55 protein-coding genes and 1 tRNA gene (1 of these 56 cut by a window edge) are annotated in these 55,933 nt (G+C 60.3%); 36 read left to right on the forward strand and 20 right to left on the reverse strand.

Annotated features, from left to right (window positions below):
- Positions 1-192, reverse strand: a 192-nt coding sequence (locus BUB69_RS20175) for a transposase (protein WP_483878437.1), incomplete at its 3' end; no start/stop codon positions are given.
- A 358-nt stretch (positions 193-550) separates the two neighbouring features.
- Here BUB69_RS20175 and BUB69_RS29340 point away from each other — a divergent pair.
- A complete protein-coding gene (locus BUB69_RS29340) occupies positions 551-685 on the forward strand; it encodes a hypothetical protein (RefSeq protein WP_268744497.1) in 135 nt (44 codons plus the stop codon).
- Positions 686-801: 116 nt separating this feature from the next.
- Here BUB69_RS29340 and BUB69_RS20180 read toward each other — a convergent pair whose 3' ends face one another.
- The 8 genes from BUB69_RS20180 to BUB69_RS20210 form a co-directional block, all read right to left on the reverse strand.
- Complete coding sequence (locus tag BUB69_RS20180) at positions 802-1,113, reverse strand: hypothetical protein (RefSeq protein ID WP_141121881.1); 312 nt, start codon at positions 1,111-1,113, stop codon at positions 802-804.
- Between the two features lie 882 nt (positions 1,114-1,995).
- Positions 1,996-2,148, reverse strand: coding sequence for a hypothetical protein (locus BUB69_RS28935; RefSeq protein ID WP_163031997.1), 153 nt, complete (start codon positions 2,146-2,148; stop codon positions 1,996-1,998).
- 182 nt (positions 2,149-2,330) lie between these two features.
- A tRNA-Leu gene (locus BUB69_RS20185) sits at positions 2,331-2,416 on the reverse strand.
- A gap of 247 nt (positions 2,417-2,663) precedes the next feature.
- Positions 2,664-3,719, reverse strand: coding sequence for a DNA topoisomerase IB (locus tag BUB69_RS20190; protein WP_073169826.1), 1,056 nt, complete (start codon positions 3,717-3,719; stop codon positions 2,664-2,666).
- An 88-nt stretch (positions 3,720-3,807) separates the two neighbouring features.
- Positions 3,808-4,896, reverse strand: coding sequence for a molybdenum ABC transporter ATP-binding protein (gene modC, locus BUB69_RS20195; RefSeq protein WP_073169827.1), 1,089 nt, complete (start codon positions 4,894-4,896; stop codon positions 3,808-3,810).
- A 3-nt stretch (positions 4,897-4,899) separates the two neighbouring features.
- Complete coding sequence (gene modB, locus BUB69_RS20200; protein WP_024686890.1) at positions 4,900-5,580, reverse strand: molybdate ABC transporter permease subunit; 681 nt, start codon at positions 5,578-5,580, stop codon at positions 4,900-4,902.
- The gene (modA, locus tag BUB69_RS20205) at positions 5,581-6,348 is read right to left on the reverse strand and encodes a molybdate ABC transporter substrate-binding protein (protein ID WP_073169829.1); all 768 of its coding nucleotides are present in this window, start codon (positions 6,346-6,348) and stop codon (positions 5,581-5,583) included.
- A gap of 98 nt (positions 6,349-6,446) precedes the next feature.
- The gene (locus tag BUB69_RS20210) at positions 6,447-7,523 is read right to left on the reverse strand and encodes an NAD(P)H-dependent flavin oxidoreductase (protein ID WP_073169831.1); all 1,077 of its coding nucleotides are present in this window, start codon (positions 7,521-7,523) and stop codon (positions 6,447-6,449) included.
- A 142-nt stretch (positions 7,524-7,665) separates the two neighbouring features.
- Here BUB69_RS20210 and acuR point away from each other — a divergent pair, with 142 nt between their 5' ends.
- Both acuR and acuI read left to right on the forward strand, forming a co-directional pair.
- The gene (gene acuR, locus BUB69_RS20215) at positions 7,666-8,310 is read left to right on the forward strand and encodes an acrylate utilization transcriptional regulator AcuR (protein ID WP_073170069.1); all 645 of its coding nucleotides are present in this window, start codon (positions 7,666-7,668) and stop codon (positions 8,308-8,310) included.
- Between the two features lie 46 nt (positions 8,311-8,356).
- Positions 8,357-9,352 (forward strand): acrylyl-CoA reductase (NADPH), encoded by a 996-nt coding sequence (gene acuI / locus BUB69_RS20220; protein ID WP_073169833.1) that lies wholly within the window; start codon positions 8,357-8,359, stop codon positions 9,350-9,352.
- Here the strand turns inward: acuI and BUB69_RS20225 are convergent.
- Entirely contained in the window at positions 9,313-9,783 is a 471-nt protein-coding gene (locus BUB69_RS20225) for an RES family NAD+ phosphorylase (RefSeq protein ID WP_073169835.1), read from the reverse strand. The two genes, acuI and BUB69_RS20225, sit on opposite strands and share 40 nt — an antisense overlap.
- Entirely contained in the window at positions 9,783-10,259 is a 477-nt protein-coding gene (locus BUB69_RS20230; RefSeq protein WP_073169836.1) for an antitoxin Xre-like helix-turn-helix domain-containing protein, read from the reverse strand. Before BUB69_RS20230 ends, BUB69_RS20225 begins: the two co-directional genes overlap by 1 nt.
- Before the next feature lie 188 nt (positions 10,260-10,447).
- Here BUB69_RS20230 and BUB69_RS20235 point away from each other — a divergent pair, with 188 nt between their 5' ends.
- Positions 10,448-11,413 (forward strand): site-specific integrase, encoded by a 966-nt coding sequence (locus tag BUB69_RS20235; protein ID WP_073169838.1) that lies wholly within the window; start codon positions 10,448-10,450, stop codon positions 11,411-11,413.
- A 270-nt stretch (positions 11,414-11,683) separates the two neighbouring features.
- On the opposite strand, the gene BUB69_RS20240 is transcribed toward BUB69_RS20235, so the two are convergent.
- Positions 11,684-11,956, reverse strand: a complete 273-nt coding sequence (locus BUB69_RS20240) for a DUF2790 domain-containing protein (protein ID WP_073170071.1) — start codon at positions 11,954-11,956, stop codon at positions 11,684-11,686.
- 283 nt (positions 11,957-12,239) lie between these two features.
- Between BUB69_RS20240 and BUB69_RS20245 the strand changes: the two genes are divergently transcribed.
- The 10 genes from BUB69_RS20245 to BUB69_RS20290 are packed head-to-tail and all read left to right on the forward strand — an operon-like array spanning position 12,240 to position 24,472.
- Entirely contained in the window at positions 12,240-12,632 is a 393-nt protein-coding gene (locus BUB69_RS20245; RefSeq protein ID WP_073169840.1) for a cupin domain-containing protein, read from the forward strand.
- Complete coding sequence (locus BUB69_RS20250) at positions 12,625-14,124, forward strand: methionine--tRNA ligase (protein WP_073169842.1); 1,500 nt, start codon at positions 12,625-12,627, stop codon at positions 14,122-14,124. The genes BUB69_RS20245 and BUB69_RS20250 overlap by 8 nt, the downstream gene beginning before the upstream one ends.
- Positions 14,125-14,138: 14 nt before the next feature.
- On the forward strand, positions 14,139-15,281 hold the full coding sequence (locus BUB69_RS20255) for an NAD(P)/FAD-dependent oxidoreductase (protein WP_073169844.1): 1,143 nt from the start codon (positions 14,139-14,141) through the stop codon (positions 15,279-15,281).
- Positions 15,278-16,243: an ABC transporter substrate-binding protein gene (locus BUB69_RS20260; protein ID WP_073169846.1), complete on the forward strand. Its 966-nt coding sequence runs from the start codon at positions 15,278-15,280 to the stop codon at positions 16,241-16,243. The genes BUB69_RS20255 and BUB69_RS20260 overlap by 4 nt, the downstream gene beginning before the upstream one ends.
- A gap of 53 nt (positions 16,244-16,296) precedes the next feature.
- Complete coding sequence (locus tag BUB69_RS20265) at positions 16,297-17,619, forward strand: SidA/IucD/PvdA family monooxygenase (protein WP_073169848.1); 1,323 nt, start codon at positions 16,297-16,299, stop codon at positions 17,617-17,619.
- A 5-nt stretch (positions 17,620-17,624) separates the two neighbouring features.
- On the forward strand, positions 17,625-19,634 hold the full coding sequence (sbnB, locus tag BUB69_RS20270; protein ID WP_073169850.1) for a 2,3-diaminopropionate biosynthesis protein SbnB: 2,010 nt from the start codon (positions 17,625-17,627) through the stop codon (positions 19,632-19,634).
- A gap of 5 nt (positions 19,635-19,639) precedes the next feature.
- Complete coding sequence (locus BUB69_RS20275; RefSeq protein WP_175561804.1) at positions 19,640-21,421, forward strand: FAD/NAD(P)-binding protein; 1,782 nt, start codon at positions 19,640-19,642, stop codon at positions 21,419-21,421.
- Positions 21,422-21,455: 34 nt separating this feature from the next.
- Positions 21,456-22,100: a LysE family transporter gene (locus BUB69_RS20280; protein ID WP_073169852.1), complete on the forward strand. Its 645-nt coding sequence runs from the start codon at positions 21,456-21,458 to the stop codon at positions 22,098-22,100.
- Between the two features lie 17 nt (positions 22,101-22,117).
- Positions 22,118-23,272, forward strand: a complete 1,155-nt coding sequence (locus BUB69_RS20285; RefSeq protein ID WP_073169854.1) for an iron-containing alcohol dehydrogenase — start codon at positions 22,118-22,120, stop codon at positions 23,270-23,272.
- A gap of 3 nt (positions 23,273-23,275) precedes the next feature.
- Positions 23,276-24,472 (forward strand): serine hydrolase domain-containing protein, encoded by a 1,197-nt coding sequence (locus BUB69_RS20290; protein ID WP_073169855.1) that lies wholly within the window; start codon positions 23,276-23,278, stop codon positions 24,470-24,472.
- Between the two features lie 58 nt (positions 24,473-24,530).
- Here the strand turns inward: BUB69_RS20290 and ftrA are convergent, their stop codons facing one another.
- Positions 24,531-25,484, reverse strand: coding sequence for a transcriptional regulator FtrA (gene ftrA / locus BUB69_RS20295; RefSeq protein ID WP_073169857.1), 954 nt, complete (start codon positions 25,482-25,484; stop codon positions 24,531-24,533).
- Positions 25,485-25,616: 132 nt separating this feature from the next.
- Between ftrA and BUB69_RS20300 the strand changes: the two genes are divergently transcribed.
- The 4 genes from BUB69_RS20300 to treS all read left to right on the forward strand — a co-directional run bounded on the left by BUB69_RS20300 (position 25,617) and on the right by treS (position 29,631).
- Positions 25,617-26,222, forward strand: a complete 606-nt coding sequence (locus BUB69_RS20300) for a DJ-1/PfpI family protein (protein WP_073169859.1) — start codon at positions 25,617-25,619, stop codon at positions 26,220-26,222.
- Between the two features lie 301 nt (positions 26,223-26,523).
- Positions 26,524-26,823 (forward strand): helix-turn-helix domain-containing protein, encoded by a 300-nt coding sequence (locus BUB69_RS20305; protein ID WP_073169861.1) that lies wholly within the window; start codon positions 26,524-26,526, stop codon positions 26,821-26,823.
- A complete protein-coding gene (locus tag BUB69_RS20310) occupies positions 26,820-27,389 on the forward strand; it encodes a LysR family transcriptional regulator substrate-binding protein (RefSeq protein ID WP_240033420.1) in 570 nt (189 codons plus the stop codon). The genes BUB69_RS20305 and BUB69_RS20310 overlap by 4 nt, the downstream gene beginning before the upstream one ends.
- Before the next feature lie 175 nt (positions 27,390-27,564).
- A complete protein-coding gene (gene treS, locus BUB69_RS20315; protein WP_073169864.1) occupies positions 27,565-29,631 on the forward strand; it encodes a maltose alpha-D-glucosyltransferase in 2,067 nt (688 codons plus the stop codon).
- A 67-nt stretch (positions 29,632-29,698) separates the two neighbouring features.
- On the opposite strand, the gene BUB69_RS20320 is transcribed toward treS, so the two are convergent.
- A complete protein-coding gene (locus BUB69_RS20320; protein WP_073169866.1) occupies positions 29,699-31,474 on the reverse strand; it encodes a sigma-54-dependent Fis family transcriptional regulator in 1,776 nt (591 codons plus the stop codon).
- Positions 31,475-31,749: 275 nt separating this feature from the next.
- On the opposite strand from BUB69_RS20320, the gene BUB69_RS20325 reads away from it, so the two are divergent.
- The 3 genes from BUB69_RS20325 (at position 31,750) to BUB69_RS20335 (ending at position 35,090) form a co-directional block, all read left to right on the forward strand.
- Positions 31,750-33,231: a benzaldehyde dehydrogenase gene (locus BUB69_RS20325; RefSeq protein WP_073169867.1), complete on the forward strand. Its 1,482-nt coding sequence runs from the start codon at positions 31,750-31,752 to the stop codon at positions 33,229-33,231.
- Between the two features lie 59 nt (positions 33,232-33,290).
- A complete protein-coding gene (locus BUB69_RS20330; RefSeq protein WP_073169869.1) occupies positions 33,291-34,058 on the forward strand; it encodes a coniferyl-alcohol dehydrogenase in 768 nt (255 codons plus the stop codon).
- Between the two features lie 84 nt (positions 34,059-34,142).
- Positions 34,143-35,090 (forward strand): SphA family protein, encoded by a 948-nt coding sequence (locus BUB69_RS20335; protein WP_073169871.1) that lies wholly within the window; start codon positions 34,143-34,145, stop codon positions 35,088-35,090.
- A 127-nt stretch (positions 35,091-35,217) separates the two neighbouring features.
- On the opposite strand, the gene mhpT is transcribed toward BUB69_RS20335, so the two are convergent.
- Complete coding sequence (gene mhpT, locus BUB69_RS20340) at positions 35,218-36,426, reverse strand: 3-(3-hydroxy-phenyl)propionate transporter MhpT (RefSeq protein ID WP_073169873.1); 1,209 nt, start codon at positions 36,424-36,426, stop codon at positions 35,218-35,220.
- 329 nt (positions 36,427-36,755) lie between these two features.
- Here mhpT and BUB69_RS20345 point away from each other — a divergent pair, with 329 nt between their 5' ends.
- The gene (locus BUB69_RS20345; protein ID WP_073169875.1) at positions 36,756-38,078 is read left to right on the forward strand and encodes an OprD family porin; all 1,323 of its coding nucleotides are present in this window, start codon (positions 36,756-36,758) and stop codon (positions 38,076-38,078) included.
- 51 nt (positions 38,079-38,129) lie between these two features.
- Here BUB69_RS20345 and BUB69_RS20350 read toward each other — a convergent pair whose 3' ends face one another.
- Entirely contained in the window at positions 38,130-38,618 is a 489-nt protein-coding gene (locus BUB69_RS20350) for a MarR family winged helix-turn-helix transcriptional regulator (RefSeq protein WP_073169877.1), read from the reverse strand.
- 209 nt (positions 38,619-38,827) lie between these two features.
- On the opposite strand from BUB69_RS20350, the gene BUB69_RS20355 reads away from it, so the two are divergent.
- The 5 genes from BUB69_RS20355 (at position 38,828) to BUB69_RS20375 (ending at position 46,367) form a co-directional block, all read left to right on the forward strand.
- Complete coding sequence (locus BUB69_RS20355; RefSeq protein WP_024695287.1) at positions 38,828-39,658, forward strand: p-hydroxycinnamoyl CoA hydratase/lyase; 831 nt, start codon at positions 38,828-38,830, stop codon at positions 39,656-39,658.
- 99 nt (positions 39,659-39,757) lie between these two features.
- Entirely contained in the window at positions 39,758-41,206 is a 1,449-nt protein-coding gene (locus tag BUB69_RS20360) for an aldehyde dehydrogenase (protein WP_073169879.1), read from the forward strand.
- Positions 41,207-41,356: 150 nt separating this feature from the next.
- The gene (locus BUB69_RS20365; RefSeq protein ID WP_175561805.1) at positions 41,357-43,243 is read left to right on the forward strand and encodes a feruloyl-CoA synthase; all 1,887 of its coding nucleotides are present in this window, start codon (positions 41,357-41,359) and stop codon (positions 43,241-43,243) included.
- Positions 43,240-44,481 carry a thiolase family protein gene (locus BUB69_RS20370; RefSeq protein WP_073169881.1) on the forward strand — a complete coding sequence of 414 codons (1,242 nt, stop codon included), beginning with the start codon at positions 43,240-43,242 and terminating at the stop codon, positions 44,479-44,481. Before BUB69_RS20365 ends, BUB69_RS20370 begins: the two co-directional genes overlap by 4 nt.
- Positions 44,482-44,609: 128 nt before the next feature.
- Positions 44,610-46,367, forward strand: a complete 1,758-nt coding sequence (locus BUB69_RS20375; RefSeq protein WP_073169883.1) for an acyl-CoA dehydrogenase — start codon at positions 44,610-44,612, stop codon at positions 46,365-46,367.
- 86 nt (positions 46,368-46,453) lie between these two features.
- On the opposite strand, the gene BUB69_RS20380 is transcribed toward BUB69_RS20375, so the two are convergent.
- A complete protein-coding gene (locus BUB69_RS20380) occupies positions 46,454-46,903 on the reverse strand; it encodes a hypothetical protein (RefSeq protein ID WP_073169885.1) in 450 nt (149 codons plus the stop codon).
- A 210-nt stretch (positions 46,904-47,113) separates the two neighbouring features.
- Here BUB69_RS20380 and BUB69_RS20385 point away from each other — a divergent pair, with 210 nt between their 5' ends.
- Positions 47,114-47,491 carry a hypothetical protein gene (locus tag BUB69_RS20385; protein WP_073170077.1) on the forward strand — a complete coding sequence of 126 codons (378 nt, stop codon included), beginning with the start codon at positions 47,114-47,116 and terminating at the stop codon, positions 47,489-47,491.
- Between the two features lie 5 nt (positions 47,492-47,496).
- On the opposite strand, the gene BUB69_RS20390 is transcribed toward BUB69_RS20385, so the two are convergent.
- Positions 47,497-47,898, reverse strand: coding sequence for a RidA family protein (locus BUB69_RS20390; RefSeq protein ID WP_073169887.1), 402 nt, complete (start codon positions 47,896-47,898; stop codon positions 47,497-47,499).
- 141 nt (positions 47,899-48,039) lie between these two features.
- Here BUB69_RS20390 and BUB69_RS20395 point away from each other — a divergent pair, with 141 nt between their 5' ends.
- Positions 48,040-48,966, forward strand: a complete 927-nt coding sequence (locus BUB69_RS20395; RefSeq protein ID WP_073169889.1) for a LysR family transcriptional regulator — start codon at positions 48,040-48,042, stop codon at positions 48,964-48,966.
- Here the strand turns inward: BUB69_RS20395 and BUB69_RS20400 are convergent.
- Positions 48,963-49,880 (reverse strand): LysR family transcriptional regulator, encoded by a 918-nt coding sequence (locus tag BUB69_RS20400; RefSeq protein ID WP_073169890.1) that lies wholly within the window; start codon positions 49,878-49,880, stop codon positions 48,963-48,965. The genes BUB69_RS20395 and BUB69_RS20400 overlap by 4 nt on opposite strands.
- Positions 49,881-50,008: 128 nt before the next feature.
- Here BUB69_RS20400 and BUB69_RS20405 point away from each other — a divergent pair, with 128 nt between their 5' ends.
- The 3 genes from BUB69_RS20405 (at position 50,009) to BUB69_RS20415 (ending at position 52,729) form a co-directional block, all read left to right on the forward strand.
- Positions 50,009-50,767 (forward strand): 5-oxoprolinase subunit PxpA, encoded by a 759-nt coding sequence (locus tag BUB69_RS20405; RefSeq protein ID WP_073169892.1) that lies wholly within the window; start codon positions 50,009-50,011, stop codon positions 50,765-50,767.
- A 118-nt stretch (positions 50,768-50,885) separates the two neighbouring features.
- On the forward strand, positions 50,886-51,758 hold the full coding sequence (locus tag BUB69_RS20410; protein WP_073169894.1) for a 5-oxoprolinase subunit B family protein: 873 nt from the start codon (positions 50,886-50,888) through the stop codon (positions 51,756-51,758).
- Positions 51,755-52,729 (forward strand): 5-oxoprolinase subunit C family protein, encoded by a 975-nt coding sequence (locus BUB69_RS20415; protein ID WP_073169896.1) that lies wholly within the window; start codon positions 51,755-51,757, stop codon positions 52,727-52,729. Before BUB69_RS20410 ends, BUB69_RS20415 begins: the two co-directional genes overlap by 4 nt.
- 23 nt (positions 52,730-52,752) lie before the next feature.
- On the opposite strand, the gene BUB69_RS20420 is transcribed toward BUB69_RS20415, so the two are convergent.
- The gene (locus BUB69_RS20420) at positions 52,753-53,349 is read right to left on the reverse strand and encodes a TetR/AcrR family transcriptional regulator (RefSeq protein WP_073169898.1); all 597 of its coding nucleotides are present in this window, start codon (positions 53,347-53,349) and stop codon (positions 52,753-52,755) included.
- Positions 53,350-53,515: 166 nt separating this feature from the next.
- Here BUB69_RS20420 and BUB69_RS20425 point away from each other — a divergent pair, with 166 nt between their 5' ends.
- The 4 genes from BUB69_RS20425 to BUB69_RS20440 form a co-directional block, all read left to right on the forward strand.
- Positions 53,516-54,304: an SDR family NAD(P)-dependent oxidoreductase gene (locus BUB69_RS20425; RefSeq protein ID WP_073169900.1), complete on the forward strand. Its 789-nt coding sequence runs from the start codon at positions 53,516-53,518 to the stop codon at positions 54,302-54,304.
- A gap of 63 nt (positions 54,305-54,367) precedes the next feature.
- On the forward strand, positions 54,368-54,751 hold the full coding sequence (locus BUB69_RS20430; protein ID WP_073169902.1) for a hypothetical protein: 384 nt from the start codon (positions 54,368-54,370) through the stop codon (positions 54,749-54,751).
- A 47-nt stretch (positions 54,752-54,798) separates the two neighbouring features.
- Positions 54,799-55,800: an NADP-dependent oxidoreductase gene (locus tag BUB69_RS20435; RefSeq protein ID WP_073169904.1), complete on the forward strand. Its 1,002-nt coding sequence runs from the start codon at positions 54,799-54,801 to the stop codon at positions 55,798-55,800.
- On the forward strand, positions 55,797-55,933 hold the 5' portion of the coding sequence (locus BUB69_RS20440; RefSeq protein ID WP_073169906.1) for a hypothetical protein. Its footprint extends 58 nt past the window's final position; the window shows 137 of its 195 coding nt (coding positions 1-137); its start codon is at positions 55,797-55,799; the stop codon falls past the right edge of the window. Before BUB69_RS20435 ends, BUB69_RS20440 begins: the two co-directional genes overlap by 4 nt.

A 55,933-nucleotide genomic window follows, 5' to 3' on the forward strand; every position in this document is an offset into this window, starting at 1 on the left:
CAGATGAATGCGCAGCATGGTTTCCAGAGGATAAGGTTTTCTACCACCGCCGGCCTTGGGGTAGAACGGCTCGATCAGGCCCAGTAGACCTGTCCAGGGCACGACCTGATCCATCTCGGCGAGGAAGCGTTCGCGGCGTGTCTGCTTACGCTTGCCGGCATATTCGAAATCGGAAAAGCTCATCTGGCTCATGGGCGGCTCGGATCAGGTGGTCAGGCGTATTTCATCACATCTTGGGACTTGTTCGGAGATTCCCTAGATTCGTTTTAGCCGTGAATGGGCTGTTACGATGAACGAAAACCACTGACCAACCCTCTTTAAAAAGGATAAATGGAATTAGGTTTTTAGCAGGATTTTCCAGCAACAGAAGGACATCCATGAAACCTTTCACCTGCTACAGCCGGTCAGCATTCAGGCGATGCATGCGCAGATCTTGACGATGATCAATAGTTACCGATGCGAGTAGAGATCACACGATTTTACAATGCTGTAGGGCTGTTCAAAACGTCCTCTCAATCGATATGATCATGAATCTAGGAAACAAGCCGCTATGTTCTTGATCAAGCAGCCTATTAGCCCCGAGGATGAAGCTCGCTATTTTCAGGTCATGCGTGATTACGACGACCTGATGCGCAACCTCGACGTTGGCCCGGTGCCCATGTGCCACTTCAAGGCGATGACGTAGCACTGGGACGATTCACATCCGGCCAGCGATGACCATTGGTACGAGTGCGAGCATTGACGCCACACCGCAGACAACGCCGGGGCATGGGCAAAAGTAAAAGCCCGCCACGCCCCTTTCTAGAACAAGCGTGCAAGCGCCAGCGCGATTACAACCACGAGTAGAATTGAAACAATCCCGAGCTTGAACAGCGTCCAGAGGCTTTCGCCGGTGAAGAATTTCAAACCCGCGAAGTAAATAATCACACTGATAATCAGCCCGAGAATGTCAAAGTTTTTATCGCTGCCCGGCAGTAAAGCATCCACTGACTGAGACAGGCCGATGATCAGAAAAGCCGGAAAAATGCGCAGGCCAACGTCCATGATTCGCGAAGCCAGGACCAGCCCCAATGTATTGAAAATAACTGACAGTACAAAGCTGATCATTGCCATCGTCCTTGAGAAACAGGTGTAGAGAGAGGGCACGCAATGCAGGGCTGCTGCGGGCTGCCAGACGCGACAGGATCCTAATTGATTTCTGCTGACCGTCCAACAGTCATCAAGGGGCCGCTCTGTATCCTGCGACCGTGGGGAGTCTGTATCTGTTGGCCATCCCCTCTGGCCGACACGGTTCCCATCCTGGTGTGAATGACACCGAACTTACCCGGTTGCCGATGCCACACTGACCCTGCACAATCGGTAAACATCTAGCGCTGATGTCGATCCCGCCGCGTTTCTGGTATTGGCCGGCAGATCCGGCTCAGGACTTTTCCGGGGGCTTTGCGATCCTGGCGCTGCAGCCCGCTAGGGCACGCGGCGATCAATCTCCGAAGCGGCCAGGCGATGGGAAATCAGGGCTTGGGGCAGTTTTCGTCAGGCTGACGCTGGCGCTGGTTGTTTAGTCGCTGTCGCCTGATCCGGTCGAGCCGCTATCGCTGGATGAGCAACTCGAGCTACTGTCGTAACTGTCGTAACTGTCGTAACTGTCGCCACTGCTGAATCCGCCGTAGTGCGAACGTGACAGTGTGTCGTCGCTTGAGCTGTAAACGGCATGGCCGACTTGGATCGGCGGACTAAGCGGGCTGCTAATTTCCACATGTACTTCGCTTCGATCCCGTGCGGTGGTTGTTTTTGGCGAGTTACCGCGGTGTATCGGTGGTGCGATGCATTCAGAAGGCACCACTGGATGCGGTGCCGGAGCCGTTGAAACGATACTTGGCTGTTCCGACTGCTCTGTTGGAGCTACCTCAGATGGCTTGTCGCCGAATAGCGTGGACATGAACTTGAACATTCTGTCGCCCTCGGTTGATTTTCGGTCTGGCTATGTTGCCAAGGCTAGCCAGTGGAATCTACGTTCAGCAGATCGCCGCTACGGGCCGCCTCATCAGGCAGCAATCGGTTCTCTTCGCTTACAAGGTTGACATGCTGCCGGATCATTTGTTCTTCGGTCGGGTTGCAAGGCCAGTCGTCGGTGACTTCGATGTCCATGGTGTGATTCTCAATTTCTGTATAGAAATACAGTAATTGAGTCTTTCAGATTTGGGGAGTGGTGTTCGTCGGCAGGACGCCGCAGAGGGAGTAAATTAAGAATTGCGAACCAATGTCGTTTTTGCGGACCAAAAAAAAAGGGCTTACTGAGCAGATTTGCTCGTAAGCCCTTGTTCTATAAGTGGTGCCCCGAGCCGGGGTCGAACCGGCACGTCCAAAGGACGAGGGATTTTAAGTCCCTTGCGTCTACCAATTTCGCCATCGGGGCGGTAGCGCCAAGACGGAGGAATATATACATCCAGCTGCCATGAAGCAAGCTCGCGCGTGCTCCACATGGAACAAGATGTAACCTGCATGGCTCGGAAAATCTATCGAAAAATCATGAAGCTACACGCACGATGCGGCCCAGGGCTGGTGGTTGCGTCATCGGGTTGAAGTTTTCCGACAGTCACAGGAGAGAATCAACGGCATAGTGAGCGCTGGTCCTGATGTGGACCAGCGCTCACAGACGCCGGTCAAGGCTTGCTTTTGACCGCAGCGGCCTCGACGCGGTCTGCCAGGGTGCGCAGGTAGCTGGCCAAAGCAACTTCTTCAAGCCGCAGGCCCTTGCGCTGTCTGGAGCGTGGCAAAGCGGCCAGATTGCCCAGCAGAAAGCCTTCCAGCACGGCAGGGTGGATATAGCACTTGCGGCAGATGGCTGGTGTATTGCCGAGCTGTCTGGACACCGCCTTGACCATCTCGACGATATGCCTTTTGGCATCTGCCTCGGGTTCCCAGTGCAGTTTCTGCAAAGTGGCCAGTGCCAGTGCGCTGGCGGCCCAGGTCCGGTAGTCCTTGGCGGTGAAGTCCGAGCCGGTGAGGCTGTGCAGATAGGCGTTGATGTCCGAAGATGTCACCTTATGGCGTACGCCTTCATCGTCCAGATACTGAAACAGGTTCTGACCAGGCAGCTCCATGCAGCGTTTGATGACGTTGGCCAGGCGTCGGTCCTTTACTGTAACACTGTGCTCGACACCGCTCTTGCCGCGAAACTCGAACAGAATCTGTCCGCCTTTGACTTCGACGTGCTTGTTACGCAGGGTGGTCAGGCCGTAAGAGCGATTTTCCTTGGCATACCGGCTGTTACCAATGCGGATCAGTGTTGCATCGAGCAGAGACACCACTGTTGCCATGACTTTTTCACGGCCCATGCCAGGCTGAGCGAGTTGCGCTTCTATCTGCTTGCGCACCTTGGGCAGCGCGTGCCCGAAGTCAATCATGCGTGAGTATTTATCCTGGTCGCGTATCTCGCGCCAGCGCGGATGGTAGCGATACTGCTTGCGACCGCGCGCGTCACGTCCGGTGGCCTGCAGGTGCCCATTAGGGGCGGCGCAGATCCAGACGTCGGTGTAGGCGGGCGGTACGGCCAGCGCGTTGATGCGCTTGATTTCCGACTCGTCCTTGATGCGTTCACCCTGGATGTCGAAATAAGCGAACTTGCCCCGCAGGACCTTGCGTGTGAACCCTGGCTGGGTGTCGTCTACGTAATGCAGGTCGCTGGCAAGGGGGCTGATAACCGTCGAGTCAGGCATGGCGAAATTCCAGAGGCAGTTAACAACACTGACCGCGGCCTTTTGTGGTGGTGCCGTTTATTTGCATGCGCCCCAGCCGCAATTGCGATTACGCGAGAACGGCCACCGCCTTGATCTGTGCCCACAACGACTGGCCACGATGCAATTTGAGATGATCACTGGAAAAACGGGTGATTCGGGCCAGCAGCGCGGTGCCGCCTGCGTCCAGGCGCACCAGAACATGAGCCGAATTGTCGGCAACCATCTCCTCGATCACTACAACCGGCAGCCGGTTCAAAATGCTGCTCTGGTCGTCGGGCTGCAGGTTCAGACTGACGTCTCGAGCCTGGACTTTGATGCGCAGCAGGGTGCCTGGCTGCAGTTCGGCATGCGTCACCCGCATGGAGAGGGCGCTGTCAGGCAGGGTGACGGTCAGCAATTGATAATGCGGGTCGTAAGTACTCACCGTTGCCTCGATCACTACGCCTGCGTCGTCGCCCATTGCCAGCGGCAGATCAAGGCGCGCCAGCGTTTCCCGGATGGGCCCACTGGCCAGTACATCGCCGGCTTCCAGTACCACCAGATGATCGGCCAGCCGCGCCACTTCGTCCTGCGCATGGCTGACGTACAGCATCGGGATATCCAGCTCTCTGTGCAAACGTTCCAGATAGGGCAGAATTTCGCTCTTGCGGCGGCTGTCCAACGCGGACAGCGGTTCGTCGAGCAGCATCAGGCGCGGGCTGGTCAGCAGCGCGCGTGCGATGCCGACCCGTTGACGCTCGCCGCCGGAAAGCTTGTCTGGACGACGCTCAAGCAAATGATCGATGCCCAGTAATTCGGTCGCCTGCGCCAGCCCAATGCTGCGCTGATGACGGGGAATACGTTTGAATCCGAACTCCAGGTTGTCCCTGACCGACAGGTGCGCGAACAGACTGGCTTCCTGAAAGACGTAGCCGATGGCGCGCTTGTGTGGCGCCACAAAGATGCCCTTGTCGCTGTCCTGCCAGACTTCATCATTGATTCGAACCAGGCCTTGGGAGGCTTTTTCCAGACCGGCAATGCAGCGCAGGCAAGTGGTCTTGCCAGAGCCGGACGGTCCGTAAAGCGCTGTTACGCCAGAACCTGGCAGGACCAGGTTTATCCCCATATGAAAATCGGGGTAGTCCACCTGCACGCGCACTTCGATAGACGAATCCATCGATCAACTCCATCCCGTTCTGGATTTGCCGCTGGAATAAAGCGCCAGCAGCACGAGAAATGAAAACACCAGCATCGCCCCGGCCAGCCAATGGGCTTGCAGATACTCCATGGACTCGACGTGGTCGAAAATCTGCACCGACACCACGCGGGTTTTCTCGGGGATGTTGCCGCCGATCATCAGTACCACACCGAATTCGCCGACCGTGTGGGCAAAGCCTAGAATCGCACCGGTGATGAAGCCCGGTCTGGCCAGTGGCAGGATGACGTTGAAGAAGGTGTCCCATGGGCCGGCTCTGAGGGTTGCAGCGACCTCCAGCGGACGCGGGCCAATGGCCGAAAACGCGTTTTGCAGCGGTTGCACCACGAAGGGCATTGAGTACAGCACCGAGCCGATGACCAAACCGGTGAAGCTGAACGTCAGCGTCCCCAGCCCCAGGCTCTGGGTCAACTGGCCTACAGCGCCGTTGGGGCCGAGCAACAGCAACAGATAGAAACCGATAACGGTTGGCGGCAGCACCAGGGGCAGGGCGACCACGGCTCCTACGGGGCCCTTGAGCCATGATTGGGTACGCGAAAGCCATAGCGCGATGGGCGTGCCGATTACCAGCAGAATAACGGTGGTCAGCGAGGCGAGCTTGAGCGTCAGCCAGATCGCTGCAATATCGGCACTTCCAAGCGGCATTTAGAGTTGATATCCGAACGACTTGATGATGGCGGCCGCTTGCGGACCTTTCAGGTACTGGACCAGCGCCTTGGCGGCAGGGTTGTCCTTGCCTTTGCTGAGAATCACCGCGTCCTGTTTGATCGGGTCATGCAGCTCTGCTGGAACGATCCAGGCCGAGCCGCTGGTGAGCTTGCCGTCCTTGTAGATTTGCGACAGGGCAACGAAGCCCAGTTCTGCATTGCCAGTGGAGACAAACTGGTAGGCCTGGGTGATGCTCTGGCCTTCGACGATTTTCGCCTTGGTCGCGTCGACAAGTCCCAGCTTGCCCAGTACCTGCGTGGCCGCCAGGCCATAAGGCGCGGTCTTGGGATTGGCGATGGACAGGTGCTGGTATTGATTGCCCTTGAGCACGCTGCCTTGGTCATCGACATAGCCTTCTTTGGCCGACCACAGCGCGAGTGTTCCGATGGCATAGGTAAAGCGGGAGCCCTTGACGGTATCGCCTTCGTGTTCAAGTTTGGCGGGTGTGGTGTCATCGGCCGACAGAAACACTTCGAACGGCGCGCCATTCTTGATCTGGGTGTAGAACTGGCCCGTGGCACCAAAGGCTGCAACCAGCTTATGGCCGGTGTCACGCTCGAAGTCCTTGGCAATGGCCTGAATGGGCGCGGTGAAGTTGGCCGCTACAGCGACCTGCACTTCGTCGGCCAAGGCTGATGCCGTGCAGGTCAGGGTGAACGCAAGGGTGGTGAATTTCAAAAGGGTTCGAAGCGGGGACGCGTACATGCAGCAACTCCGGGAAGACAAGGCGCGCCAACGAGCTGGAGGCGTTTCGCTATATATCTAAATATATAGCGATCCCTCCCCGTTGCGAAAGCAATGTTTCAGGCGCGGTTCAAAATGCTCAATGCATCGTCAGCCAGTTTTCGGGTCAATTGGGCTGCGCCGAGCGAGTGCTTGATACCGACTGCCTGGCCCGCCCAGAGGTTCATGAAATCGCCGCTGCCTTGGGGCTCGGCCTTGGCCCGCAGCGGCATCAACGCGCCGCCAGCCAGCGGAAACGCCGGAGCCAGAAGGCTCATGGGGCCGATTTCCCGCATGATCCGATTCATGATGCCCCGTGCGGGACGGCCCGTGAACAGGTTGGTTACGGCGGTTTCGCTGTCCGTGGCAGTGCCGAGCGCCTCGCGGTGAGGCGCACTCACCCTGGCTTCCGGGCAGAACAGATAAGCCGTGCCCACTTGCGCAGCGGACGCCCCCAGCACGAACGCTGCTGCAACACCGCGCCCGTCGGCAATGCCGCCAGCGGCAATGACCGGGACACTCACTGCATCGGCAATCTGCGGCAATAATGCGAAGGTGCCCACCTGGGTATCCAGTTGATCGCTGAGAAACAGGCCTCGATGTCCGCCCGCCTCATAGCCCATGGCGATAATCGCATCACAGCCACGCTGTTCGAGCCAGAGGGCTTCCTGCACCGTTGTCGCCGAGGCAATGATCTTTGCACCGGTGGCGCGAACCCGGTTCAGCAAGGCCTGCTCGGGAAGTCCGAAATGAAAGCTGACCACCTCAGGCTTCAGGTGCTCGACCAGCGCACAACTGTCGCTGTCGAACGGTGCGCGGTTGGACACCGGCGTTGGCGCTTCGTAGTCGGCACCCAGTTCTTCGTAATATGGCTTGAGCGCCTGTTTCCAACGCTCTGCCTGCTCGGCATCGAACGGCGGAGGCTGATGGCAGAAGAAGTTCAGGTTCAACGGTGCATGGCTGTTTTCACGAAAGACTGCTACTTCATCGCGGATCTGATCCAGGGTGAGCATCGCGCAGGGCAGCGACGCCAGACCTCCCGCATTGGCAACGGCGATCGCCATGGCCGACCCGGTCGCGCCCGCCATGGGGGCGTGGAGAATCGGGCGCTCGATATTGAAAAGTTCCAGAATGCGCGTATCTGGCCAAAGGCTCATGCGGGGTCTCCTGATGCGTGGCAAAGGGAAGCAATCATTTGAACGCGGCATGCGGGGTTTGGCAACCGCCTGGCCTGCCACTTCAAGTGGCCTGTCCGGGGCGTCTGTTGACATAAAAGACGATCGGTCTAATATTCAGCGCATGACGACTTTATCTGACCAGCATCCGCAAACACGCCGTCCCGGGCGTCCACCGAAAGTGGACCGTGACAACCTGGAAACCCGGGAAACGCTGCTGCGTCGTGGTCTTGAGGTGCTGACTGAACAGGGCTTCTCCGCGACCGGGATCGATTACATCCTCAAGGAAATCGGCGTCCCCAAGGGCTCGTTCTACCACTATTTCCCCAGCAAGGAAGCGTACGGTCGGGCAGTGCTGGACCAGTATTGCCACTATTTCGCGCAGCGTCTGGATCGCTGGTTTCTCGATGAAAGCCTCTCACCGCTGGAGCGGCTGGTGGGTTTTGTGCAGAGCGCCAAGGCGGGCATGGCGCGTCACGATTATCGACGCGGCTGCATGGTCGGCAATCTGGGCCAGGAGATCTGCCTGCTGCCGGATGCGTTCCGGGATGTACTGGAGCAGACGCTGCTTGACTGGCAGGCCAGACTCACGCTTTGCCTGAAGGCTGCGCAGCAGGCTGGCGAATTGGCCAGGGACGCCGACTGCGCCGAGCTGGCGGCGTTTTTCTGGATCGGTTGGGAAGGGGCTGTACTGCGCGCGCGGCTGGTGAAAAGCGATACCCCGCTGAACACGTTCATTGCCGGTTTTCTTCGCGGACTGCCGCAATGATTTCTTCGGTCTATTTAAAGACGATCGGTCTAAATTGGAGGCGCCCATGCCTGTAAGCACATTCAACGCCATTGTGATTGATAAGGACGAGTCGGGTTATCGGGTCAAACTGACGGCGGTCGACGAGGCAGACCTGCCAGCAGGTGACGTCACGGTGCGCGTCTCCCACAGCACGCTCAACTATAAGGACGCCCTGGCGCTGACCGGCCAAAGCCCGATTGTCCGAAGCTTCCCCATGGTGCCGGGCATCGATCTGGCAGGCACTGTTGAAGCCAGCCAGTCTTCGGAATTCAAGGTGGGTGAAAAGGTACTGCTCAACGGCTGGGGTGTGGGTGAAGGGCACTGGGGCGGGCTTGCGCAACGGGCCCGTCTGAAAAGCGAATGGCTGATTCCACTCCCTGATGCTTTTACCGCCGGTCAGGCGATGGCCATTGGCACGGCCGGCTACACGGCGATGCTCAGCGTCATCGCGCTGGAAAAGCACGGGGTCAAACCCGATGACGGCGAAATACTCGTCACAGGTGCCAACGGTGGGGTAGGCAGCTTCACCATCGCGATTCTGGCCGGGCTTGGTTATCAGGTCGTCGCCTCAACAGGGCGTGTCGCAGAAAGCGACTACCTGAAACAGCTGGGCGCCGTGCGCATCATCGACAGGGCAACGCTTTCCGGGCCCGGTCGCCCATTGGCGAAGGAGCAATGGGCCGCTGCCGTGGATTCGGTGGGCAGCCACACGCTGGCCAATGTCTGCGCCGCCATCAAGTACCGTGGCGTCGTTGCTGCGTGTGGCCTTGCACAGGGCATGGACTTTCCGGGATCCGTCGCGCCTTTCATTCTGCGTGGTGTGACGCTGGCGGGCATCGACAGCGTTACCCGGCCTCGCGCCGATCGCCTTGAAGCCTGGTCGAGGCTGGCGAACGACCTCGACGTGTCGTTACTGCCACTGATCAGTCGGGAAATCCGGCTGAGCGAAGTCATCGACATTGCGCCACAGTTGATCGCCGGTCAGGTGCGAGGCCGCGTCGTGGTGGATACCTCCCGATAAGGAAAAGGGCTGATATCGACGATCTCGATCCGGTCTGCCGCCGTGTGTCGAGGGTTAAGCATGATGATTGCCGATTGTGGCAGGAAGGATGAAGGCACGATCAGGCCCAGGTGCAGGTTATCGCTGAGCCAGCGCGTGCCGAAATCCTTGCTGGGGGTGTCTGCTGGCCGTGCATTCCAGCCGACGGGCAGTTGTTCGTCCGCAGGCCGGTGGTAAAGCTGCGGTACGTCTGGCAGCCGGACGTGAACCAGTTTCATGTCGCTGGGGATTTGCGGGCCTTGCATCAGCGCTTCCAGCGCACAGATAGCAGGCGTGAGACCGAAATAAAGGGCGGGGTGTTGCGGGTGATTCCAGCGCGCGCCGAATTGCGCGGCGTATTGGCCTGAGCGATCCAGGGCGACGGCTGCTCGGGAAATTCGCCAGGCATCCATCAGGCCGGGGCCCCATAGCTGAGTGCGGCCAGTACCCGATGAGTCTGTCGCGCCCCGATGTCCGTTTCGCACATTTGAAATGGCATCTGCTGACCCAGCGCAGGGTTGACGGTGCACATCCACACGCTGGCCTGCTCGGGTGTTTCGAGCAGTTGCAGCGCGTGGATGGCTACCATCGCAAGCCGATCCACTCGCTCCGAGGCAACAGGATCGAGAGGCCGTTGCTGGTGCTGGCGCCTTTCCAGCGTGGACGTGGACATATTGAGCAGAGCTTGCAGATCATCGCCGCCGAGTTTGAAGGCGTCTTTGATGGCTCGCACCCATTTGGCTGCCAGGCCTGCCTGGATATTGGCCAGTCGCTCGGCCTCGCTGTGCTGGGTGAGCTGATGGGCAAGCAACCAGAAATCGGCTCCGGCTGTGCCATGAGCGCTGTGAGGTGGATGTTTGTCAGAGGGGACGTGCTTACGGGTGGACATTAAAACGAGGGCTCGATGTGCGACGGTAGAAACCGGGCCGGACAGGCTATCGGACACGACCGCTCGTTCAACCCCGAAGATGTTACCGAGGTTTGCTCCCGGTCAGCGTGCTAGAGTCAATGCTTTGAAATGACTGGACGGTGCCGTGCAGAACTGCGGACACCTGCCCTCGAAAGGCCCTGCTCGACATGTCGCACAATCCCTTCACCGACCCGGCCGCCAGCGTCAGGCCATCTCCATCGCTTCCGGACGTCAGCAATCCGCTGCAGCTTTATCTCGCCCGGCTCGCGCCGTCCAGTCGCCTGACCATGAAGTACGTCCTGCAGGATGCTGCCGACCGGCTGGGAATGGTCGATGTCGACATCATCGACATTCCCTGGCACACACTGCAACCGGGCCACGTCACTGCGCTGGTGTCGGCCCTGCGTGAGGATGACTACGCACCCAACACCACGTCGCTGTACGTCAACGCCATTCGTGGTGTCATGAACGAGGCCTGGCGGCATGATCTGATCAGTCACGATCAACTGCTTAAAATCCGTTCGATCAAACCGGTCAATGGCTCCCGCCTGGCCAAGGGACGCAATATCCGTCGCACCTTGATCCGTGAACTGATGGACGCCTGCGCCGCCGATCCCAGGCCGCAAGGACGAAGGGATGCAGCGATCATCGCGATTCTTTACGGCTCGGGGATGCGCAAGTCGGAGTCGGTCAACCTGGACCTGGCTCAGGTCGACTTTTCCGAACGCAGCCTGCGGGTGATGGGCAAGGGCAATAAACAGCTGGTCAAATACGCGCCCGAATGGGCCTTCAGTGCGTTGAATGACTGGCTGGAACTGCGCCGCTCCTGCCTGCCGCCGGGGCAGGACGATGACGCGTTTCTGTTCAACCGCATTCGCCGTGGCAGCAACATCACCCGAGAGCGGATCACCAAGCATGCAATTTATTTCATTGCCAAGCAGCGCGGGCGACAGGTGGGGGTCAACATCATGCCCCATGACTTTCGGCGTTCGTTCATTACGCGAGTTATCGAAGAATACGATCTGTCGATCGCCCAGAAACTCGCCCACCACACGCACATCGCAACCACCGCCAGCTATGACATGCGCAGTGAGAACGAGCGACGCAATGTGGTGGATCGCTTCGATCTCTAGGCAAAAAAAAGCCACCTCACTGGGGTGCGAGGTGGCTTAAAGATCTAACCAAAGGAGTAATGAAGAAGAGCAGGTATTCTTCGGCACCGCGATGCGGATTCGCCGTGCCGGGAAACATGTTCACTCATCGGGTGTGACAATAACACCGGTTACTTGAATACAATTATCAGCCGTGTCGATAGTGACTATCATCACTTACAGCGTGCCGCGAAGATGGGCAATCCAGACGCGTTATAGTGCCCTTTGTCCGCTCCGGGCGGGCGGTGTTGATCAACTACGCGCGCAGCTTTCGCTGAGGCGCAGGTACTCGAGATTGTGGCGCACGCCCTGGCTATCGAGGTAGATCATGTGGGCCTGGACCGGCTCGCATTCGTCGGAGGTCGCGCTCGACAGGCTGATCACCTTGGCAATATCAAGTGTCTGTGAGTAGTTGTACTCAACTGCAGCAGGTGTGCGCTGATCGTGTGCAGCACTGTTACGAGCGTCCCCGGCAGAGGCAACAAGGCTGAATACAGATAATGCGGCAAACAGTACATAGTTCATGAAGTTCTCCTGACGTTCTTTCATGGCAGCGCCAGCAACTTGGCGTTGCAGATGCTGCCATTGTAAGCAACTGACCTGAGAGAGCCGAAATGATGGCTATCAATACGCTTAATCATTGAAATGGATAAATGCGTAGCGCGTTTGCAGTATCTCGCTGCCCGGAAAGCGCGCGTTCAGGCATTCAGAAAATCGATCCGACCCTGACCACGTATCAAGGGATCGGATAGCCAATTGTTTCCGCAAATTTCATGCTTTGCCCCATTCACAGCACACGGGTCTGAGCATGGAAAAGTTCGATATACACCGTAAAACCAACTTCGATGCCCTGGTACATGAGTATGGGCTCGACGGCAGCCGCCTGTTGCCCTGGCAAGGCTATCCGATGCCGTTCGCGGGGGGCTGGTGCGTGGTACGCCCGGGCACCAGCAGCGAGGCGCATACCCAGATCGATCAGGAGATCTTCATCGCCATCAAGGGCCGCGCCCGACTGGTAGTGGGCGATAAGGAAATGCCCTTTGAGGTGGGCGATATCGCGGCCATTCCGAAACACACCAATCATTACGTCATCAATGATTCGGATGAGGACTTTCATTTTTACGTGGTGTGGTGGGACATGAACTACGTGAACGCCTTCGTCGAGCAGCACTGTGAAACCACGGGGTGCCTCAATGACTAAGTTCATCGTGACCATCACGCCGCCCACGCCCAATGGCGATCTGCACATTGGTCACATTGCCGGTCCGTTCCTGGCTGCGGATGTCTTCACTCGGGTGCAGCGTCAGCGCGGGCATGATTGTGTGTTGCTGTCCTATTCGGACGACTATCAGTCGTACATGTTGCGCAAGGGGCTGGAAACCGGCGTCGATCCTGTGGAGCTCGCCAACCGCAATTCGGACCGCATCGAAGCGTCGCTGGCCGCGATCAACATCCAGCCCGATAACTGGATGCGACCCTACGACAACCGCTGGTTCACCGAGGCGGTGGCCGAGGTGTTCAACAAGGTGCGCGATGCAGGGCTCATCGAGTTTCGCGATTCAAGCGAACCCTATTGCCCAGACTGCGATGTCTGGGGTTACGAGGCATTTGCGCGAGGCAACTGCAATTATTGCGGGGCCGAGTCTGACGCCAGTCAGTGCGAGAGCTGCGCACAGGCACCTGACGCGCAATTGATGACCGAACTGCACTGCAAACTCTGTAAACAACCTTCGCAATGGAAAACCGCCCACCGCGCGTTTCTGAAACTGGCCGTCTGTAAACCGGCATTGCGTGATCGTTTGCTGGATCGCCAGTGGCGCAGCCCGCTCAATACCTGGCTGCGCGAGACCCTGGAGCACATTCACGACTGGGGCGTCACGCGTCCGCACGATGGAGGCCTGGATCTTCAGCCCGACGGCTCGTGCCGGGTGCACACCTGGTTCATGGGGTTGCCTGGCTACATGGCTGCGTTTCGCGAGTACGCCGACCGCATCGGTCGTCCTGAGCTGTTTCGTCAGTATTGGCAGTCGGGGCAGGGCACGCTGGTGCATTTTCTCGGCTTCGACTGTGTGTTCAGTCACGCCGTCGTCTACCCGGCGCAATTGTCGGTGATGGACGATATTCGGGTCCAGCAACGCTTCGTGCCCAACCAGTTTCTCAAGCTGGACGGCCTCAATCTGTCGACCAGCCGCAATCACGCGATCTGGGTCGCGGATCTGGCACGCGAGGCCTGCGCCGACAGTGCCCGGTTGTATCTGGCGAGCATCGCGCCCGAGGAAAGCGAAGGCGATTTCCGGCTGCAGCACTTTCTGCACTGGCGCGCAGGCGTATTCGGGGAGTTCTTCCCGGCATTGCTCAAAGCCGGTGGGCAGCGTGACAGCAGTTGGTGGAGTGGTGTGTGTGGCGCGGACGCAGGTCTTCTGGAAGCGCTCCGCCTGCAATGGAGCAAGGCGTGCGAGCCGAATCAGTTCTCCATGAAAGGCATGGCTCAGGTGCTGCTGGATGTAATCGCGATCACTCGCACGCGGCTGGCGGAAGGCCGACCGGTGAGCCATCTCGCAGCATTCATTGCCGTGATCGGCAAGGCGCTGATCCCCGAGACGTCGGCACGCATCGTTCAGGCCTTCGATCTGCCGGAAGCCAGGGTCAATGCCACGGTTTTGTCGGGATCGGCTGCCGAATACTCCATCTGAACGGACTCACCACGATGTTCATCGATTATGAAATAGCGGTCATTGGTGCCGGCATCATCGGCGCCAGTATCGCGGCCAGACTGTGCAGCGCAGGGACGTCGGTCGCGCTGATCGACAAGGGCGCTGCGGGCAGCCTGGGGGCCAGTGGCTACTCGGGCGGGCTGGTTCGCCTGTACGACAGCGATCCGCTGCTGATGGAGCTGGCGGCCTACTCCATCGGCTTGATGGAAGAGGGCGTATTCGCGACGACTTACAGCCAGGCGTTACGGCGCACCGGGGTGATCTACCGGGCCGCAACCGATCAACTGGACAACCTGTGTCGCGCCATCGAGCTATACGGCAGTGAACAGTACCCGATGCGTCTGCTGAGTCACCGTGAGCTGGACGGCGGCGGCTATCCGCGTAGTCCAGACGAGAACCGCGTCAATCTGTTCGAGACGCGTGCCTGTGTCGGCAACGTACGTCAGGCGGTTGCAGCGCTGTGTGGCGTGGTGCGGCAACACGGTCTGCTGCTGGAGCATCGCGAGATCAAGGCCATCGAGGCTCGGTCGCCGGACCTCGTGCACATTGAGCTGGGCGATGCGACCTTGCGCTGCCGTGCGGTGGTGATCGCCACCGGCGCGTGGTGCCAGCAGCTCGTTCCGCAACTCGGCCTTGAAGCGCGCTCGATTCCGCTGGCACGGGTCATGACCGACAGCGACTGGAGCATGCCGGTGATCGACGCCGTCACCCAAAGCTACGGCATCCCGCTGACCCGCAACATCGTGCAGACCGGCTGCGGGCTGCGCGACAGCGGTGTCTGGCCGGAGCATCTCGCGTTGCCTGACGCACGCCATACCGAAGATGCCTGCAAGCGTGTTGCGCAGCTTTCCGATTCGTGGGCGGCGCAGGTTCGCGTGCTGGACGTCTTGCCGGGTTTTGACAGCTACAGCGCGGATGGCCGGCCGGTAGTGGGGTTTTGCGACGAGCACAGCCCGATTTATGTGGCTGCCGGCATGTCGGGGCTGGGCTTCAAGTTCGCGCCGGGCATCGCACACATTGCGTTCGACCAGTTGCGTCATCGCTTGTCAGGTTCATTGTCGCCATGCCCGGGCTGGTCGGCGCTGGCGCCAGGTCGCGTATTACGAAGCCCCCGTCAGCAAGGGGTTCAGTCATGACGGCTGTGGTGCAGGACCTCGTGACGTTGCGGGTTGGCGTCAGTGCGCTGTTTGACCCGGATGACACGCCCCACGCGCGGACTTTTCTCAGGGCCATGGCGGTGGCGCGTCACTCCATTCCAGGGCTGGACCGCGTGCAGTGGCGCTTTCTCGACGATGGCGCCAACGCCCGCCGGGGCGCCGAGGTGGCGCAGCAGATGATCGACTGGCAGGCCGATCTGGTCATAGGCCATTTTTCGTCCGATGCCGCCATCGGCGCAGCGCCGCTTTATCAGCGAGCAGGTATTGCGCTGTTGACGCCTGCGGCGACGATTGACCGGCTGACGCAGGAGCACCCCAACGTGTTTCGTCTCTGCCCCTCGGATCGACAACTGGCCAGTGACCTGACGCACTGGCTATCGAGTCGTCAATGGCGCGCGGTCCATCTTCAGGCAGACGGCAGCGCACATGGCCAGGCGCTGGTCGTGGCCATTGGCAATGCACTGGCGGATGCCGGGTTGCGAGCAGTGAGCGACCCGGAGCAGGCAGACGTTGAGGTCTTCGCCGGACGCCTGCGGGCCAGTCGCGAGCATTGGCAGGCACGACGCCAGACCGGCAGCACACGGCCCTTGGTGCTGACCGATGACGCCGCGTCACCGCATCTGGGCTACGCGCCGGAGCAGGACCGTGACACGTACGTGATCGGCTTTGGCGAGCCGGATAACCCGCTTGCCGAGGCACTGCATCGGTCGCTGTTCGGTGCGCCGCCGCAGACCTATTACCGGGAAAGCCTGCTGATGTTCTACGTGCTGGCGGTGCTGGCCGACAGCGCGTGGCGCAAGGAGCAGCTACTGGACGTGCTGAACAACTCCGCGTTCAGCACGCCGCTGGGCACGGTCAGCTTCGCTCAGGGTGAGTACCGCCATGCATTCAACAGTATCTGGCGGCTCGGTGCCGAAGGGTTGATCCCGATCTCTCGCTGATACCTGCAACTGCTGTTTAACGCCTTTACGCCAACTCTAAGGATGGGAATTTCATGGGTCACTCAACAGCACACCCTTATCAATCGGACGCCGTGTGCATCGGCTTCGGCCCGGCGGGCATCGCACTGGCCTGCGCGTTCGAGGACGCGCGGGAAGACGAAAGCCCGCTGGCGAGCCTTTCCGTTCGTTTTCTTGAAGCCGCGGCGGACACTCAGTGGCATCGCGAACTGCTGCTGGCCGGGACGGATATCAATCACCATGTGTTTCGCGACCTGGTGACGCCGCGCAACCCGCGCAGCCGCTTTTCGTTCGCCATGTACTTGAAGAGCAAAGGCCGGATGTTCGATTTTGGCCTGCTGGGCCGACCTGCCAGCCGTCATGAATGGTCGGATTACGTGGCCTGGGTTTCGCAGCAGGTCGACAGCCACACTCACTTCAACGCTCAAGTAACCGAAATCGCTCCCGTTGTCAGGAACGGTCGTCTGTCTGAACTGAAAGTCCGCACGCCTGACGACTGCTTCACCACGCGTAACGTGGTGCTGTCGAGTGGCAGTGCGCCGCGTGTGCCGGCGATGTTTCAGTCGCTGATCGGGCCGACGCTGTTTCACACCTCGCAGTTCCTGACCCGCCTGCAAGCCTTCGGCGATCGATTGCCCACGCGCTGGCTGGTGCTGGGCTCGGGGCAGAGCGCCAGTGAATCGGTGATTGAGCTGGTGGCGCGGGACGCGGCAATCGAAGTGCATTCGGTGCATCGTTCGGCGGGCTTCAAGCTGACGCAACTGGGCCAGTTCCCCAATCGGGTATTCGCGCCTGACCACGTGGATTACTTCCACAGCCTCGGCCACGCGGCGCGGCACCGGTTTCTCGACTGGAGCCGTTCGACCAATTATGCAGGCATTGACCCGGATGAAAGCCAGAAGCTGTTTTCGCTGATTTACGAAGACGCCATCGCCGGTCGCAAACGCCTGCAGACCTATGGCTACAGTGTCGTCTCTTCAATCGAGCAGGGCGAAAACGGCTATCGGATTGAAATCACCGACACCTTCAGCCAGCGCATTCAGGCGCTGGAAGTCGACGCGGTGGTGCTGGGCACCGGTTACGAGCAGTACCTGATTCCGCCGTTGCTGAGCGGCTTGCAACCCTGGCTCAAGGCGGACCTGGATGGTGGCTTGCTGATCGACCGGGATTACCACGTGGCCATGGACGAAGACTGCGAGGTGAACATCTGGGTCAACGGCCTTTCCGAACGCAGCCATGGCATCAGCGACAGTCAGTCGTTCTCGCTCATGGCCCTGCGCGCCGAACGTATCGGGCATGCCCTGGTGCAGGCCGCCGGGCATTCGGCCGAAGCGCCGCTCATGGCACGGTGGAAGTGACCCTCATGTACGACTCTCTCTGCGACATCGTTCACGATCAGACCTTTCTGAAGGTTTCCGGCCTGGGCCCTGACTTCATTCTGAAAATGGAATCACTCAACCCGGCAGGGTCAATCAAGCTCAAGACTGCGGTCGGTTTGGTGGATGACCTGCAAGCACGCGGGCTGATAGGCCCGGACACGATTCTGATCGAATCCTCCTCGGGCAATCTGGGCGTTGCGCTGGCCATGCTCTGCGCCGAGCGCGGGATTCGTTTCACCTGCGTGGTCGACCCCAACAGTTCAAACCACAACATCCGCATGATGCGTACCTACGGCGCCGAGGTGATCCGCGTCGAGACGCCGGACGCCAATGGCGGCTTTCTGGGCACGCGCATCGCGCTGATCCGCGAAAAAGTCAGCAGCGACCCGCGTTACGTGTGGCTCAACCAGTACGAGAATGCCGCCAACCCGCGTGCCCATGCACGCACGACGGCGCGCTCGATCAGCCAGCACGTAGGACCGGTCGATTACCTGTTCGTCGGCGCAGGCACCACGGGCACGCTGATGGGCTGTCTCCAGCATTTCAAGCGTCATCACCCGACCACGAAAATCATTGCCGTGGACAGCGTCGGCTCGGTGACTTTCAACACACCGGCCAGCCGTCGTTACATTCCGGGTCTGGGCACCAGTCAGTGCCCGCCGATTTTCAACGCTGACGGCATTCATGCGCTGGAGATGGTGCCTGAATCACGTACGGTTGCCATGTGTCGAATTCTCGCGCGTACCAAAGGCCTGCTGGTCGGCGGTTCGACGGCCACGGTCGTGGCGGCGGTGCATGCCTGGCGTGAACGTATCGAGCCGGGAGCGGTGGTGGTCGCCTTGTCGCCTGACTGGGGCGAGCGCTACCTGGATACGCTCTACGACGACCAATGGGTCGAGCGGCATTTCGGCAGTGAAGTGCTGGGCATGACCCTGGCAGACTTGCCGATCATGGCGCACTGGACCACGTACCTGGCGGCCGAGCGCTTGCGTCAGGCGCCCTTTCATGTGGTCGACGGCGAGGTGGTTGCGCGCCTGCTGGCAGCCGACCCTCAGGCCTGCATCCGTGATGTGGAAAACGCCTATCTGGCTCACGAAGCAGGCCAGACCCTCAACCCCGACAGCTACTTCCTGCGTTTTCCCCAGGCACCGGCCAATCGCATCATTGCGTTGCCCGCCAGCCTGTGTGGAGAGCAGCCAGTCAGCGGCATCAAATGGATCTCCAGCTTTCCCGGCAATACCGAATCGGGCCTGCAACGGGCCTCGGCGGTGTTGATTCTCAACGATCCGCAGACCGGCTATGCCTTCGCCTGCCTGGAGGCGTCACGGATCAGTGCCCTGCGCACGGCAGCCTCGGCCGTCTTGGGCGCGCGCTGGATGAACCAGCAGAACAGGCATGTCGGACGGATGGCGTTCGTTGGCGCGGGGTTCATTGCGCGCAGCATTCTGGACATGTTTGTCAGCGATGGCTGGACGCTGGACACCGTGAGTGTTTTTGACCAGCACGCCGATTCGGCGCTGGCGCTGGTCCGTCACGCAACCCATCAGCACCAGTTGACCAGCGAACTGGCTGATCTGAGCAGCAGCCTGCAGGCCGATGTGGTGGTGTTCGCCACCACGGCGCCCAGTCCCTATGTACTGGACCCCGTGTTTAAGCCGGGGCAGTTGGTGTTGAACATCTCGTTGCGGGACCTTGGGCCTGAGGTCATTGCCTGTGCCAATAACATCCTGGACGACGTCGAGCATTGCCTGAAGGCGCAGACCTCACCGGACCTGGCGGTGCAGCAGTATCAGGATCGTTCGTTCATCACCGGCACGCTGGCGCAACTGATGACCGGGCAGGTGGAACTGAGCCCGGATCGGGCGTCGATCTTCTCGCCGTTTGGCCTGGGTGTGCTCGACCTGGCTGTGGGGCAAAGGATTTACGCGCAAGCCGTGGCCGAGGGCAGTGCGTTGCCGGTGCCGCGTTTCTTCTTCGAATCGAACCGATGGTGATGGGCATGCAGACACTTTCTCTTGACCGGGTTGATCTGCCTGCCCGGCAGCTCGAACCCCAGGTGCGTGCCGTTGCGATCATCGGGATAGGCTCGCGTGGCCTGAGCGTTCTGGAACAACTGATCGGCATGAGTCGCAAGGACGGTGCGAACCCTCTGCGCATCGAGGTGTTCGATCCTCGAACGCCTGGCAGCGGGCTGCACCTTGCCGAGCAGCCGGATTACCTGATGCTCAACACCATGGCGGGCCAGTTGTCGGCGTTCTCGTCGGCTTTTCCTGCCTGTGAGCCCGTCGGCTGGACGTTTCTGCAGTGGTGCCAGGTAAAGGCCATTCGTCTTGATGAGCGAGGACATATCAGCGCAGACGGGCAGGGCAGGCCGGTCGGGTTCGGTGACTTCGTGCCGCGCAAACTGCTGGGGCGCTATTTGCAGGACAGTTATCGGTATCTGTTGCAGCAATGTCCAGCGCACGTCCAGGTGCGTCATCACGCCGAGGCGGTGACGGGTTGTCGTGAGCGGGCGGCTGATGGCGGTTTTCGTGTGCAGACGGTGTATCGGGAGCTTGACGTCGAGGCGGTACTGCTGACCTGCGGCCACGCTGCGACGGGTGATGATGCACAGTCTGTCGGCGAGTCCGTATTGATCGAAGGGCTGGGCCTGACGGCGATGGACGCGCTGGCCGGGCTGACTCAGGGGCGCGGTGGGCGCTATGTACGTGTTCCGGGTTTGGCAGGCTGGCGTTACCTGCCTTCCGGGCGGGAGCCGAAGATAGCGCTGTATTCGCGTTCGGGCTTGCCGTTTCACGCCCGGCCTCAGTGGCATCCGTCTGTTCATGCTGCGCTGCCGAGAGTGTTCTTTACCGCTGACGCGCTTGTCGGCCTTCGTCAGCAAAGCGCGAACGGCCGGCTGGATTTCGAGCGTGATGTGCTGCCATTGATCGAGGACGAAATGCGGGCGGTGTTCTGGCAAGCCAGAGTCCGGCTCGACGCGCCTCGAAAACTACTGGCGGTACAGCAGGCATTAGGTGATGCCCGCGATCATGCGTCGCGAGAAATGCTGTTCAAGGCGCTGGCCGAGCAGTGGGGTGAGTTCCAGCCTCGGCAGTGGCTGACCACTGGCCGCTGGTGTGGCGATAACGATGCCTACGCGCAGTGGTTTGTGCAGTGGGTCGAGCGTGATCTGGCGATGAGCCGGCTGGGCACGATACACAGTCCGGTTCGTCAGGCGCTGGAGGTGTGGCGTGATTATCGGGACCTGTTGCGGGCGGTGGCTGATCGCAACGGGCTGACCGAAGGCTCGACCGCCTCGTTCTATGGTGAGTGGGCCGGGCTTTCCAATCGCCTGGTCGGCGGGCCGCAGAAAGAGCGCTACGAAGACCTGCTGGCGCTGATTCAGGCCGGTGTCGTGACCATTTTGCCGCCGATGGACGAGGCGTCCTGCTCACCCGTGCCGTTCGACACGCTGATTCGGGGGCGTGTTGCGCACAGCGGTCTGTCCGTCAGTCGCGACCCTCTGCTGAACGACTTGCTGCGCCAGGGCCTGATTCGCCCGGCTCATGCGTTCCCGGCTGATGGTATCGACACCGACCCGTCCGGCCGCGTGTTGCGCACCGACGGCAGTGCTCACTCACGGTTATGGGCGCTGGGGCCGGCCGTTGAAGGCTGCACCTTCTACAACCACTACGTCCCCACGCCAGACCCTGCCTGTCGCGCACTGATCGAGGCGCGACAGGTGGCCGAGGCATGCCTCGGTGCGCTTTCGGCAGCCATTTCGGCTGCCCTTCAATGACCTCTTTTTCAACCCTCTAAAAGGAATTGGTTACATGTACGAGATCACTTTGCTGACGGCGCTGGCCGGTGCTTTTATTGTCCTGATCATCAGCCCTGGCCCGAATTTTCTGGTCATCACCCAACTGTCGTTCAGTCAGTCGCGCCAGCAAGGCATCTGCGCCGGACTCGGCGTCGCCTCGGGCAGCATCCTTTGGGCGCTGCTGGCGGCTACCGGGTTGGGGTTGATTTTCCAGCAACTGCCTTGGTTGCAACCGGCCCTGCAACTGCTGGGCGGGGCTTACCTCACCTGGCTGGGCACCAAAAGCCTGCGTAACGCAGGCAGCCAGCCCAAACCCCGTGACATCGGCGCATTGGGCATCGGCAGCCTCTCGCGCGCCTATCGCTTCGGCCTGTTCACCAACCTCACCAATCCCAAGGCGCTGGCGTTCTACACCAGCGTGTTCACCACCGTGACAACGCCCGGCATGCCGATGTGGGTCCGCACGGCCGGGGTGTCGATCATTGCCATCCTGGCGATCTCCTGGTTCGTGCTGCTGGCGACGCTGTTCTCGATTCCTGCAGTACAGGCCCGTTATCAGCGGATGAAAAAAGTCATCGACATCGTGACCGGCCTTTTCATGATCGCCTTTGGCATTCGCTTGCTGATCGGTCTGTTGCCAGCCGGTTTGATTAACTGATTTCAAGGAGCACCATCATGTACAGCAACGACTGGCATTACCCGACTTCCATTCGCGCAGGCGCCGGACGCGCCGCTGAGCTGGCCGACGCCTGCCGGGTGACCGGCATCAAACGCCCCCTGTTGATCACCGACCAGTTTCTGGGCAGCACTGACATGATTCACAGCGCTGTAGAAGACTGCCGACAGCAATTGGGCCATTGCGGTCTGTTTGATCAAGTCAAGGGCAATCCCACCGGCACTAACGTTGCCGAGGGTCTGCGCGCCTACAAAGCGGGCGATCACGACGGTGTGATCGCCTTTGGTGGCGGTTCCGCGCTGGACGCCGCCAAGGCCGTGGCGCTGATGTCGGGGCAGACGCGGCCGCTGTGGGACTTCGAAGACATCGGCCAGAACCACCTGCGGGCCAATCCCTTGGGCATCGCACCGGTCATCGCCTTGCCGACCACCGCGGGCACCGGCTCGGAAGTGGGCAGGGCGTCGGTGATCACTGACGAACAGGCGCAGGTCAAACGCACCATCCTGCACATCCGCATGATGCCGCGCATCGCGATTCTGGACGCCAACCTGACGCTGGACCTGCCGACCCACCTGACCGCTGCAACCGGCGCCGATGCGCTGACCCATTGCATGGAATCCTGGTGCTCGCCGGTCTGGCACCCGATGGCCGAGGCTGTATCGGTCAAAGGCATGCAGATGATCAAGACTTACCTGCCTCGTGTGGTTGAAGACGGACAGGATCTGGACGCGCGCCAACAGATGCTGGTGGCGTCCAGCCTGGGCGCAGCGGCGTTTCAGCGGGGGCTGGGCGGTGTGCACGCGATCGCGCAAAGCCTGGGTGCGCTGTACGACCAGCATCACGGTTTGCTCAATGCCATTTTGCTGCCGTATGTACTGGAGGCCAATCGATCCGCGTTGTTGCCGCAAATGGACGACCTGGCCGTTTACCTGCGCCTGCCCAGGCCCGGCTTCAGCGGCGTAATGGAGTGGGTATTGAACCTGCGTGAGCTGATCGGCATACCGCACACGCTGGCTGCCATCGGTATCGATGATCGGGATGCCGAGCGGGTGGGTCGAATGGCGTTTGCCGATGGCTGTTCGCACACCAACCCGATTCGTCATTCGGCCGAGGTGTATGCCGGGATTTTCAGTCGGGCGGTAAGAGGGCAGTGAGTCATGGCGCAGGTGGATGAGCTGGCGGTTCAGCGTCTGGCCAGTGTCTGGCAAGGCTGGGTCGACTCGGGGCGCATCGTCGGCGGCGTGCTGTTGGTTGCGCAGGCGGGAGTGCTGCGTTACGTCAGCGCGCGGGGCTGGGCTGATCGTGAACGGCGAGTCGGCGTGACGCAAGACACGCGCTTTCGCCTGGCGTCGCTGACCAAGCTGCTGACGTCGGTTACGGTGCTGCGACTCTGCGAGCAGGGGATTTTGCATCTTGATGCGCCGGTCACGGAGGGGTTGCCAGCGTTTCGGCCCTGCCTGAGCACGGGTCGCGAGCCGGTCATCACCCTGCGCCATCTGCTGTCGCATACCTCAGGCTTGAGCTATGGCTTCGAGCAGCCGTGTGGCAACGCCTATGAGCGGGCAGGCGTGTCGGACGGGCTGGACCGTGTCGAGTTCGATCTTCAGGAAAATCTTATGCGACTGGCGAGACAGCCCTTGCTGTTCGAGCCAGGCAGCGCCTGGGGCTATTCGTTGGCGACCGATGTGTTAGGTGCTGTGATTGAGCAGAGCACGGGGCTGGCCTTGTCGCGGGTCATCGCCGAACAGGTCACCCATCCCTTGGGAATGGCCTCGACCTCGTTCAGGCAGGATCAGGGCCGCCTGGCCCGTGCCTACAAGGATGGCGCTGACGGTCCCGAACGTATTCGCGATAACGATGTGCTGGTGCTCGAAAGTGGACGGGCGCGGGTCTCGTCGGGTCGGGTCTACGATGCGCGAGCCTATGAATCGGGAGGCGCGGGGATGCTGGGGTCAGCCGGTGACTACCTGAAACTGCTGGAATGTCTGCGTCTGGGCGGCGCACCGTTGTTGAGCCTGCCCAACACCCTTGCGCTGCTGGGCAATGCCATCGGCGAGGTGACGCTCAAGGGCAAGGGGCCTGGCTGGACGTTCGGCCTGGGGCCGCTGATTCTCGATGACCCGCTGGCTGCCGGACAGCCACAGGGCGTCGGCACCTGGTCATGGTGTGGTCTGTATGGCAGCCATTACTGGGTCGATCCGGTGGCCGAAGTCAGTCTGGTGGTGCTCACCAATACCGCTGTGGCTGGCGCTTGGGGCGGGCTTGCGGATGCGCTGGTCGAGGCGGTGTATCGAGACGCTTCAAGTATTAGCCAGCGTGTTCTGAGCGGCCTTCCTGCGAAGGGTTCGTTCTGACCGTCACAACAGCGCCGCCGCTGACATTCGGTGTTTACCGCCAGGTATCACCCGCCAGTCAAGCCCGGGCAAACTGCTTGCGATAGCTGCTCGGGCTGATACCCACCAGGTTGCGAAAGTGCCGTCTGAACGACTCTTCTGAGCCGAAGCCGGTTCTGTCGACCACCTCGTTCAGGCGCAGCTTCGAAGACTCCAGCAGCTCCTTGGCGTACGCCACGCGCTCACCTAGCAGCCAGTCGTATGGCGTAAGGCCGGTGCTTTCCATGAAGGCGCGGTGCAACGTACGGGTGCTGACCGCTGCGCGCGACGCCATCTCCTTGATGGTATGGGGCCGATTGAGGTCGCTGCGAACCCAATCCATCAGGTTGGAAATCGGTCCATCACTGGCCGACACCAGTTGCCGCGAGGCGTATTGCGACTGTCCGCCTTCGCGATGGGGCGGAATCACCATGCGCTGCGCCACCATGTTGGCAACCCGAGAGCCATGATCGTGGCGAACCAGATGCAGCATCATGTCCAGCCCGGCAGCAGAACCTGCCGATGTCACGATATTGCCTTCATCCACATACAGCTCGTTGGGCTGGATACTCAGGTCGGGGTACATGCTGGCCAGCAGTTCGGTGAAACGCCAGTGCGTGGTCACCTTATGCCCGTCCAGCAAACCCGCCGCCGCCAGCACGAACGCTCCGGTGCAGATCGAGCAGATACGCGCGCCGCGGGCGTGGGCGGCCTGAAGCTGTTCGATCAGACGCTGCGGCACCTGCGATTCGACCCCGCGCCAGCCTGGCACGATGATGGTGTCGGCGTTTTCCAGCAGCACTTCACCGGGCGTCGGCACAATGGTTATGCCTCCGGCAGCGGTGATGGGGCCGTCATCGACCGGAAAGGTCGCGAACTCATACCAGTTCACGCCAAGTTCGGGCCTTTTGAGGGCAAAAACCTCAACCGTGCAGCCAAATTCGAAGGTGCAGAGCTGGTTATAGATGAGGGCAACGACGAGATGATTTTTCATGGCGCGATGTTACCGAATATTGGCATTTCGGACAGTGGTTCGGCCTGATGCTACTGGTTAATCTGCAGTCTGTCACTCAGGTGAATCGTTAACACTGCAAGTGGTCCGGCAAGCGGACCCAGGAGCCATTCCGTGTCACTCAATATTGGTATCTACGTCTATGATGACGTCGAAGTTCTCGACTTCGCTGGCCCCTATGAAGTATTCACCACCGCAACACGCATGCACGCCCGCAACAGCCGTGATGACAAGCCGTTGTTCAATGTATTCACCATTGGCCGCAGTACGGCGTCTGTTCGTGCCCGCGCGGGGCTCAAGGTTGATCCGGACTTCTCGATCAACGAGCATCCAGCCATGGATTGCCTGATCGTCCCCGGTGGTGTGGTCAATGCAGAGCTTGAGAAGCCCGACGTCATTCGCTGGATCAGCGATCAGTCCGAGCCTGGCCGAGTGGTTGCCGCAGTGTGCACCGGTGCCTTCATGCTCGCCAAGACCGGCAAGCTGGCGGGTAAACAAGTCACCACGCATTGGGAAGACATCGCGGACCTCAAGGAAATGTTCCCTTCGGTGGATGTACTCAGCACGCTGCGCTGGGTTGATGAAGGGTCGTTCGTGACCTCGGCCGGTATTTCCGCAGGCATCGACATGAGCCTGCACCTGGTCGAGCGCCTGCACAGTCGTGAACTGGCCGAGCGTACTGCGCTGCAGCTGGATTTTGACTGGACCGAAAACGACTGATTGCATTTGCAACGCCATCTGCGACTTGTGCAGCGGTCTGGAAAACATCGGCGCTGATTATCCCGGGTGCGTGACACGAACACCGTCACACCCGCGATTGCGCTGATCAGGTGCGCGGACTGACGCGCTGCAGGGCCATTTCCAGAAAATCCAGCAGTTGCATACACCCCCGACTGACCGATCTCTTTGTGCTGCCGATAAAAGGGCATGAAGGCGTGGCAGCGGGGGTTCTTGTATTCCGACTCTCCCCCTGTCTGCGACAGGTCGCGCCCACTATCGCAATATCCAGAGTGCAGGACACATGAAAACCCATTTCTTCAAAATCGTTCAAACCGTCGCCCAGCACGGTTCGTTCTCGGAGGCGGCGGCTATTCTGGGCTGTAGCCAGTCCAACATCAGTTACGCGATCAAGGAAGTCGAGGATTTCTTTGAGAAGCGCCTGTTCATTCGCAGCCGTTCAGGTTGCACGCTCACCCCGGACGGCAAGATCATCTCCCAGACCCTGAGCAGCGTCATGGCCACGCTTGAGCAACTAAAAAAAATGGGGTCAGTGGCAGTGTCACCATTCACTATCACACGCATATCCTCGAAACCAGCCTGACGACCTCGCTGGATTTTATCGCCCGTCACTACCCGGACATTCACCTGAACGTGCTGTACAGCAGCGATCAGAGTCCATCACTCGAACCCTTGAGAAAAGAAACCGCGGACATTCTTATTCTGCCCAGTACGGTGCTGGGCGAGCATTATCTGGAGCATCATCACTGGTCGGACCATTATGTGCTGGTGACCGCCAAGGCCAGACACATGACGCCAAACACGTTCACCGAACTCTCACAATCCTCGCGCTACGTCGCCTGGCGGCACCCGGGCGTGGACCGGCTGCATCAACAACTGGCGTCCGCGCAGGTTAGGCTCAGCCATCGCGGTGAACTCAGTTGCCTGGAAACCCTGCTGGACCTGGTCGCCAGGCAGCACTGTGTCTCGATTCTGCCCAGCACCTTGCTCAATGGACATTTGCGAGAGCTGGAGCAAGTGCCGCTGCCGGCAACGATCATGCGCCACATCAGTGTCGTGGCGCGCCCGACCTCGCTGCTGTCCAACGCGGCCAATGCGGTGATCCAGGCATTGAAGAAACCGCGAGTGCTGGCGGTTCAGCGTTACTGAGCAAATACGAGGCCGCGATTCTTCATTCGTGGCGAGAAAGCACTGCGGCAGAGAGATCAGGGCGTCTGCCGATGCAACGAATTGCCCCCGCAAGGCTCATACCCATAGGTAAAACATTCGGGACGCTTGTTCGCAAGCGTCCAACGCCGCCGATTCGAGAGGAAGACTGGACGCTATGACGATACCGGACAAGCAGTACGTGGACTGGCTGGTCGAGCAATCGATGCTGAACGCTGCAAGGCAGCGCGCCAAGACCTACTCGGGGCAGGGCCGTCTCTGGCAGCGGCCGTTCGCGCAGGCCCGGCCAAGGGATGCATCGGCCATCTCGTCGGTCTGGTTCACCGCGTACCCCGCCTCGATCGTTACGCGCGAAGGCTGTTCGGTGCTTGAGGCATTGGGTGACGAGACGCTATGGCACGCACTGTCTGAAATTGGCATTCAGGGCATTCACAATGGCCCGTTGAAGCTGTCCGGCGGTTTGCAGGGCCGCACGCGCACGCCGAGCATTGACGGTAACTTCGACCGCATCAGTTTCGGCATCGATCCTGAACTGGGCACTGATGCCCAGCTGTTGAGCCTGACGCGTATCGCGGCTGCGCATAACTCGATCATCATCGACGACGTGATTCCGTCTCACACCGGCAAGGGCGCTGACTTCAGGCTCGCCGAGCTGGCATACGAGGATTACCCGGGCCTCTACCACATGGTCGAGATTCGCGAAGAGGACTGGCAGCTGCTGCCTGATGTTCCGGCGGGCCGCGATGCGGTCAACCTGATGCCCGATGTGGTCGATCAACTGCGTGACAAGCACTACATCGTCGGTCAATTGCAGCGCGTGATCTTCTTCGAGCCCGGCGTCAAGGAGACCGACTGGAGCGCCACCGACGTGGTGCAAGGCGTCGACGGCAAGGCCCGTCGCTGGGTATACCTGCACTACTTCAAGGAAGGCCAGCCTTCGTTGAACTGGCTGGACCCAAGCTTTGCAGCGCAACAAATGATCATCGGTGACGCCTTGCACGCCATCGACGTATCGGGCGCCCGCGTTCTGCGTCTGGATGCCAACGGCTTTCTGGGTGTGGAACGTCGCGCCGAGGGCACGGCCTGGTCGGAAGGTCATCCCTTGTCGATCACGGGCAACCAGTTGCTGGCCGGCGCTATTCGCAAGGCGGGTGGCTTCAGCTTTCAGGAACTGAACCTGACGCTGGACGATATCGCAGCCATGGGCAATGGCGGCGCGGACCTGTCCTACGACTTCATCACGCGACCGGCCTACCAGCATGCGCTGTTGACCGGTACGACCGAGTTTCTGCGTTTGATGCTACGTCAGGTTCACGCGTTCGGCATCGACCCGGCATCGCTGATCCATGCACTGCAGAATCACGACGAGCTGACGCTGGAACTGGTGCATTTCTGGACGTTGCACGCTCACGACACCTATCACTATCAAGGGCAGACCTTCCCCGGCAACATCCTGCGCGAGCATATCCGCGAGGAAATGTACGAGCGGCTGACCGGCGAGCATGCGCCCTACAACCTGAAATTTGTCACCAATGGCGTGTCCTGTACCACCGCGAGCATCATCACAGCCGCGCTGGGCATTCGCGACCTGAGCACGATCACTGACGCGGATATCCAGCAGATCCAGCACATTCACCTGCTGTTGGTGATGTACAACGCCATGCAGCCTGGCGTGTTTGCCTTGTCTGGCTGGGATCTGGTGGGCGCACTCACGCTGCCTGCCGAGCAGGTTCAACACTTGATGCTGGATGGCGACACCCGCTGGATCCATCGCGGTGCCTATGATCTGGCAGACCTTGACCCCGACGCTGAAGTGTCTGAAGGCGGCATGCCGCGCGCCAGATCCTTGTACGGCAGCCTGGTCAGCCAGTTGAAGCGTCCTGACTCTTTCGCCTCGCAGTTGAAAAAGATCCTGGCCGTGCGCCGCGCGTACGATATCGCTGCCAGCCGTCAGATCATGATCCCTGACGTTCAGCATCCGGGTCTGCTGGTCATGGTGCATGAGCTGCCAGCCGGCAAGGGCACTCAGATCACGGCGCTCAACTTCAGCAGCGAGACGATTGTGGAGACCCTCCATCTGCCGGACATCGCACCGGGTCCTGTGGTGGACATCATCAACGAACGCGTGGAAGGCGATCTGACCGAACAGGGTGATTTCACGATCACGCTGGATGCCTATGAAGGGCTGGCATTGCGTGTCGTGAGCACGCTGCCGATGATCTAGCGTCCGAAGGAGCGGTCATTCCCGTGCTGTCACTTGGGAAGGCCGCTCAGGCGTTGCGCGTCCATCCTCAAGTACTCTGGTGTTTCTTCAAGCGGTAGGCGAACTGCGCACGGCTGAGCCCCAACAGCCGTGAGGCGGCCGCCAGATTTCCCTGACTCTTGTCCAGTGCCTCATTGATCAGGCGCTGTTCAAGGTCGTCTATGGAAAAACCTTCCCTTTGCCCCAGCGTTTCCAGCAGCGTCAAGGCGGGTTCCACAGGGGCCTCGACTGGCGAGCCCAGTGACAATCCACCCTGATGGTTCAGTGAATACGATTCGACCGGCATCGGTTCATTACGAAAGATGTGAATCAGGTCAATGGCCTGGCCTTCCTCGCTGGCGATCAGGCCGCGTTCGATCAGGTTCTGCAGTTCACGCACGTTGCCTGGAAAGTCATAACGCAGCAAGGTCTTGAGCGCGCGCATGGTCAGGCCGGTCGGGGAGCGTTCGTATTCGGCACAGAAGCGCTTGAGGAATGCGTTGATGAGCAGCGGAATATCGTCCCGACGCTCACGCAACGGGGGCAGGGCGATGGGGTAGACGTTCAGGCGGTAGAACAGGTCTTCACGGAAATCGCCATTCGCCACGGCCTGGCGCAAATCAACGTTGGTCGCCGCCACCACGCGTACATTTACCTTGATGCCATGACCGCCGCCGACCCGTTCTATCTCTCGCTCCTGCAGGGCGCGCAGCAGCTTGCTTTGCCCCGACAGACTGAGGCAGGTGATTTCATCCAGAAACAGCGTGCCGTCGTTGGCCCGCTCGAAGCGGCCGGGGCGTGAATGGGTGGCTCCAGTATAGGCGCCTCGCTCGACGCCGAACAGTTCGGCTTCGATGAGGTTGTCCGGGATCGCTGCGCAGTTGAGTGCCACGAACGGTCCGTCCCGGTGGCGACTGAGCTGGTGCAACTGGCGGGCGAACATTTCCTTGCCGACGCCGGATTCGCCGCTGATCAGAACGGTCGCAGGTGTCATGGCGACGCGATGCAAGGCCTGGGTGGCAGCGTTGAAGGAGGCGCTGGCACCAATCAGCGGCTGCTCGGTCACGGCAGGTGTTCCTTGCGGGAGTGGTGCCGCAGCCGGTGCTACCGGGTGATGAGCCGAAGCACACTTTGCTGCGCTCAGGTAACCCAGGTCCTGCTCGACATCTCCCCATTGTTCGGCGGTCTTGCCGACCACTCTGCAACAGCTGTGGCCCATGCCACGGCATTCCACCTCACGAAAAATCACCATTTGCCCGAACAGGCCGCTGACGAAACCGATGGCATAACCGGTCTCGGTCCAGCACACCGGATCCTGGCTGTTGCCATAGGCGGCCAGATGCTCGTCAGCCTCGCACGAGTGGTGCCAGAGAAACTCTCCTTCATAGAATCCCGATTCAGCGTCGAACTTGAAATGCAGCGGCTCCACCTTGGTCATGCCCTCCAGCGTGTGCAAATGCGTTCCGGCGCGAAACACGGCAGTGGCGTCGGCGTTGGGCCAGCGTTCGCGGATCAGCCGTGCATCGCGTGCGCCTGACAGGTAACCGGCACGCGTGAACATGCCGCGTGCCTGCTCGACACCCTGACGTTCGATGATCTCGCGGCGCAATGTGCCGAATGATGAGCAGTGCAGCAGGAGCATGCGCTGGTCGTTGAGCCAGATACGCCCGTCATCCGGAGAAAAGAACAGGCAGCCGGTCAGCTCCTCCGGGGTTGGTGACTGACTGGCGCTTGCCTGGGAACTGTCGCCACGTGGGGCGTATTGCGAAGGGGTGCCAGGGTGGCCGGGAAGCTGATCGGGAAGGTGGCGGTGACGATCATTCATGGCGTTGCCCCGGGCCTGCGGTTATCGAAATGATAACGGGATGAAAAAGTTATTAAGCATAACTTTATCAAATGAACAAGTCCGGCAGCTCGTGCATTCATCCGGATGCGATGAGCGTCACGCTGACGTAATAAGCAGAAGCTTGATCCAGAGCGGTTTCACAAAGACATGACACTGTGATTGCAAAACCGGCACAGCGCTTGCTCAGGTCCTGCTACGGCGCATGCGTTCCTCCTGAATGCGGCGATTACAACCATAAAAGCCGGAGTGTCACCATGTCAGTGTCTGAGCCTGTTTCCCTGCTTCAACCCGCGATTTCCGCTGAGTGCGCCTTCAATGGCAACTGGATTCCATCATCGGCGCCGCTGCGGCCGGTGATTGAACCGGCGACCGGCGAACGGCTGATGAACACCGCGATGGCCGATCCTGCAGACATCGCAGTGGCCTGCCGCGAAGCCGCGCTGGCCCAGCCTGCCTGGGCGGCATTGGGGCCGCGCGAGCGGGCGGAAATCTTCTTGCTGGCAGCCGACGTTGCGGTCTGCTCCTTCGATGAGCTGTCGTTGTATGTGGCACGCGAAACCGGCGGCAGCCTGCACAAGGGCGAGCACGAGGTGCGCGAAGCCATCGTGCTGTTGCGTCAGGCAGCTGGCATGCTTTCCCAGGCCCACGGCCATGGCCTGATCCTGCCCAGTGCGGCGGGGCGGCTGTCTTACGCGCGGCGTGTGCCGCATGGCGTGGTCGGGGTGATTTCGCCGTTCAACTTCCCGTTGGTTCTGTCGCTGCGCACAGTGGCGCCTGCTTTGGCGGCAGGTAACGCGGTGGTGCTCAAGCCGGATCCGCAGACCCCGGTCAGCGGCGGCTTTTTGATCGCCCGCTTGTTCGAGGAAGCCGGTTTGCCCAAGGGCCTGCTGCACGTTTTGCCGGGTGCGGCGGACGCGGGCGAGGCCTTGTGCCGTGACACCAACGTTCAGATGATCACCTTCACCGGCTCTACCGCCGCAGGCCGCAAGGTGGCCGAAACGGCCGGGCGCAACCTCAAGAAAGTCTCGCTGGAGCTGGGTGGAAAGAATCCATTGATCATTCTTGAAGACGCCGATCTTGACCTGGCCGCGAGCAACGCAGCCTTCGGTGCCTGGCTTCATCAGGGCCAGATCTGTATGGCGACCGGGCTCATTCTGGTTCACGAGTCCATCGCCGCTGCCTTGACCCGCAAGCTGTCGGACAAGGCACGTGCATTGACCGTTGGCAACGCTGCACGCGGCGAGGCGGCGCTGGGCCCGCTGATCAATGCGCGTCAGTTGCAGCATGTGCACGAGCTGGTCAGCGAAAGCGTGCAGGCTGGCGCGCACCTTGAAACCGGTGGCGAATACGAAGGGCTGTTCTATCGCCCGACCGTGCTCAGCAATGTGAAACCCGGCATGCGGGTGTTCGACGAGGAGGTGTTCGGCCCGGTAGCGGTTGTCGTGCCATTCTCCAGCGATGAAGAGGCAATCGAGCTGGCCAATCGCAGCGAATATGGCCTGGCAGCTGCGGTGATTTCTCCATCGGTCGGCCGCGCCATGGCCATCGGCGACCGCCTCAAATGCGGCTTGCTGCACATCAACGACCAGACCGTGGCTGACGAATGCGTCAATTCTTTTGGCGGGCGCGGCTCCTCAGGTAATGGCGGCAGCGTCGGCGGTCCTTCCGACTGGGACGAGTACTGCCAATGGCAGTGGGTCACGGTCAAGAATCAGCCCCCGGCCTATCCGTTCTGAGGACAGATGATTACGCGAAAAACACCGGTGTTACCCAACAATAACAAGAGCGCATGACTATGAACCTGAACAACAAAATCCTCGTCGTAACCGGCGTGTCCTCCGGCATCGGTGCTGAGCTTGCCCGTCTGGCGCGCTTTCAGGGCGCCAGGGTCATCGGCGTCGACCGCCACGAACCGCAATTGACGCTGGACAGCTTCTATCAGGCCGATCTCGGCGATCCCGACAGCATCAATGCATTGGTCGGGCAATTGCCCGGGCAGATCGACGGGCTGTGCAACATTGCGGGTGTGCCGGGAACGGCGCCGGTCGAGACAGTGGCCAGAGTCAACTACCTGGGCCTGCGTCACCTGACTCAGCGCCTGCTGCCTCGCATCGTAGCCGGGGGCAGCATCGTCAATATCGCCTCGGTCCTCGGCGCGCAATGGCCGGAACGGCTTGAGCTGCACAAGGCGCTGGCCGCGACCGAGAGTTACAACGACGGGCTGCACTGGCTGGCGGCCAATCCGGTGGCGCAGGAAACCTGCTATCAGTACTTCAAGGAGGCGCTGATTGTCTGGACGTTCCAGCAATCGCAGGCCTGGTTTCGCGACCAGTCGGTCCGGGTCAATTGCGTGGCGCCGGGACCTGTGTTCACGCCCATTCTGGGGGATTTCGTCACGATGCTCGGTGAGGCGCGCGTGGCGCGGGACGGCCTGCGGATGAAGCGTCCGGCTCAGGCCGACGAAGTCGCCGAGGTGATTGCTTTTCTATGCTCCGACGCTTCGCGCTGGGTCAACGGCGTCAATCTGCCGGTGGATGGAGGGTTGGCGGCCACTTACGTGTAATACGATCAGATGAAGTAACTCCGACGGCACGGCCGTGCTGTCGGGGCTTTGAAAACAACAATAAAAAACCAAAGGAATCACAAGATGCAGAAGTCTATCTTGCGCACCGTCGTGGCCACGTCAATCGTTGCCTTGTCCTCAACCGCTCATGCTTATGACTTGCCAGGCCTCAATCTGGGCAATACCAGTTTCTACGACGGCTCCCCCGCGCCAGCGGGGCCGGGCTGGTATGTGGAGGAGTACCTGAACTTCGCTCGCGCCAATCGGTTTAACGACGTCAATGGCGACAAACTGCAGTTGCCGAAGCAGGAAGTCGAGGTGCTGGCCGTCACCACTCAGCTCATCTACGTTGCGCCGCCGCTGGCCAATGGTGCCATGCCGGGGATTACGGCGATCAATACGTCATTGGCGCACGTTGATGTCGATGACGGTCTGGGCAACACCGCCCTCAGTTCGCGAGCCGGTTTCGGCGACCTGATCATCGGTCCTTTTCTGCAACTGCCGACGCTTACCAACGCCGACGGCAGCCCATTGCTGACACAAAGAGTCGAAGCCGACATCGCGATTCCGGTGGGCTCCTATGACCGAAATCGCTCGATCAACCCTGGCAGCAATTTCTGGTCGTTCAACCCTTACTACGCCGCGACCTACTGGTTCTCGCCGAAATGGTCGGCCAGCGGACGCTTCATGTACCTGTGGAACAGCAAGAACAACGATCCGCAGGCGGCGTTCGGCAATGTCTCGGACACCCAGGCCGGCCAGGCGCTGCATGCCAACCTGACCGTGCAGTATGCGGTCAGCGAGCAGCTCTCGGTGGGGCTCAACGGTTACTGGCTCAAGCAGTTCACCGACACCCAGGTGGATGGGCACGATGTCAGCGGACGTAAGGAAAAGGTCTGGGCCATCGGGCCGGGTGTGCTTTATGCCTTCAACAAGGAGAACGTGCTGACGGTCAACAGCTACTTCGAGCAAGGCGCTGAAAACCGTACGGAAGGGAACAAGGTGGTGCTCAATTTCCTGCACAAGCTGTAGTCGCCTTCGCGAGCAGGCTCGCTCACACTCAGTCATGAACTGGCCGTGGGGGTGAGCTTGCTCACGAACACTGACGGTGACGCACTGAATCTCTTTGGGTGCAGACTGTTGCACGAGTGTGCGTTGTTCAGCTCGCTGTCTTGAACTTCACCACTCCAGCGGATCGGGACAACACCGTTATCGCCGCCAGTGCGGCAATGACCAGCCCCGGCGAGGTCGCCAGCAGCACACCGGCTGTCCCGGCCCCGGCACCGAGCAGTTGCCCCGCAGCCAGCGGACCTGCGACCGACCCCAGACGACCAATGGCGACAGCAGCGCCAACGCCGGTTGCCCGCACGGCGGTCGGATACGAAGGTGGTGCCAGTGCGTACAGCACCAGTTGCGCAGCCATGACGAACACCCCGGCCGCGAAACCGGCCGCGGCCATCGGCACGATTCCGACTGAAAAGCCGACCCCGGCCAGTGCTGCCAGCAAACCTGCGTACACGAACAGCACGACCTTGATCCCGTTGCAACGATCCAGCAGCACACCGCCCAGCAATGAACCCAACGCGCCGCCGATGTTGAACAGCATCTGCACCATGCCTGCCTGGGGCTTGCTGAACCCCTGGCCAATCAGCAATGACGGCAGCCAGTTGAGCAGCATGTACATGACAGTCAGGGTGAAGAAATAGCCCAGCCACAAGGACAGGGTTGTTGTTGCACGGCCTTCGCCGAACAGCGCGCTGCTTGTGGAGTGGCGCACTTCGGCAGAGGACGTCTGCTGACGAAAGGCGTTGGACTCGGGCAGCAGCACAATCATGAGCGGCACCACCAGCAACGGCACCAGGCCGCCGATGATGAAGGTGGTCTGCCAATGTTCGCTGGTGAACATCGCCACCACGGCAGCCAGTGCGCCCCCCAACGGAACGCCGGAATACATGACACTGATCGCGACGCCCCGATGGCGCTCGCCGACCGCTTCAGCACAGAGCGCGATGAGATTGGGCAGGGCGGCACCCAGGCCCAGGCCGGTCATGAAGCGCACGGTCAGTAATCCGGAGAAGGTTTCGACATACGCGGTTGCCAGCGAGAAAACCCCGAACAGCAACACTGCGCTGATCAGGATTTTCTTGCGGCCGATACGATCGGCAATCCAGCCGCCGAAAAAAGCGCCGGGCAGCAGGCCGATGATGCCGGCACTGAATACCCAGCCCATCATCTTCGGATCCAGGGCGAACGTCTGACGCAGACCTGCAGCAGCAGTGCCGGCAGCCTGAAGGTCAAAGCCCTCGATAAGCGCAACGATAAAACACAAGACGATGGTCAGCGTCGAACGACGCAACGGACTGTTCATGGTGAGCCTCACTGTTGTTTTTGTTGTGGTCAGCAGTCTGACGCTCACCCGTTTATCGAGTGACGCGTCAGGTGAAGATTAAGGTAACAAAAATAACTAAAAAATGAATACGGCCGATTTTATCGCCGTTAATAGCGTTTATCTTATAAAAAACAGCAGGTTGAAGCAGGTATCTGTCAGGTCTGGATAAATAGTTAATAATATTAATGTTCGATTATCGGTCATTGATGATTGACGATTGCCAGAAATCTTTCAATTCTCCCTGTGCGGCCTGCCAGTGATGCGCTGGGCCGACGTCGAAAAACAACAACAATAAGTGGACATCGAACATGCCAAATCTTCCCAGGGACGCTGTCAGGGCGGTATCTGTTTCATCTTCTTGCGGCAAAAAACGCAACCTGTTGCTCGGGCTGCTGGGTGTCAGCGTGCTGCCCGGTCCGCTGCTGGCCGAGGGTTTGCTGGACGACAGCCATGGCACGCTGACGTTGCGCAACTACTACATGGACCGTGATTACAAGGACGACGGCGCGAAAACCGCAGCGCGGGAGTGGGCGCAGGGCTTCATGATGAACGTGGAGTCCGGTTTTACCCCCGGCAAGCTGGGCTTCGGCCTGGATGCGCGCGGCCTGGTCGGCGTGAAGCTCGACTCTTCGCCAGATCGCAGTGGCACTGAGTTATTGCCGGTGTCGGCGAGCGATGGACGCGCAGCCGATGAATACTCGCGCCTGGCGCTGACCGGCAAGATGCGATTCAGCCAGACCACGATCAAGACCGGCGATGTCTCGATCTTTCTGCCGTTCGCATTCGCCAGCCCATCTCGCCTGCTGCCCCAGACATTCCGAGGCACGACCTTGTCCTCTAAGGAGCTGGAAGGCTTGACGTTCAATGCGGGCTATATCGATCGGGTCAACAAGCGCGATTCCACCAACTACCAGGCCATCAGCATCGCCTCGCCGAACAGACGATTCAACGGCGCGGCAACGTCATCGCACATGGCCTACGCCGGTGGCGATTACGAGGTCAGCAAAGCACTCAGTCTGCGCGCTTATCACGCCGAGGTGGACGACCTGTATACCCAGAACACGCTGGCGTTGCTGCACAAACTGCCGGTTGGGGATGGCGTCGTCACCACCGACCTGCGCAGTTTCTTCAGTCAGGACACGGGCAGCGCCAAGGCCGGCGAGGTGGACAACCAGAACCTGTCGGCGCTGGTGGGTTACAGACTGGGAGGGCACAGCGTGAGTCTGGGGTACATGCACTCGAGTGGCGACACGGCGACGCCTTACGTGTCCGGCACCGAGTTGATGGGGCTCAGCGAGCTGACCATGAGTTCGGACTTTCTCAACGCCAAGGAGCACACCTGGCAAGCCATCTACGACTACGATTTTACCGCCGTCGGCATCGTGGGCCTGCGTAGCCGCTTGCGCTACGTGCGAGGCGACAACATTGAACTGGCCGCCTTCAACGCCGATGACCGCAAGGAGCGTGAGTTTCAGATGGAGTTGGGTTACGTGATTCAGAGCGGGCCGTTGAAGAACGTGAGCCTGCTGGCACGAAAGTCGATTTATCGGAACGATTTTCCGACAGGTGCCGCGTTCCGCGACGAGAACCAGACGCGCTTTATCGTGCAGTACGCGTTGCCGCTCTGGTAATTGCGTGCAGGCCCGCCGACGCCCCGTGGTGGGTGTTCGGCGCGTCTGTGGTCAGGCCTGATAGACCTTCTTGAGCAAGCGCAGCAGCTCCTCGCGCTCTTGACTGTCGAGTGCCGAGGTAGAGTCCAGGTCGCTTTCGGCGGCGATCTGTTTCAGCTCCTTGAGCAGGGTTTCGCCAGTCTTGCTGAGAAAAATCCCGTACGACCGTTTGTCTGGTTTACACCGCAGACGAACAGCGAGCGCTCGGCTTTCCAGCTTGTTGAGCAGTGGAACGACCTGTGGCGGTTCGATCGCCAGCGCTTTGGCCAGATCGGCCTGCATCAGGCCTGGGTTCTGATCGATGATCGCCAGTGCCGAAAATTGCGCTGGGCGCAGATCATGAGCGGAGAGACGAGCGATCAGGTTCTGGAACAGTTTGAGCTGTGCCCGGCGCATGGCGTAACCGATCAGATCGTCCAGTGCGGAGTCCATGGGCAACGACGCCTCGGCGGCCTGTGCGGGGGCAGGGCAGACGTCAGCGATGTCGGATGGCTTGGCCATTGAAAATCCAGTCCTTTTGGGTGATTGAGCTATAGCCCGGCAGTGTGCCGGTGTTCGTGAATGAAGGCTATGGGGCATTCACGACTGTGACCAGCATATCCGAGTGACGTGCCAAAAATTTAATTAATATGAATAATGGTTAATTGACATAACTATATTTGCGGTTTAGGTTTGAGTCATCTTCCAGTCAATAACAAGAGAGCATCGCCATGAGCACTTACGAAGGCCGCTGGTCAACCGTCAAGGTCGAAATCGAGCAGGGTATCGCCTGGGTCATTCTCAATCGCCCTGAAAAACGCAATGCCATGAGCCCGACCCTGAACAGGGAAATGATCGACGTGCTGGAAACCCTCGAACAGGACCCGGATGCTGGCGTGCTGGTGCTGACCGGCGCTGGCGAAGCGTGGACAGCTGGCATGGACCTCAAGGAGTATTTCCGCGAAGTGGATGCCGGGCCGGAAATCCTCCAGGAGAAGATCCGCCGTGAAGCGTCCCAATGGCAATGGAAGCTGCTGCGTATGTACGCCAAGCCCACCATCGCCATGGTCAACGGTTGGTGCTTTGGCGGTGGTTTCAGCCCGCTGGTGGCGTGTGACCTGGCTATCTGCGCCGACGAAGCCACCTTCGGCCTGTCGGAAATCAACTGGGGCATCCCGCCGGGCAACCTCGTCAGCAAGGCCATGGCCGACACCGTGGGCCATCGTCAGTCGCTTTACTACATCATGACCGGCAAGACCTTCGACGGTCGCAAGGCAGCGGAAATGGGCCTGGTCAACGAAAGCGTGCCGTTGGCGCAACTGCGTCAGGTGACCATCGATCTGGCGCTCAACCTGCTGGAAAAGAACCCGGTCGTGCTACGCGCCGCCAAACACGGCTTCAAGCGATGCCGCGAACTGACCTGGGAGCAAAACGAGGATTACCTGTACGCCAAGCTCGATCAGTCGCGCCTGCTGGACAAAGAAGGCGGCCGCGAGCAGGGCATGAAACAGTTCCTCGACGACAAGAGCATCAAGCCAGGCCTGCAAGCCTACAAGCGCTGACGTGTTTGCGGCATGGCTGGCTATGCCGCAAAGCGTGAGAGCGCTACTGTAAACATACGCTGCACTGCATTCCGACAAAGACAATAAAGAGGAATCACCATGCTGGACGTGCCCCTGCTGATCGGCGGCCAGTCGTGCCCTGCGCGTGACGGCCGGACCTTTGAACGCCGTAACCCGGTGACTGGCGAAGTCGTGTCCCGCGTTGCTGCCGCCACCCTTGAAGACGCCGATGCCGCGGTTGCAGCGGCTCAGGCAGCATTTCCCGCCTGGGCCGCGATGGCACCTGGCGAACGCCGCGCACGCCTGATGCAGGCGGCCGAGCAACTGCAGGCGCGCAGCGGCGAATTCATTGCGGCTGCCGGCGAGACCGGCGCCATGGCCAACTGGTATGGATTCAATGTGCAACTGGCAGCGAACATGCTGCGCGAAGCGGCATCGATGACCACCCAGATCAATGGCGAAATCATTCCATCCAACGTGCCCGGCAGCTTTGCCATGGCGCTGCGTCAGCCCTGCGGCGTGGTGCTGGGCATTGCGCCCTGGAACGCGCCGGTGATTCTCGCCACACGCGCCATCGCCATGCCGCTGGCCTGTGGCAATACCGTTGTGCTCAAGGCCTCCGAGCTCAGTCCGGCCGTGCATCGTCTGATCGGTCAGGTGCTGCAGGATGCAGGGTTGGGCGATGGTGTGGTCAATGTGATCAGCAACGCACCTGCCGATGCCCCGGCCATTGTCGAGCGATTGATCGCCAATCCGGCAGTGCGCCGGGTCAATTTCACAGGTTCCACCCACGTCGGACGCATCGTCGGCGAGCTCTCGGCTCGCCATCTGAAGCCGGCGCTGCTGGAGCTGGGCGGCAAGGCACCGTTTCTGGTGCTGGATGACGCGGACCTGGACGCTGCCGTCGAGGCCGCCGCGTTCGGGGCCTTCTTCAATCAGGGCCAGATTTGCATGTCCACCGAACGTCTGATCGTCGACCGGAAAGTGGCGGACGCCTTTGTTGCCAAGCTGACGGCGAAGATCCAGACCCTGCGCGCAGGCCATCCCGACGACAGCGATTCGGTACTCGGTTCTCTGGTCGATGTCGGCGCTGGCACGCGCATCAAGGCGTTGATCGACGACGCAGTCAGCCACGGCGCGACCCTGGTGGCGGGCGGGCAGTTGCAGGGCAGCATCCTGCAACCCACCTTGCTCGACGGCGTCACCGACAGCATGCGCCTGTATCGCGAAGAGTCCTTCGGACCTGTCGCGGTGCTGATTCGCGGGGAGGGCGACGAGGAACTGCTGCGTTTGGCCAACGATTCGGAGTTCGGCTTGTCTGCGGCGATCTTCAGTCGTGACACCGGCCGCGCCCTGGCGCTGGCGCAGCGCGTCGAATCAGGCATCTGCCACATCAACGGACCCACTGTTCACGACGAGGCGCAAATGCCCTTCGGCGGGGTCAAGTCCAGCGGATATGGCAGCTTTGGTGGCAAGGCCTCGATCGAGCATTTCACCCAGTTGCGTTGGGTGACGTTGCAGAACGGGCCACGGCACTACCCGATCTGAACCCGTTCAGGTTGATACAGGCGTCCCTGAGAAAGGGCGCCGCTGATCAGCCAGGCATAACAATAACAAGGCCGCAGCCAGTCGCTGCCACGCTCACCACGAACCGCCGTGCGCCGTTCGGTGTGCGCGTGCCTTGACGGAGAGACGCTCGTGAGTTCCGAACCTAGATCTTCAACGCCGCACACCTCAGTCAACCCGCCGCGCTACCGCCAGGTGAGCATTGGCCATCCTGCCGTTGAGGTGCGTGAGGAAAAGGGCGTGCTGCACATGCATGCACTGGAGCCACTGGCCGAGTTGCCCAGGCGGCTGCTCGACCGGCTGGTGCACTGGGCCGAGGTTCGCCCGCAACAGACATTCATTGCGGCCCGTGACAGCCTGGGCGGCTGGCGAACCGTCAGTTATGCCGACATGCTGGAGTCGGTACGGGCCATCGCTCAAGGCCTGCTGAAATACCAGCTTTCGGCTGACAGGCCGTTGGCGCTGCTCTCGGGCAACGACATCGAACATCTGCAGGTCGCTCTCGGGGCGATGTATGCCGGCATTCCGTATTGCCCGGTCTCGCCGGCTTATTCGGTGTTGTCGCAGGACTTCGCCAAATTGCGGCACGTCTGCGAGGTCTTGCAGCCAGGGCTGGTGTTCATCAGTGATGCCGCGCCCTTTCAACGAGCAGTCGATGCAGTCATTGCTGCGGATACACCGATCATTACGGTGCGCGGCCAGCTCGAGGGTCGTCGCCAGATCCGTTTCGACAGCCTGCTGGAACAGCCCGGCGGAGCCGAAGCCGAGGCCGCGTTCGAGGCCACGGGGCCTGACAGCATCGCCAAGTTTCTGTTTACCTCAGGCTCCACCAAACTGCCCAAGGCGGTGGTCACGACCCAGCGCATGTTGTGCGCCAATCAGCAAATGCTCCTGCAGACCTTTCCGGTATTCGGAGAAGAGCCGCCGGTGCTGGTGGACTGGCTGCCGTGGAACCACACCTTTGGCGGCAGTCACAACGTCGGCATCGTGCTGTACAACGGCGGCACCTTTTATCTGGACAACGGCAAGCCCACTGCGCAGGGCTTCGCTGAGACCCTGCGCAACCTCAAGGAGATTTCGCCGACCGCCTACCTCACCGTGCCCAAGGGCTGGGAAGAGCTGGTCAACGCGCTGGAGCAGGACGCGGAACTGCGCGAGCGGTTTTTTGCGCGTATGAAGCTGTTCTTCTTTGCCGCAGCCGGTCTTTCTCAAAGCATCTGGGACCGGCTGGATCGGGTCGCCGAGCAGCATTGTGCAGAGCGTATTCGCATGATGGCAGGCCTGGGCATGACCGAGGCCGCGCCGTCCTGTACGTTCACCACCGGGCCTTTGTCTATGGCCGGATACATCGGTTTGCCTGCGCCGGGCTGTGAAGTGCGGCTGGTGCCGGTTGACGGCAAGCTGGAAGGTCGCTTTCGCGGACCGCACATCATGCCGGGCTACTGGCGTTCGCCACAGCAGACCGCCGAAGTTTTCGATGAGGACGGTTTCTACTGTTCCGGCGACGCGATCAAGCTTGCCGATCCGTCAGCGCCTGAACTGGGCCTGATGTTCGATGGCCGCCTGGCCGAAGACTTCAAATTGTCGTCCGGGGTATTCGTCAGTGTCGGGCCGATGCGTAACCGCGCTGTGCTGGACGGCTCACCCTACGTGCAGGACGTGGTCATCGCTGCACCGGATCGCGAATGCCTGGGCGCTCTGGTGTTCCCGAGACTGCATGACTGCCGCCAGCTCGCCGGTCTGAGTGCCGATGCCAGTGACGCAGAGGTATTGGCAAGCGCGCCTGTTCGCCTGTGGTTTGCGGACTGGCTCGCGCGTTTGAACCGAGATGCCAACGGCAACGCCAGCCGCCTTGAGTGGATCACCCTGTTGGACGAGCCTGCGTCGATTGACCGAGGCGAAATAACGGACAAGGGCTCGATCAATCAGCGTGCGGTGTTGCAGTGGCGCGCCGCGAAGGTCGAGGCGCTGTATCGTGGCGAGGACCCCGATATGCTGCGCGCCGGGTCACCGAAATGAACAGCGCGGGACAGTATCTCGCCTTCAATGACGTGGCCATCATCGAGTCGGTGCGTACACCCTGGATTGATCTGGGCGGAGCGCTGGCACAGGTGTCACCCATCGACCTGGGCATCAAGGTGGGTCGAGAGGTGCTGTCTCGAGCTGCGGTCGCGCCTGGCAGGGTCGACACCGTACTGGCCGGTTCCGTGGCACAGGCCAGTTTCGATGCGTACTTGCTGCCCAGACATATCGGCCTGTACTGCGGCGTCGCGCAGAGCGTTCCGGCGCTGGGCGTGCAGCGCATTTGTGCGACAGGCTTCGAACTGCTGCGTCAGGCGGCTCTGCATGTGGGATCGGGCGGGCAACTGGCGCTGTGCGTTGCGACGGAATCCATGTCCCGAAATCCGATTGCGGCGTACACCCATCGTGACGGCTTTCGCCTGGGGGCGGCCGTACAGTTCAAGGACTTTCTCTGGGAAGCGCTGTACGACCCGGCGCCTGGCATGGACATGATTGCCACTGCGGATAACCTCGCCCGGCGTTACGGGATCGGCCGCGAACACGTGGACGGCTATGCGCTGCTGAGTCATCAACGCGCGTTGCAGGCTCAGGCCTCGGGCTGGCTGGCCCCGGAACTCACGACTGTGACGCCTGAGGAGTTTGCGCTTGAGGGGTATCAGCCAAGAGGTATTGAATTGCCGCGCGGCGTGGATGCCGTCTCGCAAGACAGTCATCCGCGCACCACCCACCTGGCAGCCTTGTCCCGTTTGCGCTCCATTCACGCCAACGGCGTGCAAACCGCTGGAAACAGCTGCGCGGTGGTCGATGGCGCAGCCGCTGCACTGGTAGGCAAGGCCTCGGACGCTGACGGGCCGGTGCTTGCGCACCTGCTGGCCAGCGCGGTGACCGGTGTTGCCCCTGAATTTATGGGGATCGGTCCGGCGCCCGCCATTGAGCTGGTGTTGCAACGCAGTGGTTTGAGGCTGGCCGAGATCGGACGTATAGAAATCAACGAAGCGCAGGCCGCCCAGGTGCTCGCAGTCGCCCAGACGCTGGATATCGATATTGATCGGTTGAATGTCAATGGCGGTTCGCTCGGGCTTGGGCATCCGCTGGCGGCGACCGGCTTGCGTCTGGTGATGACGCTGGCGCGACAGTTGCGCAAGGAAAATCTGCGTTATGGCATCGCCGCGGCCTGTGTCGGCGGGGGGCAGGGCATGGCGCTGCTGATCGAGAATCCTGCTTTCAAGGGCTAACGGCCGACCGTGAGCGGCCAGGGACTGGCGCTGTGCATTCGCGGGCGGCGGCGATTCGGTTGTTCAGGCGATCTTTTCAACGGACGACTCACCTGCACGCCACTTCCCATGCTATGAGGAGATACACCATGTGGCGTTACCAACCGCCGTTAGATGACATGCAGTTCGTGCTGGAACACTGGCTGCAAGCCCCGTCCTCATGGGCCTTGACACCCGCATTCGCCACACTGGACCTGCCGTTGGCCAGGCAGGTGCTGGAAGAGGCGGGGCGTTTCAGTCATGAGGTGCTGGCACCGCTCAATGCCGTGGGTGATCGTGAAGGTTGTCGTTTCTCCAACGGCGAGGTGACCACGCCAGCAGGCTTTGCTGCCGCCTATCAGGCCTTTGTCGAAGGCGGCTGGCCGTCGCTGGCGTGTGCTGAATCTCTGGGCGGGCAAGGGCTGCCCAATCTGCTCGATGCCGCCGTGCAGGAAATGCTCTATGCCTGTAACCACGGCTGGGCGATGTACACCGGTATCGCCCACGGTGCCTACCTGTGCCTGAAAAACCATGCACCCGAGTGGCTGCAGCAGCGCTATCTGCCTGAGATCATCAGTGGTGCCTCACTGCCCACCATGTGTCTGACCGAGCCCCAGGCGGGCAGTGACGTCGGTCTTTTGCGTTGCAAGGCCGAACCGCAACCCGATGGCAGCTACGCACTTAGCGGCAACAAGATATTCATCTCGGGCGGCGAGCAGGACCTCACTGAAAACATTCTTCATCTGGTGTTGGCCCGTTTGCCGGATGCTCCCGTCGGTAGCCGTGGACTCTCGCTGTTTCTGGTGCCCAAACGCCTGGATCAGGGTCGCCGTAATGCGGTGCGCTGCGAGGGTATCGAGCACAAGATGGGCATCAAGGGCAGTGCCACCTGCTCGCTGGTGTTCGACAACGCTCAGGGCTGGTTGATTGGCGAGGCGCACCGCGGTCTGGCCGCCATGTTCGTGATGATGAACGCCGCGCGCCTGCATGTCGGGTTGCAAGGCCTGGGACATGCCGAAGCCGCCTGCCAGAGCGCGATGGTTTATGCGTGCGAGCGCAATCAAATGCGCGCGCCGACCCGACCTGAAGGCGAGCCCGCCCGGCCCGCCGACCCGATTCATTACCATCCGGCCATGCGCCGCATTTTGTTCGAGCTCAAGGCCGGTTGCGAAGGCATGCGCGCCATCGGTTACTGGGCGGCACATCTATTGGACCAGGCGCAGCACCACATGGACCCCGTTGCGCGTGCCGACGCAGGGCAACTTGCCGGTCTGCTGACGCCGATCATCAAGGCGTTCTTCACCTCGCAAGGCTTTCAGTTGTCCAGCAAGGCACTGCAGGTATTTGGGGGTTACGGCTACGTCAGTGAGTTCGGTATCGAGCAGACGTTACGCGACAGCCGAATCGGGATGATTTACGAGGGCAGTAACGAAATCCAGGCCAACGACCTGCTGCTGCGCAAGGTGCTGGGCGACGATGCCCAGACCCTGTCCCGTTTACTGCGGCTCATTGAGCAGGAAGCCGTAGAGGCCGCCGCGATACCAGAATGTGCAGTATTTGCACAGGAATTGAGGGTTGCCTGCGAACGGCTTGGCCAGATCACCGCGACTATCAGCAAGCATGCTTTACAGGATGCCGAGTACCCGTATCGCGTTGCCGGGGATTACCTGGATGTGTGCGGCCTGACGCTGCTGGCGTTCGCTTGGACGCGCGCGGCGCGTGTGGCGCAGTCCTTGCCGCACAGCCATCCGTTGCGCGGCGCAAAAAACCGGACTGCAGGGTTTTTCTTTGCCTATGTGCTGCCGGAGTTGAACCTGAAAGTCGCCAGCATCAGCAAAGCTCAGGCCCCGTTGCCTTTCCTGTTTTGAACACCTGCCATGCGGATTTGCGATCTTTCTGCAGCGTTATTGCGTGTTGAATATCCTGCCTCTCACAGGGGCCGTGTAATGGATGATCAAAGGAACGAACTGCTCAATGCAGCCTGAGCCGCAACCACGACCACAGCAATAAACGCAATTTGAGAGATCAGTAGCACCAGAACGACTTCCAGATAGCCTGATTTATTATCCTGCCATGTCGCGCGCGCCAGCTTCTTCTGACGCTTGAAGAAGTGGGGCTCTTCCTGGGTTATTGTTTTTAAGCGTTCTTTCAGTTCGGCAGGTGAAGACACCGCCGACTCGATGAACAGACTCATATTGGCCAGGCACGCGCCGATGAAGACCAGCAGGCTGAACAAGAACGGAATCGTCCTTTTGACGCCCTCGAAGGTGGGATCAAACGAGCTCGGACTCAAGCTGAGGTCTAGCCTGGAACCGAACACGAAGGCAAGCGTCAGGAACAAGGCCTGCGGTGTGAGGTTTCTCAGGAACTCCAGAAATGCTTTGCGGTTCTCTCCAAAAAACATTGTTGCTCCTTAATAGCGTGATCCTGCGGATGCCAGTGTGATTATCTCTGTCACGACTGGACATGGAAACACGCGAACCTGATTCCGGTTATTGATCTTTCCAGCACTGTTGAAGCGCAGTGCGACGGCGAGGAGTAGACTTTTGTATCGCTTGACCAAATGCTGATGAACCGCGAATCTCGCAGGCTCAAATACCACGGACTTTCTTCCATGCGTACCCTCGCCGAACTCTCTTTCGATTTCATCTGGCATTTGATGTTCGCGGATGAGGATCAGCTCGAGCAGGATCTGGCTGTCCGGATGCTGGAGGGTTTGTGTGATCAACTGACGCGGATGTCAGATGAGGAGAGAAGGGCGTTCATCACGGTAGCGATCGAGCGTCGAGCCGTCTGGCTGGCCGACCCGGATGTCAGCGCACAGCCGGCCAGGCAACGCCGGGTGCAAGAACAAGAGCGGTTTCTTGACGACGTGATATCCGGCGATTTTTTCAGCCAGTTCGAAGCCTCGACCATCCCTGACGACCACGATCGTGTCATCCCGATTCGCAGTTATCGAAAAGGCGGCCAACGCCAGGCTGGCCGCCGGTAGGTGTTTTATTCGCGCTCAGGCAGCCGGGCAATCACTTTGATTTCGAATTCAAAGCCGTAAAGCCAGGTGACGCCGACGGCCGTCACCGTCGGATAGGGCGCCTGACCCCAGAATTCCGGTACGACAGTGTTCCAGATACGCTCGAACTTCGCCTGCGGGTCGACGATGAACAGGATGACGTCCTGTACATCATTGAACGTGCAACCGGCTGCCTCCAAAACGGCATTCAGGTTGCGGAAGGCGAGTTGCACCTGTTTATCCAGGTCCGGTTCGGGTGAGCCGTCCTCGCGGCTGCCTACCTGGCCGGAGACAAACAGAAGACCATTGGCGCGTACCGCTGGCGAATAGCGATTGCGTTCATAAAGGGCCTGGCGGCCTGCCGGAAATACCACGTCACGCTGGGTCATGAGCTTGCTCCATCAAAGGTCGCAACGACCTGTCATTAAAGATGGATCGACTTTAGGGGCTTGCACTCGCTGGATAAACGAGCAACTGTAGGTATCACTGTTTGGTAATCCCAAACAATCATCCATAAAAACGGGGCGAAAATGGATCGGTTTGATGCGATGCAGGCATTTGCGCGAGTCGTGGAAACCGGCAGTTTTACCAAGGCCGCAGGTACGCTGCACATGAGCAAGACCAGCGTGACGCAACTGGTGCAGCAACTTGAGGCGCGTCTACGTGTCAAGCTGCTCAACTGCACCACGCGCAAGGTTAACGTGACGGCCGACGGGGCAGCGTACTACGAGCGTGTGGTCAGGCTGCTGGCTGACATGGACGATGCCGAGACCAGTCTGTCCAGTGCTGCCGCGTTGCCCCGGGGCCGATTGAGGGTCGATGTGCCCAGCCCCTTCGCCAGCCTGTTGCTGATGCCAGCATTGCCAGCCTTTCATGCGCGCTACCCGGACATCCAGATCGACATGGGGGCCAGCGACCGCATCGTCGATCTGATTCGGGAAAACATGGATTGCGTGGTGCGCGGCGGCGAGATCACCGATCAGTCGCTGATGGCGCGCCGTGTCGGCGATCTGCGTCTGGCGGTCTATGCATCGCCCGGATATGTGCAGCGTCTGGGGATGCCCGCTCACCCGCAAGACCTTGAGAATTCCCATCACCGCATTGTCGGCTACCTGTGGGCGCGCACCGGCAAGGCGTTGCCGTACGCCATGCACCGTGGCGAGGAGAGCATTCATGCCCATGGCCGTTATGTGCTGGCGGTGGACGACGGCAATGCCTACCTGGCAGCGGGGCTCGCAGGCATGGGGATCATCTGGCTGCCGGACTATATGGCCCTGCCTCACGTGGCCAATGGCGACCTCGTGCCGTTGTTCGAAGACTGGCGCATGGATTCAATGCCGATGTACGTGGCTTTCCCGCCCAATCGGCATGTCAGTGTGAAGGTCCGGGCATTCATCGACTGGGTGGCAGAATTGATGGCTGAGCATGCGCCACTCAAGCCCCTTGGCAAGGCCTAGCGGCGTGCGGACAGCTGTTGCGGGGCCAGGAAGGCATCGTGAAAGTACTGACGAAACGCCTGCATCGCTGGCGTAAAAGCGCGTTCGCGGTGCCAGGCAAGGCCCACGCTCATGGGCGTGACCTTGTCGGTCACCGTGATGGTTTCAATGCGCTTGCCCTCCAGCGACCAGGGTCTGTGCACCAGATCTGAAAGGATCGCCACGCCGCTGCCGTTGGCGACCATGCTGCGCACAGCCTCGACCGAACTGGTGCGCACCCGCACGCTGGGTGTCTGCCGCGCCAGTTTCCAGTAGCGCATTGCACTCTGCTCGGCTTCATCGACCGTCAGCAGGATATACGGCTCCTTGGCCACATCGGAAAGGCTCACCATATCGCGCTGGCACAACGGGTGATGGCTGGGCAGCCAGAGGCGTCGCTCGGAGTTGAACAGCGTTTCGGACACGATATCCGAATGGGTGATGTTTGCAGTGAGCACCACGGCCATGTCGAAGCAGCCCTCCAGCAAGCCTTGTTCGATGGCCTGGCGCTCCTGCTCATGGACCTGAATCGAAACGTCCGGGTGCCAATGTTCCAGCCGCTGCAAATGGTGCGGCAGAAAATAACCGATCACCGTGTAACTGGCTGCCAGGCGCAGCAAACCACTGGCGCGCACGTCAGGCAGTGGGCTGTTCAGCGCATCGTCGACGCTGCGCAGGATCACGTAGGCGCGGTTGAGAAAGTGCCGACCCGCATCGGTAAGGGTCATGCCCTGGGCCGATCGTTGAAACAACAGGCTGCCCAGAATGTGCTCCAGCTCTTTGATCGCCGTCGTCACCGCTGACTGGGAAATATTGAGGTGAATCGCTGCCTGAGAGATCTGCCCGATCTCGGCAGTGGCGACAAAATAGCGGATCTGACGAAGGGTGAGGGACATCGGTTTTCCTTCAGGCAGCCATCTGTTTTTCGAATAAAGGGCTATCTGTTAATAGATCTACCCAAGGGGTAGCAAGGAATCTAACGTGGTCCGGGCGATATCGCAATTTCATGTCAGGAGGCCACGACATGCGGACAGTCGATTTCAATTCGGACATGGGTGAGAGCTTTGGTGCCTGGACCATCGGCGATGGTGTGGATACCGAACTCATGAGATTCATCAGTTCAGCCAACGTAGCCACCGGTTTTCACGCGGGCGACCCCGGCACCATGCGCCGCACCGTCGAGCAGGCCAAGCGCCTTGGGGTTGCAGTCGGCGCGCATCCAGGCTTCCACGATCTGGTGGGGTTCGGCCGTCGACATATTCAGGCACCGGCGCAGGAGCTGGTGGACGACATGCTTTATCAGCTCGGTGCCCTGAGAGAAATCGCTCGTGCTCAAGGCGTAACGCTGCAACATTTCAAGCCTCACGGTGCGTTGTACATGCACCTGGCTCGCGATGAAGAGGCGGCGCGGCTGCTGGTCGAAAACCTGCAGCGGCTGGAGCCTGAGCTGCTGCTGTACTGCATGCCCGGTTCAGTGATCTGCAGGATCGCGCAGGAACTGGGGCAGCCGGTCATTCGTGAGTTCTACGCTGATCGGGCTTACGATCTCAGCGGCTCTATCGTGTTTACCCGAAACGTGCAGGCTTATGATCCGGCAAAAGTCGCGGCACGTGTGCTGCATGCCTGCCAGGAAGGGGTCGTGCGCACGGTCGAAGACGAAGACCTGCGCATCGAATTCGATTCCATTTGCCTGCACAGCGACACACCGGGCGCGCTGGATCTGGCCGAAGCCACGCGCAGGGCGCTGGATAATGCCGGTATTCAGGTCAAGGCCCCTCGTTGATCGCGCAAGGACACCAGGCACCCAGAGGCCGGGTCCCGTTACCATTTATTGCCTGCCGTTCTCCAATCCATCCAAGAGGGACAGACATGGCCGACTATCAATTCAGCGGAGGACGGGCATGAACGATGCGATCCGCTACAGTTTTGGTGCCGACGAACACCTGTTTGCCGAAGTCAGTGAAAGCATGTCGCTGGAAGCCTTTTTCAAGGGAATGGCGGTCACCCGGGCCGTCGAGCGTTTGCAGCTCGACGGCGTGCTGGACGTCTGCCTGGCCAATGCCTCGTTCCAGATTCGTTTCGACCCGGACCGCATCGCGCCCCAGGCCTTGCTTGATGCGGTGAGAAGCGCAGAAGCCGGGGCTGTCGCAGAACGTACGCTGCAAACCCGGATTATCGAGATTCCGGTGCTGTACAACGACCCCTGGACCCATGAAACGCTGATGCGCTTCCGCGACCGCCATCAGGACCCGAGCGCCACGGACCTTGAGTATGCGGCGCGGATCAATAACCTGGCCGACGTCGACGCGTTCATCGCCGCGCACAGTGGTGCGCCGTGGTTCGTGTCGATGGTGGGGTTCGTTGCCGGCCTGCCGTTCATGTTCCAGATGGTCGAGCGTGAGCGTCAGTTGCAGGTACCCAAATACCTGCGTCCGCGCACTGATACGCCCAAACTGACCCTGGGTCATGGCGGCTGCTTTGGCTGCATTTACTCGGTGCGCGGTGCAGGCGGTTATCAGATGTTCGGCGTCACGCCCGCCCCGATCTACGACCCGCAGCAGCAATTGGCCTACCTGAAAGAGCACATGGTGTTCTTCAGGCCGGGCGATATCGTGCAATTCAAGCCCATTGATCGCGAAGCCTACGACCTGGCCGTCGCCGAAGTGGACGCAGGACGCTTCGATTTGCGGATCCGTTCGGTCGAGTTTTCGCTCGACAGTTTTCTGGCCGACCCGGCCGGTTATCCGGCTTCATTGCAGGAGGTGCTGGCATGATCAAGGTACTTAAACCGGGACTGGCGACCTCTGTTCAGGATCTGGGCCGTGAAGGCTATTACCACTTGGGCATTCCTCCGTCCGGTGCGCTCGATCAATATGCGCTTAGCGCGGCCAACCAGTTGGTCGGTAACCCACCAGGCGCTGCCGGCCTTGAGTGCACACTCGTCGGGCCTGAGCTGGAGTTTCAATGTGATGCGTTGGTGGCGGTATGCGGCGCGCACATGACGCCTCGGGTTGACGGCAAGGACATGCATCACGACACGGCTTTTGAGGTGAAGGCCGGGCAGGTATTGCGTTTCGACTTCCCCAAGGATGGCGCTCGTGCCTATTTGGCGGTGGCGGGCGGTATCGACGTGCCACTGGTGCTGGGCAGCCGCTCGACTTACACGCTGGGCGCATTGGGCGGTTTTGAAGGGCGGCGTCTGGCAGTCGATGATCAATTACCGATTGGCGTACCCAGCGGCAAAGGCCGCGCGGGAGCCAGCCTGCCGATGGCCTTGCGTCAGTCGCTGGGTGGCGAAGTCTATCTGCGTGTGGTGCCAGGGTTGTATTACGAACGCCTGACTGAATATGCGGCGACCAGTTTTTTCTCCGAGTCCTGGACGGTCGGTTCGGAGGCAGATCGCATCGGCTATCGTTTCAAGGGCGGCAAGGCGCTGACGTTTCAGCCACGTGAGCAACCGTTTGGCGCGGGTTCCGATCCTTCCAATATCGTCGACAGTTGCTATCCGATCGGCTCAATCCAGGTGCCGGCAGGCCTGGAACCCATCGTGTTGCACCGCGATGCGGTCTCCGGCGGCGGTTACGCGATGATCGGCACGGTGATCAGCGCCGACCTCGACCTGATCGGTCAGATGCAACCGAATCAGAAGGCCCGCTTCATTGCTGTGACCCTGGAAGATGCCTTGCAGGCGCGCAAGTCCTACAAGAAGAAACTGGCGTGCCTGGGCCGGTTGTTTGATTCCTGACGTTGCGCACTGAATCCAGTGCGCTAACTGTTGGCGTCACTGCTGTCGGACAACCGGCTGGCCTGGGCGAGCATCGTCGTTCGGCACGCATCGAGGATCTCGTCCGCAAGCTTTGAATCATTGGGTACGGCGCGTGACAACATCACCGCGCCTACCGCATGGGCCAGCATGTCCAGCAGCGCTGCACGTGAAGCCTGCGGATCAGTGTCCGGGCGTGTCGACGCGTCAGGCGCCAGGCTGAGCAGCAACTGCTCGATACCATTGGCGAAGGTGTTTCTGACCTCGTCCGACTGCCGCGACGCGTCACCGCCAAGCGCGGCCATGGTGCAACCGGTCGCAACATCGTCGCGATGCTCTCTGCTCAGGTAGTACTCGATGAAGCGGGCGGGGCTCACGCCGGCTGACTGCTCCACGATTTTTGACATGCTGCAGGCCGCTGCTTCAGCCATCAGGTCCGCCTTGGACCCAAAGTGCTTATAAAAACCGCCATGGGTGAAACCGGCGGCGGCCATCAGGTCTGCAACCCCCACGCCGTCATAACCGTGCTTGCGAAACTGCACCGATGCCGTCTCGACAATGTGCGCGCGGTTTGCTTGCGCTTGCGCTTTGGTAACCCTCATGAAGTGCCTCGATTCGTATGCGATCCAATATGAACGCACTATAGCATTGATGTTAACCGTCATTAAAACTGGTTGACGATTATGATGTTGATCATCATCATTGCTGCAGGTCCTGGTGTTCCATGCCTGGCCACCTCCCTGATCCTTTCTGCAAGAGAGCCCTCATATGTCGACGCTTCCTTCTGTTCTTGTCACTGGCGCATCCTCCGGCATTGGCGCCGTCTACGCTGATCGCTTCGCAAAACGTGGCCACGATCTGGTGCTGGTGGCGCGCGACAAGGCGCGTCTGGAAACGCTCGCGGCACGTCTGCGTGAGGAGCACGGTGTCGCGGTCGATGTGCTGCAAGCCGACCTGACCCGTGGCGACGATCTGACTACCGTTGAAAACCGCCTGCGCGACGACGTGCGCATCGGTGTCCTCATCAACAACGCCGGTGCGGCGCAGACGGGAGGTTTTCTTGACCAGACCGCCGACAGTATTGGTCAGTTGATTACCCTCAACACCACGGCTTTGACCCGACTGGCCAGCGCCATCGCGCCACGACTGGTGCAAGCGGGCGAGGGTGCCATCGTCAACATTGCCTCGGTGGTGGGGCTTGCGCCGGAGTTCGGCATGTCGCTCTACGGCGCGACCAAGGCGTTCGTGGTGTTCCTGTCGCAAGGCATGAGCCTGGAGCTGGCTGACAAAGGTGTTTACGTACAGGCTGTGTTGCCGGCAGCAACCCGCACCGAGATCTGGGAACGCGCCGGTATCGATATCAATACGTTGACCGAGATCATGGAAGTGCACGACCTGGTCGACGCGGCGCTGCTGGGCTTTGACCGCCGTGAGTCCATGACCATTCCTCCATTGCGCGACGATGCACGCTGGGATGCACTGCAAACGGCGCGTCAGGGGCTTCTTGGGGACATTCGTCAAGCGGAGGTCGCACAGCGTTATCAAGCGGCTCCCTGAAGGCCGTCTGGCTGGAATCACCCTACACTGCAGCCGCCAACCACTTCTGCATGAGTACACCGAATGAAGTTTCGTCACCTTGCGACATTGAGCGCCGTTCTGTTCTGGGCGCTCGCGGTTATCTGGATGTTCGCCCCGGCGCAGATGCTGGCGAACTGGGGTGTGGGTTTTTCCAGTGAGACAGGGCTGGTCAGCCGCCGCGCCGCAGCACTGTATATGGGCTTTGGCGTTATGTTTTTTCTGGCCAGAAACGCCGCGCCATCGGTTATCCGGTCGGCGCTGGTGAGCGGTTTTGTCACGGCCTGTCTGATCCTCGCCGCACTTGGGGTATTTGAGTGGACGTCGGGCCATGCCAGTTCGGGGATTCTCGCCGCAGTGCTGGTTGAGGTCCTGTTGTCGCTGGCCTTCGTGTCGGTACAGCGTCGCGAGCAGCGCCAGGCCCGCTGAAGCGAGCGCAGGCCGCTCCTTTCGTATTTACCGAGAATTGAACATTCATGAAAGCATTCATCGTCGATCGTTATGGAAAAAAGGAAGTCGGTCGCCTTGGCGAGATGCCGAAGCCTCGAGTCGGGGAGACGGATGTCTTGATTCAGGTCCATGCGGCGGGCGTCAATCTGCTGGACGTCAAGATCCGCAGCGGCGAGTTCAAGACGATCCTGCCTTACGCGCTGCCAATGGTGCTGGGCAACGATGTGGCGGGCGTGGTAATGGCGGTAGGACAACATGTCACAAGTTTCAAGCCCGGTGACGAGGTGTATGCGCGCCCCGAACAGGAGCGCATCGGCAGTTTTGCCGAGCTGATTTGCGTGCGCGAGGACTCTTTGGCGCTCAAGCCAACGCACCTCAACATGGTGCAGGCGGCGGGCGTTCCCTTGGTCGCCTTGACTGCCTGGCAAGTTTTGGTAGAAACCGCCAAGGTGAAAAAGGGCCAGCGCGTGCTGATCCACTCAGGTTCCGGCGGCGTCGGCACCTTTGCCATTCAGCTCGCCAAGCACCTCGGTGCCTTCGTTGCGACCACGACCAGTACCCAGAACCTTAAGTGGGTCAAGGCGCTGGGTGCCGATGTAGTCATTGACTACAAGACTCAGCAATTTGAAACGCTGCTTCAAGGGTATGACGTGGTGCTGAACAGCCTGGGCTCGGACGAGCTTAAGAAGTCGCTTAAGGTACTCAAGCCGGGCGGTCAGCTGATTTCCATCTCGGGTCCGCCCACGCCAGCATTCGCTGAAGAACAGAAATCGAACTGGGTGTTGAAACAGGTGATGCGCCTGCTGAGTTACGGCATCCGCAAGGAGGCTCGCAGAAAGGGTATCGACTATCGGTTTGTTTTCATGCGTGCAAGCGGCTCGCAACTGGGTGAAGTCACTGCGTTGATCGAAGCGGGGATCATCAAGCCGATTATGGATCGCACCTTCCCCCTCGAACAGACCGCCGATGCGCTGGCTTATGTGGCGCAAGGACGGGCCAAGGGAAAGGTAGTGGTGCAACTCAGGTGAATAGGGAAGGTCATGAGACAGCAGGGCATTTATTTAAAGCCCGGGATAAGCATCAGCAGCAGGCGGCTCATGCCACCCTGTCGCAGGATGGCGCCACGCCCGAAAAGCCGAAGACCTTCTTGCCCGAGCCTGT

The organism is Pseudomonas asturiensis, assembly GCF_900143095.1.
Lineage (GTDB): Bacteria > Pseudomonadota > Gammaproteobacteria > Pseudomonadales > Pseudomonadaceae > Aquipseudomonas > Aquipseudomonas asturiensis.

Coding starts and splice junctions, on each gene's coding strand:
- BUB69_RS20420 (WP_073169898.1), bottom strand. CDS start 53,349: ATGAGGGTTACCAAAGCGCAAGCGCAAGCAAACCGCGCGCACATTGTC.
- BUB69_RS20405 (WP_073169892.1), top strand. CDS start 50,009: ATGCGGACAGTCGATTTCAATTCGGACATGGGTGAGAGCTTTGGTGCC.
- BUB69_RS20425 (WP_073169900.1), top strand. CDS start 53,516: ATGTCGACGCTTCCTTCTGTTCTTGTCACTGGCGCATCCTCCGGCATT.
- BUB69_RS20235 (WP_073169838.1), top strand. CDS start 10,448: ATGTCGCACAATCCCTTCACCGACCCGGCCGCCAGCGTCAGGCCATCT.
- BUB69_RS29340 (WP_268744497.1), top strand. CDS start 551: ATGTTCTTGATCAAGCAGCCTATTAGCCCCGAGGATGAAGCTCGCTAT.
- BUB69_RS20250 (WP_073169842.1), top strand. CDS start 12,625: ATGACTAAGTTCATCGTGACCATCACGCCGCCCACGCCCAATGGCGAT.
- BUB69_RS20225 (WP_073169835.1), bottom strand. CDS start 9,783: ATGGATGCCTGGCGAATTTCCCGAGCAGCCGTCGCCCTGGATCGCTCA.
- BUB69_RS20275 (WP_175561804.1), top strand. CDS start 19,640: ATGCAGACACTTTCTCTTGACCGGGTTGATCTGCCTGCCCGGCAGCTC.
- BUB69_RS20400 (WP_073169890.1), bottom strand. CDS start 49,880: ATGTCCCTCACCCTTCGTCAGATCCGCTATTTTGTCGCCACTGCCGAG.
- BUB69_RS20370 (WP_073169881.1), top strand. CDS start 43,240: ATGAACAGCGCGGGACAGTATCTCGCCTTCAATGACGTGGCCATCATC.
- modA (WP_073169829.1), bottom strand. CDS start 6,348: ATGTACGCGTCCCCGCTTCGAACCCTTTTGAAATTCACCACCCTTGCG.
- modC (WP_073169827.1), bottom strand. CDS start 4,896: ATGGATTCGTCTATCGAAGTGCGCGTGCAGGTGGACTACCCCGATTTT.
- BUB69_RS20345 (WP_073169875.1), top strand. CDS start 36,756: ATGCCAAATCTTCCCAGGGACGCTGTCAGGGCGGTATCTGTTTCATCT.
- BUB69_RS20415 (WP_073169896.1), top strand. CDS start 51,755: ATGATCAAGGTACTTAAACCGGGACTGGCGACCTCTGTTCAGGATCTG.
- BUB69_RS20255 (WP_073169844.1), top strand. CDS start 14,139: ATGTTCATCGATTATGAAATAGCGGTCATTGGTGCCGGCATCATCGGC.
- BUB69_RS20260 (WP_073169846.1), top strand. CDS start 15,278: ATGACGGCTGTGGTGCAGGACCTCGTGACGTTGCGGGTTGGCGTCAGT.
- BUB69_RS20385 (WP_073170077.1), top strand. CDS start 47,114: ATGCGTACCCTCGCCGAACTCTCTTTCGATTTCATCTGGCATTTGATG.
- BUB69_RS20290 (WP_073169855.1), top strand. CDS start 23,276: ATGGCGCAGGTGGATGAGCTGGCGGTTCAGCGTCTGGCCAGTGTCTGG.
- BUB69_RS20380 (WP_073169885.1), bottom strand. CDS start 46,903: ATGTTTTTTGGAGAGAACCGCAAAGCATTTCTGGAGTTCCTGAGAAAC.
- BUB69_RS20305 (WP_073169861.1), top strand. CDS start 26,524: ATGAAAACCCATTTCTTCAAAATCGTTCAAACCGTCGCCCAGCACGGT.
- BUB69_RS20230 (WP_073169836.1), bottom strand. CDS start 10,259: ATGTCCACCCGTAAGCACGTCCCCTCTGACAAACATCCACCTCACAGC.
- modB (WP_024686890.1), bottom strand. CDS start 5,580: ATGCCGCTTGGAAGTGCCGATATTGCAGCGATCTGGCTGACGCTCAAG.
- BUB69_RS20355 (WP_024695287.1), top strand. CDS start 38,828: ATGAGCACTTACGAAGGCCGCTGGTCAACCGTCAAGGTCGAAATCGAG.
- BUB69_RS20320 (WP_073169866.1), bottom strand. CDS start 31,474: ATGAATGATCGTCACCGCCACCTTCCCGATCAGCTTCCCGGCCACCCT.
- BUB69_RS20330 (WP_073169869.1), top strand. CDS start 33,291: ATGAACCTGAACAACAAAATCCTCGTCGTAACCGGCGTGTCCTCCGGC.
- acuI (WP_073169833.1), top strand. CDS start 8,357: ATGCCTGTAAGCACATTCAACGCCATTGTGATTGATAAGGACGAGTCG.
- BUB69_RS20350 (WP_073169877.1), bottom strand. CDS start 38,618: ATGGCCAAGCCATCCGACATCGCTGACGTCTGCCCTGCCCCCGCACAG.
- BUB69_RS20435 (WP_073169904.1), top strand. CDS start 54,799: ATGAAAGCATTCATCGTCGATCGTTATGGAAAAAAGGAAGTCGGTCGC.
- acuR (WP_073170069.1), top strand. CDS start 7,666: ATGACGACTTTATCTGACCAGCATCCGCAAACACGCCGTCCCGGGCGT.
- BUB69_RS20430 (WP_073169902.1), top strand. CDS start 54,368: ATGAAGTTTCGTCACCTTGCGACATTGAGCGCCGTTCTGTTCTGGGCG.
- BUB69_RS20335 (WP_073169871.1), top strand. CDS start 34,143: ATGCAGAAGTCTATCTTGCGCACCGTCGTGGCCACGTCAATCGTTGCC.
- BUB69_RS20375 (WP_073169883.1), top strand. CDS start 44,610: ATGTGGCGTTACCAACCGCCGTTAGATGACATGCAGTTCGTGCTGGAA.
- BUB69_RS28935 (WP_163031997.1), bottom strand. CDS start 2,148: ATGGACATCGAAGTCACCGACGACTGGCCTTGCAACCCGACCGAAGAA.
- treS (WP_073169864.1), top strand. CDS start 27,565: ATGACGATACCGGACAAGCAGTACGTGGACTGGCTGGTCGAGCAATCG.
- BUB69_RS20390 (WP_073169887.1), bottom strand. CDS start 47,898: ATGACCCAGCGTGACGTGGTATTTCCGGCAGGCCGCCAGGCCCTTTAT.
- BUB69_RS20210 (WP_073169831.1), bottom strand. CDS start 7,523: ATGAGCCTTTGGCCAGATACGCGCATTCTGGAACTTTTCAATATCGAG.
- sbnB (WP_073169850.1), top strand. CDS start 17,625: ATGTACGACTCTCTCTGCGACATCGTTCACGATCAGACCTTTCTGAAG.
- mhpT (WP_073169873.1), bottom strand. CDS start 36,426: ATGAACAGTCCGTTGCGTCGTTCGACGCTGACCATCGTCTTGTGTTTT.
- BUB69_RS20190 (WP_073169826.1), bottom strand. CDS start 3,719: ATGCCTGACTCGACGGTTATCAGCCCCCTTGCCAGCGACCTGCATTAC.
- BUB69_RS20280 (WP_073169852.1), top strand. CDS start 21,456: ATGTACGAGATCACTTTGCTGACGGCGCTGGCCGGTGCTTTTATTGTC.
- ftrA (WP_073169857.1), bottom strand. CDS start 25,484: ATGAAAAATCATCTCGTCGTTGCCCTCATCTATAACCAGCTCTGCACC.
- BUB69_RS20325 (WP_073169867.1), top strand. CDS start 31,750: ATGTCAGTGTCTGAGCCTGTTTCCCTGCTTCAACCCGCGATTTCCGCT.
- BUB69_RS20240 (WP_073170071.1), bottom strand. CDS start 11,956: ATGAACTATGTACTGTTTGCCGCATTATCTGTATTCAGCCTTGTTGCC.
- BUB69_RS20245 (WP_073169840.1), top strand. CDS start 12,240: ATGGAAAAGTTCGATATACACCGTAAAACCAACTTCGATGCCCTGGTA.
- BUB69_RS20395 (WP_073169889.1), top strand. CDS start 48,040: ATGGATCGGTTTGATGCGATGCAGGCATTTGCGCGAGTCGTGGAAACC.
- BUB69_RS20265 (WP_073169848.1), top strand. CDS start 16,297: ATGGGTCACTCAACAGCACACCCTTATCAATCGGACGCCGTGTGCATC.
- BUB69_RS20360 (WP_073169879.1), top strand. CDS start 39,758: ATGCTGGACGTGCCCCTGCTGATCGGCGGCCAGTCGTGCCCTGCGCGT.
- BUB69_RS20285 (WP_073169854.1), top strand. CDS start 22,118: ATGTACAGCAACGACTGGCATTACCCGACTTCCATTCGCGCAGGCGCC.
- BUB69_RS20180 (WP_141121881.1), bottom strand. CDS start 1,113: ATGGCAATGATCAGCTTTGTACTGTCAGTTATTTTCAATACATTGGGG.
- BUB69_RS20410 (WP_073169894.1), top strand. CDS start 50,886: ATGAACGATGCGATCCGCTACAGTTTTGGTGCCGACGAACACCTGTTT.